The sequence below is a fragment of the Streptomyces sp. NPDC048419 genome, from assembly GCF_043200415.1.
Lineage (GTDB): Bacteria > Actinomycetota > Actinomycetes > Streptomycetales > Streptomycetaceae > Streptomyces.
On the sequence record NZ_JBICXT010000004.1, the window covers coordinates 387052 to 443170 of the forward strand.

The window sequence follows — 56119 nt, forward strand, 5'->3', positions numbered from 1 at the left end:
GGTCAGCAGCGCGCTTCGTCCTTGGCTGCGGCCGTGGACCAGAAGGGAGCGTTCCAGTGCGTCCGGGCCGGCCTTGCCGTACGGAACCGCCCGGATGGCCCGGTACGGACGCGACAGGTCCAGTCCGTAGATCGCCGCACCGCTGTGGATCTCCGTCGCGCTCAGCGTCCCGTGGAGCAGTCCGCGCAGGAAGCCGGCGCGGCGGCGAGCGTCGGACAGGGCGGACGCGACCTCCGCCTGCCGGTGGACGGTGGCGATCCGCACACTCGCGACGTCCGCGAGTTCCCACAGGCATGTGGTGCGGTCGACGATGACGCCGGGGTCCAGTCCGCGTTCGGTCGCCTCGGCGATGAAGAGGTCCCGTATCGCGCTCAGCGCCCGGCGGAAGGCGCGGAGACCGTCGCTGAGCGGCACGCCTCGGGTGACCCGGTCCCGTGCCACGTCGGCCTCGTCGAAGTCCTCCGGCGCGGGCACCCTCCCCTCCCGCACCACCGCGAGCGCCCGCTGGAAGTGCCGCTGCCAGATCTGGTCCAGGAGTTCCCGAGGGACCGTGCGGTAGGACGGGATGTGGTCCGTCAGGTCCGCGTGCAACCGGCCGCCCACGTTCGACCGCTGCGCCGCCATCGCGGCGATGACCATTTCGAGGGGCTCCGTCGCACCCGGCGGTCCGGGCATGGACCTCACCTCCGCCCCTGTCGGCACCGGCCGTTGTGCAACTGAACAATATGCCGCCCACCGGTCTTGGCCGGGGAGCCGTATACAGCTCCCCGTCCTCGAAAGCACAGTGGCACGGCGGCGGACGAGACGCATCGGCGCGCACCGGGCGAGACGTCGACCGACCGTGCCCGGACCCGCCCTCGTGCCACCGGCCCACCCTCACCGACAGTGCGGAGACCTCCATGACCGACGAGCACCAGCACCGACCCGACCGTGCCACCGACCCCGGGCCGCGCCTCGCGCCCCTGCCCGAGGACGGCTGGGACCCCTCCACCAGGGAGTTGCTCGCCCCGATTCCCCGGGACGCCGACGGCCACGTCGCCAACGTCTTCACCACCTTGGTGCGGCACCCCGAACTCTTCCGGTACTTCCTGCCGTTCGGCAGCCATCTGCTGCGCGGCGGAAGGCTGCCGGACCGGACCCGGGAACTGCTGATCCTGCGCACCGCGTGCAACACCCGGGCCGGTTACGAATGGGGCAGGCACGTACCACTGGCCAGGGCGGCGGGGGTCACCGACGAGGAGATCCACCGCATCGGCGCGGGCCCGGACGCCCAGGGATGGACACCGGCCGACGCCCGGCTGCTGCGTGCCGCGGACGAACTGCACCGTGACGCGCGGCTGTCCTCGGCCACGTGGTCCGCCCTCGCCACCGACCACGACGAGGCACAGCTGATCGAGATCACCATGCTCGTCGGTCAGTACCACATGGTCGCCTTCTTCCTGAACTCGGCCGGCACCCGGCTCGAGCCCGGCTACGACACACAGACCCTGCCCGCGCTCACAGCCCCCGAGGACGGCGCGGGAGGGGTGCACCGCGATGCCTGAACCCCAGCACGCCACGAGCCACCCGGTCGGCCTCCTGACCGGCCGGAACGTACTGGTCATCGGTGCGGGCACCCGCCCCAGCGAGGATCCGCAGGCCCCGGTCGGCAACGGGCGCGCGGTGGCCGTGCTCGCCGCCCGCGAGGGAGCCTCCGTGGCCTGCGCCGACGTCTCCCCCGACGCCGCGGCGGCCACCGCCGCTCTGGTCGGTGAGGAGGGCGGCCGTGGCTTCGCCGTGGTCGGTGACGCCACGGACCCCGGTCAGTCCTCGGCCATGGTCGCCGAGGCACTGCGCGAACTCGGTGGGCTCGACGCCATGGTGGTCAACGTCGGCATCGGCCTCGGCGCGAGCCTGGCGGACACCTCGCCGCAGCAGTGGGACCAGGTGCTCTCGCTCAATCTGGGCGCCCCGTTCCTCGCCGCCAAGTACGGGTTGCCCCTGATGGCCGAGGGAGGATCGATCGTCTTCGTCGGTTCCCTGGCCGGGCTGCGCGCGGCCACCGACTCGCCCGCCTACGACAGTTCCAAGGCAGGCCTGTTCGGTCTCACCCGCCATGTCGCCAAGGAGGGTGCGCCGCGCCGGATCCGCGCCAACCTTGTCGTCCCGGGCCTGATCGACACCCCGATGGGCCGTGCGGCGTCGGCCCGGCGGACGTCGCGTTCGGCCTCGCTCGGCCGCATACCGCTCGGCCGCCAGGGCACCGCCTGGGAGGTGGCCGAGGCCGCCGCCTTCCTGCTCAGCGACCGCGCCTCCTACATCACCGGTCAGAGCCTGGTGGTGGACGGCGGGGCGAGCGCCGTCTGAGCGGGCGGTGGCGGGGGCGGTCCCAGGGGTCAGGGCATCGACCGGGGCCGCCCCCGCCGGCTCACTTCGCCAGCGGGCCGAACTCCTTGCGGGTGTCGACCGGTTGGCCGAACAGCTGCCACCGCTCACCCTTGAACCGCATCAGCTGCATCGTCTCCAGCGGGAAGGCGTCGCCGTGTCCCGTGGACATGGTGACACCGGGCAGCAGCAGGCCCACCTTCACGTTCTTCAGGTTGCGCACCGCGTCCCGCAGCCCCTCCCTGGTGGGGCACTTCATCGCGTCGAGGGCCTTGTGCAGGCTGTCGGCGACGGCCCAGCCGTAGGCGTTGAACTGGTTGGCGGGGTCGGCGTCGGGCGCGTACTTGTGCAGGGCGTCCTTGTACGTCTTCATCGCGGCATCGTCGTCCCACTGCGGGTCGGCGGGGTCCTTGAAGTAGGTCGCCGAGACCACGCCCTGCACGTGCTTGAGCCCGACGGGCTGCAGCACGGCGACCGACGAGGCCACGTTGTTCACGATGTGCAGGGGGTTCCACTCGGTGTTCCTGGCATCGGCGGCGAGGGCCTGGCTGCCGAACTTCGGGGTGGTGACGTCGAGCAGCACATCCGCCTTGGACCGGGCGAGAGTTGTCATCTGCGCCGACACGGAGGGGTCGGTGACTTCGTAGCTCTCCGCGGCGACCACCTTGACGCCGCTGCCGGCGACGGCCTTCTTGAACCCGCCCAGCAGGTCCTTGCCGAAGTCGTCGTTCTGGTAGAGGACCGCGACCTTGGCCTTCGGTTTCTCGTCCTTGAGGTACTTGGCGTACACCCTGGCCTCGGCCACGTAGTTGGGCTGCCAGCCGATGGTCCAGGGGTGCTTGTCGTCCGTGCCCCAGGCGGAGGCGCCCGTGGCGACGAAGGGCTGCGGCACCTTCTGCTGGTTCAGGTAGTCCCACACGGCTGCCGTGGACGGGGTGCCCAGGGTCTGGAACACGGCGAAGACCTTCTCCTGCTCGACGAGTCTGCGCGCCTCCTCGACCGCCTTGGGCGGCTGGTAGCCGTCGTCGCGGACGACGAACTGCACCTTGCGGCCGTCTATGCCGCCCTTGTCGTTGACGTACTTGAAGTAGGCGGCCACGCCCTTGCTGATCGTGCCGTAGGCGGAGGCGGGTCCCGACAGCGGGTAGATCCCGCCCAGCTTGATGGTCTTGTCGGTGATGCCCGTGGTCTGCTGGCCCTTGCACGCGCCACCGGCGGCGGCGTCCTGGCCGTCCTTTCCACGCTGGCTGCTGCAGGCGGTCGCGGTGAGCAGGGCGGCGGTCGCGGCCGCGGCCGCCCGCAGTGCGGTGGTCTTGCGCATGTGACTCATTCCTTTTCCGTACGGGGCGGTGCGCCCACGGGTTCGGCATCGACCGCTGCGGGGTCCGCAGGGGTGACGGTCGCGGAAGGTCCGGACTCGGCAGGGGACTTCGGTTCCGCATCGGGTACGCGTCCGGCCTCGACGGAGGATTCGGCCCCTGGTGCGGATTCGGGTACGGAGGATTCGGCACCGGTGTCGGATTCGGCCCCGGGCCTCCCGTCGAGGGCGGCGGTCCGGTGCAGGCGACGGGCCACCGCGCCCAGCACGCGGCCCGGCAGACCGGCCAGTCCCGTCGGGGCCACGAACATCACGATGATGATCAGCAGGCCGAACACCACGCCCGGTGCCGCCTCGCTGAGGTCCTGGGAGACGCTCGGCACGTACATCACGAACGCCGCGCCCAGCAGCGGTCCGTACAGCGAGGCGAGGCCCCCGACGACCAGGCCGGCAAGCAGCGTGATGGACAGTACGAAGCTGAAGGAGTCGGGCGAGACGAAGCCGATCACCCAGGTGTACAGACACCCGGCGACGCCCGCGAACATCGCGCTCCATGCGAAGGCAAGTGTCTTGTGCAGCGACAGCCGTACGCCCATGACCTCGGCGGCGCTCTCGTTGTCCCGCACGGCGAGCAGTGCCCGGCCGACCCGGGACCGCAGCAGGTTGCGGGCCAGCAGCAGGGCCACCGCGGTGACGGCGAGGACGACGAAGTACATCCACTGGTCCTCGGCCAGCCCGCTCCACGCCGGGGGTTGCAGCTTGTCCACGGTCAGCCCCATGGAGCCGCCCGTCACCGACTCGAGCCGCTTGAGCAGGGGAGGCAGGAACACCGCGAACGAGAGGGTGACCAAGGCCAGATACAGGCCGCGCAGCCGCAGTGCGGGGACTCCGAACCCCAGACCCAGCAGGAAGCATCCGGCGGCCGCGGCCGGCAGCGTGGCCAGGTGGCCGGTGTCGTAGCGGTCGAGCATGACCGCCGCCGTGTACGCCCCCGCCGCGAAGAACGCGCCGTGCCCGAGCGAGATCTGGCCGCCGAAGCCGACGAGCAGGTTCAGGCCCGCCAGCGCGACGGCGTACAGGAGCACCATGGTCAGCTGGAAGACCTGGAAGGGGGCGAAGTAGAACGGTGCGCCGACGGCGACCGCCGCCGCGACCAGCGCGGTGAGTGTGGCCCGCAGCCACCGGACCCGGTCGGTGCCGAGCGCCGCTGTGAGGGTGTTCATGCGCGCTCCACCGCCGCCCGTCCGAAGAGGCCCTGGGGCCGCACCAGCAGCACCGCCAGGATGATCACCAGGGGGACGCCCACCTTGAGGTCGGCGCCGATGACGTCGACGTACGCGCCGGTCAGCGTCTCGGCGACGCCCACGAACAGGCCGCCGACGACCGCACCGACCGGGCTGTCGAAGCCGCCGAGGGTGGCCGCCGCGAACGCGTAGATCAGCACTCCGCCCATCATGTTCGGCTCCAGGAACAGCACCGGCGCGACGAGCACGCCCGACACCGCGCCCACCGTCGCGGCCAGCCCCCAGCCGAGCATCAGTACCCGGCCCACCCGGATGCCCGACAGCCGGGCGGAGGCCGGATTGCAGGCGACCGCCCGCATCACCAGGCCGATGGAGGTGTGCTGGAACAGCAGATACAGCAGGCCCATCACCACCGCGACCACGCCGACGATCCCTAGCGTCGACCAGTCCACGCGCACCCCGGCCAGGTCCAGCGCGCCGTCCGGGAACGGCTCGGGAAAGTCCTTCACGGTGAACGACCAGATGAGACCGGCCAACGCGTTGACGAAGATGAACAGGCCGACGGTGACGATGACGACCGTCAGTTCGGGCGCGCCCTGCACGGGGCGGATGACGATCCGCTCGACCAGCATGCCGCCGGCGAAGGACACCGCCAGGGTGACCGGCAGCGCCAGCCAGAACGGCATCCCGGACGCCACCAACTGCCAGGCGACATACGTCGAGAGCATCGCCAGCTCGCCCTGGGCGAAGTTGACGATCCCCGTGAACCGGTGGATCAGCACCAGGGCCAGCGCCAGACTGGCGTACACCGCGCCGGAGCCCAGCCCTTCCACCACCTGCTGGAGAAGATCGGTCACGGCGCTCACCCGGCCTTGCCGGTGCGGACGGAGACACCGAGATACACCTCGGCGACCTGCCCGTCCTCGCGGATCTGCGCGGCCGGTCCGGACAGCACCAGACGACCGGTCTCCAGGACGTGGGCCCGGTGCGCGATGTCCAGCGCGAGTTGCGCGTTCTGCTCGACTACGACCACGGTGGTGCGTTCCTCCTCGTTGACGGCACGGACGATCTCGAACAGTTCGCGGGTGACCAGCGGTGCGAGTCCCAGGGACGGCTCGTCCAGGAGCAGCAGCGAGGGCCGCAGCATCAGCGCCCTGCCGATGGCGAGCATCTGCTGCTCCCCGCCGCTGAGGCTGCCCGCGGCCTGGCGGGACCGCTGCCGCAGGGTGGGGAAGTAGCCGTAGATCCGTTCCAGGTCGGCCGTCACGGCCGCACGCCCGGCGCGGCCCCGCCGCCCGAGTCCGGTACGCAGGTGGGCGCCGATGCGCAGGTTCTCCTCGACGGTGAGGTCGTTGAAGGTGCCCCGGCCCTCGGGCACGTGCGCCACGCCCAGCCTGGCGGCCTGCTCGGGTGAACGGCCCAGCAGTTCCGCCCCGTTCAGGGTGACCGAGCCTCGGCCGCGGACCATGCCGCACAGCGCCCGCAGTGTCGTCGTCTTGCCCGCGCCGTTGGGTCCGAGGACCGCGCACACCTCACCGCGGGCGACGGAGAAGTCGAGACCCTGCAGCACACGGGCCTGGCCGTATCCGGCGTGCAGATCGCGGACCTTCAGGAAGTCCGGCTCCGCACCCGCCGCAGCCTCGCTCACGCGGCCACCCCCAAGTACGCCTCGACGACGGCCTGGTCGCGCTGGATCTCCTCCGGCGAGCCCTCGGCGATCTTGCGGCCGAAGTCGAGGCAGACCACCTTGTCGCACAGGCCCATCACGAATCCCATGTGGTGTTCGACCACCACGAGGGTCAGATCGAAGTCCCGGCGCACCGACCGGACCAGATCCGCGAATTCGTCGACCTCGCCGTGGCTGAGCCCGTTGACGGGTTCGTCGAGCAGCAGCAGCCGGGGCCGTACCGCGAGTGCCCGGGCGAGTTCGACGCGTTTGAGGGTGCCGAACGGCAGCCCGGCGGCGGGGTGGCCGGCGACGTCCGCCAGGCCGAGCCGCCGTAGCAAGTCGTCCGCCCGGCCGCGCAGTTCCCTCTCCTCGCGCCGGACGCGGGGCAGCCGGAGCGCCGCGGCGAGGTGTCCGGTGCGCCCCCGGCTGTGGGCTCCGACCATGACGTTCTCCCGGACCGTGAGCCGCGGGAACAGGCCCAGGTTCTGGAAGGTGCGGGCGATCCCGCGTCCGGCCACCGCGTGCGGAGGTAGGGCCAGCAGGTCCTCGTCCTCGAACCGCACGCCTCCCCCACCGGGAGTGCAGCGCCGGGTGAGGCAGTTGAACAAAGTGGTCTTGCCGGCTCCGTTCGGCCCGATGAGCCCAACGGCGGTGTCCGGCTCGACGGTGAAGGAGACACCGTCCAGCGCCGTGATCCCGCCGAAGCGCACGGTGATACCGTCGACCGCAAGCATGAGTGACGCCCCTTCCGACGTGCTGGGGGATGAGCGAGCGTCACAGTAGGTGGGGCTGTTCCCGGCGCACATTGTGCGTGAGCACCCAACTTCCCGGTCGCCGGACTGTGCGCCGCGCACAGGTGGTGGAAGATGTCTCACCCGGAGACTGTTGACGGAGCACGAGTCGAACGGCCACGATCGGCGCCATGCCTCGCGGTCCCGCCCTGGACACCCCCCAGCTCTCCGAACACCTCCGCCGGCAGCGGTGGCGGATCCTGCATGCCGTCCAGGACCGGATCGAGGAGGTGGCGCAGGCCGCCGTCGAGGTGATGCGCGCGGAGATCCCGTCGTACGCGCTGCAGGACGGACGGTTCTTCGACGACGTACGGGAGCAGGTGCTCGAGCACTACCGGATGCAGCTCGCGGCCCTGGCGGGCGACCGTGACATCGCCGCCGAGGACCTGCTCTTCAGCCGGGCGGCAGCCATGCGCCGAGCGCGTGCGGGGTTCGCCCTCGAGGACTGGATCAGTGCCTTCCGGGTCGGCCGGCAGGTGATGTGGGACGCGATGCTGGAGTGCGCGGGCACGTCGGCCGAGGCCCAGCAGGCCGCCCTGTCGCTCGTCACGCCGCTGATGCGCTACGTCGACTACGCGAGCACGCATGCCGCGCAGGCCTACGTCGAGTACCAGCAGCACGTGGTGGCGGACGCGGACCGGGAGCGCCGGGATCTCCTGGACCAGTTGCTGGCCGGCGTGGCACCGTCGCACGGCCCGCTGTTCGCCCCGGCGCAGGCGTACGGCATCGGGCCCCGCTCGCCGATGATGGCGGTCGTGGCGGTGTGTGTCGGCGACACCCGCACCGGCGACGTCACCTCGGCCGAGAACGGGTACGCCGCCAGCGCGTCGATCAGCGTCGCGGGCCCCTGGGCGGGCAGGACCCTGGTCGTCGTACGGCACGGTGAGGTGGTGGCCGTGCCCGTGGTCCGCGCCGGGATGGACGCGGAGGACATCTGCGCCCACTTCGAGGCGGTGCAGCGGCGACTCGCGCGGGAGGGAACCATGCTCTCCATGGGGATCAGTACGGTCGCGCGGAGCGCCGACGAGCTGCCGCGCGCCTACGGGGAGGCGCGGGCCGCCCTCGACCTGGTGCCGAGCGGAGGCGGGGTGGCGGCGCTGCCGCGGCTGTCCCCGTTCGACTACCTGGCGCTGCGCGCCGACGATCTCGCACGCCAACTGGTCGATCCCCGGGTGCGGTTGCTGCTGGAGGAGGACCGAAGACGTGGCGACACGCTGGCCGTCACCATCAGGGCGTTCGCGGACGCGGACCTCAATCTGCGGCTGGCCGCCGACCGGCTGCGGGTGCACCACAACACGGCGCACTACCGGTTGCGCAGGATCGAGGAGCGCACCGGCCGCAATCCGCGCCGGCTCGCCGACCTCCTGGAACTACTGGTCGCCCTCGCCATCCGCGACGGGGCCGGGGAAGGCGGGGATCGCCGGTGAGCGGCATCGTGGAGTCCTTCGGGACCGAAGCGGCGGGTCAACTGCCCGGCGGGCAGGAGGGCATGCGCCTCGCGGAAGGGCACGGCGGGCACCACCCGGCGGTCCGGCCCGCGCTGCTGGACGCCGCCCTGGAAGTGTTCCTGGAGCGCGGCTACGCCGAAGCCGGTCTCACCGAGATCGCGGCGCGCTCCGGTATCCCGGGCGGCAGCCTCTTCCAGCACTACGGCGGTAAGCGCGGGCTCTACCTCGCCCTGTGGGAGGAGTTCCGGGAGGCGCAGGAGCGCCGGACCGCGGCCACTCTGGCCGTCGAGCGCGGCCATGGCGTGGACGACCCGAGCGCCCTCTTCGTAGCCGGAGCCAGGGCGTATCTGCAGGGCGCCTGGGACAACCGGCGGCTCGGCAGACTGCTCGTGCAGGACGACGCCCCCGCCGGTTTCGACGGACTACGCCGCCAGTGGGACCGCGCATGGGTACGGCGCAACGCCCGGCTCCTGGAGGTGGACGAGCGGCAACGCGCCGGGCGGGTCCGGGTGAGCGTGCTGACCACCGTCATCGGAGGAGCGGCGCGCGAGCTGGGCGACTGCGGGGACGAGACGGAGGCCCTGGAGATCGTGGACGAGGTGTGCGGCATCCTGGTCCACCTGTCGACACCGCCCGGCTGAAGCGCCCGAGCCTCAGCGCCGGGTGGGGAACCGCAGGGCGTTCGCCCAGAGCCGGGTGACCGTGGAGACGAGTTCCTCGAAGTCCACCGGGGCACCTCCCTCCTGCGGTTCGCCCAGCACGAAGGCGTTGTAGGCCATGACGCTGACCATGCCCGACAGCGCCCGGGAGGCCAGCATCGGATCGACGTCGCGGTCCGCGACACCCCGCGCCTGCAGATCGGCGATACCGCGGCCGTTGCGGCGGATGAAGGCGTCGGCACGCCGACTCCGGAACTCACGGAACTCCGGCTCCACCTGAGCCACCTGCTCGAGCAGGGCCATCAGCTTCGCGTTCCGCCGGTAGGCCTCGAGATAGGCGCGATTGCTGGCCTCGAGCACCGCGTAGGGGTCGTCGGTGTCCTGCACCCGGTCCATGCCGGGGTGCATCATGTCCTCCTGCGCCTCCAGGAGGACGGCGGCAAGCACCTCTTCCTTGTTGGCGAAGTAGGTGTAGAAGGATCCCGCCGCGCAGTGCGCCTCTTTGGTGATGTCGGTCAGGCGGCACTCGAGATAGCCGTCCCGCTCGAACACCGTCCGCGCGGCCTTCACCAGAGCGGCCCGCGTCCGTGCTCCACGCTTGGTCGTGGGCGGCTCGCGAAGGTGCGAGAGAGGAGCCACGGGCGGTACCTGCTCGCCGTCGATCTCCTCGGGCGCGGTCGTGTCCATCCCGGGAACTTTACCTGGATCCGACGTCATGGTCACAAAGCCGCTGAACCGATCCCGATGCGTTCGGCGAGCTGGCGGCGGGTGTCGGCGGCGCCGGTGTGCAGGACTCCCTCGATGCCGATCCGGGCCGCTCCGTCGAGGTTCTGCTGCAGGTCGTCGATCATGACCGCCTCCTCGGGGCCGACGCCGAGGCGTTCGCACGCGATCGCGTAGATCCGCCGGGAGGGCTTGCGGATGCCGACCTCGGCGGAGATGACGACCGCATCGGCGACAGCGGCGAGGTCGACGCCGTCGTAGGTCCCGTTGCCGAACGAATTGGACACGAGCGCGACGCGATGGCCGGCGGCTCGAAGCTCGTCGAGGAGGGCGAGCATGTCCTGGTCGATCGACATGCCCGCCTGCATCCGGGCCGTGAGCCCCTCGGCCGGCACGTCCGCGCCGTGGGCACGGAGGCGTTCGGCGAAGCCGCGCTCGAAGGCCTCGGTGTCGATACGGCCGCACTCGTGGTCGGCCAGGAGGCCGCGTGCGCGCTCGTCCCGGGCGAGGAGGTTCAGCGGCAGGCGCGGGTCGCCGCCCAGCGAGGCACCGAACTCGGTGAAGGCCTGCAGCACACTGGAGGTGATGACGCCGCCGAAGTCCACCAGGACCGCGGTTCGGGTCTTTTCCGCTACGTACGACACGGTGTCCACACTTCTCTCTCGGGGGCGGCTTGCCGCCGTATCAGCGGGAATTCGAGGCTCAGGCGACCTCGAACAGTCCGGCTGCGCCCATTCCGCCGCCGACGCACATCGAGATCACTACGTACCGGACGCCCCGGCGCCTGCCCTCGATCAGGGCGTGTCCGACCAGCCGGGCACCTGTCATGCCGTAGGGATGACCGACCGAGATCGCGCCGCCGTCGACGTTGAACCGCTCCGGGTCGATGTGCAGTTCGTCCCTGCAGTACAGCGCCTGGGAGGCGAACGCCTCGTTGAGTTCCCACAGGCCGATGTCGTCGATGGTGAGGTTGTGCTGCTTGAGCAGTTTCGGGATGGCGAAGACCGGGCCGATGCCCATCTCGTCCGGGCCGCAGCCGGCGACGGTCATCCCCCGGTAGACGCCCAGCGGTTGCAGTCCGCGGCGCTCGGCCTCCCTCGACTCCATCAGCACCGACGCCGACGCTCCGTCCGACAACTGCGAGGAGTTGCCCGCCGTGACGCCGGACCGCGCGCTCACCTGACCATCGGGCAGCACCGGCGCCAACCCCGCGAGACCTTCGAGCGTGGTCGACGCGCGGTTGCCCTCGTCCCGGGTCAAGGTGACTTCCTCGTCCCGCACTTGACCGGACTGCTTGTCGAGAACCTTCTTGACGCTGGGAAGTGCGACGATCTCCCGGTCGAACCGGCCGGCCTCCTGCGCCGCGGCCGTGCGCTGCTGGGACAACAGCGCGAACTCGTCCTGGCGTTCGCGGCTCACGCCGTAGCGTTCGGCGACGATCTCCGCCGTGTGCAGCATCGGCAGGTAGATGTCCGGCTTGTGCTCGACCAGCCACGGATCGGCCATGCGGTGGGTGTTCATGTGGTCGTTCTGCACCAGCGAGATCGACTCGACGCCGCCTCCGACAGCGACCTGCATGCCGTCCGCGACGATCTGCTTGGCGGCCGTCGCGATGGCCATCAGGCCCGAGGAACACTGCCGGTCGATCGTCATCCCTGACACGGTGTCCGGAAGTCCGGCGCGCAGAACGGCCTGCCGGGCGACATTGCCACCGGAGGACCCCTGCTGCACCGCGCAGCCGAAGATCACGTCCTCGACCTCGCCCGCGTCGACCCCGGCGCGCCGCACCGCGTGCGAAAGGGCATGAGCGGCAAGCTCCTGCGCCTGGACGTCGTTGAACGCGCCCCGGTAGGCCTTTCCGATCGGCGTACGCGCCGTCGAAACGATGACTGCTTCCCTCATGTCGCCTCACTGCCTCGCCGTGATCGGGATACTCGTTATAGTTGAATCCGGCGTCAGGTTCAACTGAATGCCCGGATGATCGAGGGGTAAGGAGCCACCGGCCCGAGGCCGAAAAGGCGTCTTGACAGGCGGCTTCACTGCCTGAAGGGTACCGACCAGTCGGTACGAAGAGGTGGATCGTGACTCTGCTGAGCATCCGCACGGACGCGGGCGTGTTCGACGCGATCGCGGCGGGTCCGCCCGCGGGCCGCCCGGTGCTGTTGCTGCACGGCTTCCCGCAGACGGGGCTGGTGTGGCAACGGCAGGTCGAGGCGTTGGCGGCACAGGGCTGTCGAGTGGTGGCACCCGACCAGCGCGGGTACTCCCCCGGCGCCCGTCCGGAGCGGCCCGAGGACTATCGCATGGGCCGTCTCGTCGACGACGTGGTCACGATCACCGAGGAACTGGGATGGGCGGCGTTCGACCTGGTCGGCCATGACTGGGGCGGCGCGGTTGCCTGGTGGACCGCTCAGGCGCACCCCGGCCGCGTCCGTACGCTGACGGTCGTCTCGACCCCACATCCCGGCGCGCTGGCCACCACCCTGCGCACCGACGAGGACCAGCGCACTCGCTCCCGCTACATGATCGACTGGCGCGAGACGCCCGCGACGGAGGAGCGCATGCTCGCCCACGACGCCCATGAGCTTCGCGGCCTCTTCGCCGGAAAGGTCCCGAAGGACAGTGCCGACACCTACGTACGGCACCTGTCCGAGCCGGGCGCTCTCACCGCGGCCCTGAACTGGTACCGGGCGGGCCGCCCCGACGGTGCGATCGGTGCCGTCGAGGTGCCCACGCTGTACGTCTGGAGCACGCAGGACAGCGCGTTCGGCCCGGCGGCCGCACAGGAAACCGGACGGTGGGTCGACGGGCCGTACCGGTTCGAGACGCTCCAGGGTGTCAGCCACTGGGTGCCCGAGGAGGCGCCCGAAACGCTGAGCCGCCTCCTGCTGGAGCATCTGCGCGCGCACGGCGCGTACTGAACCACCGGCCAGTACCCCCTTCGTCAACTCCCGGAAGAAGAGGCCCCCTTGAAGACAGCGCACGCGGCCTGGCGCCGCCTCGAGCCCCTGCACGGCATGATCTACTTCGTGCCCGAGGCGACGCGACGGTATGCGGATCTCGGTCTGAGCGGACGTACCGGGTACTTCACCTCGCGAAGCGCCGCGTTCGGCCGGACGTCCGCCGAGCTGATCATCTCGACCTTCTACAACTTCAACCCGGATCTCGTACGGCAGGCGGTCGACGGGGCCTGGGAGGCGACGACGCCGCAGCAGGTGCTGGACGCGCGCTACGCCGCGGCGGGGGAAGCCCTGCGGCGGGCGGGAATCCACGAACTGCCCGACCTGGCCGAGGTCCTGGCGCTGACCCGCCAGGCCGCGGAGGCGGCCTGCGAACACACCCAGGGGCGCCCGCTGTTCGCCGCGCATGCCGCACTGCCGTGGCCGGAGGAGCCGGTGCTGCAGCTGTGGCACGCCCAGACACTGCTCCGGGAGTTCCGTGGAGACGGCCATGTCGCGTGCCTGCTGACCGAGGGCGTCGGGGGCCTGGAGGCCCTGGTGCTGCACGCCGCCACCGGTGAGGTTCCCGTCGGCTTCCTCAAGGCCAGCCGGGCATGGCCGGAGGAGGAATGGGCCGGCACCCAGGAACGCCTGCGCGAGCGAGGTCTCCTCGACGGCGACTCCCTCAGCCCGGAGGGCGTACTCCTGCGCCGGCACATCGAGGACCGCACCGACCGCCTGGCCCTTCCCGCCTACGCCGCCCTGGGAGACGCGTGCTGTGAGCGCCTCGCCGAACTCGCGGGCCCCTTCGGCCGCGCCGTCGTCGACGCCGGCCTGCTCACTCGTGCCTGACCTGCATACCGTGGATCACGGGGCGCAGGGCAGTCATGGGCGTTGCCCGCACACTTCCCAAGGGAAGTATGTAGTCCCACCACATGTGCGCCTGACCTTGGGCTTCCTACCGTGTGCCGACACGTACCCGTCCCCACCGCACACGAGGAAGTGGCGCACATGGCCTCAGCAGCATCCGCTCCCCCGACGCCCGCCAGTCTCCAGCGCATCGTCGCCGCCAGCCTGATAGGCACCACCATCGAGTGGTACGACTTCTTCCTCTACGGTTCCGCCGCCGCACTCGTCTTCAACAAGCTGTTCTTCCCCGACTCCGACCCCTTGGTCGGCACGCTGCTCTCCTTCCTGACGTACGCCGTCGGATTCGCCGCCCGCCCCCTGGGCGCGCTGGTCTTCGGGCACTACGGAGACCGGATCGGGCGCAAGAAGCTGCTGGTGCTGAGTCTGCTGATGATGGGCGGGGCGACGTTCGCGATCGGGTTGCTGCCGACACACGCCTCCGTCGGGGCCGCAGCTCCCGTCCTGCTCACCACGCTGCGGCTGATCCAGGGCTTCGCCCTGGGCGGCGAGTGGGGCGGCGCCGTGCTGCTGGTGTCCGAGCACGGTGACGCGCGGCGGCGCGGTTTCTGGGCCTCGTGGCCGCAGACCGGCGCGCCCGCCGGGCAGTTGCTCGCGACAGGTGTGCTCTCCGCACTGACGGCGCTGCTCTCGGACGACGCGTTCGCTTCCTGGGGCTGGCGCATACCGTTCCTGCTCTCCGGCGTCCTGGTGATCATCGGTTTGTGGATTCGTCTCTCTGTCGATGAATCGCCGGTGTTCAAGGAGGCGTTGGCCAGGGCCGAGGCCCGCAAGGCCGACCGGGCGGCAGTGGCCGAGAAGATGCCGCTGGTGTCGGTGCTGCGCCACCACTGGAAGGACGTACTGATCGCCATGGGCGCGCGCATGGCGGAGAACATCAGCTACTACGTGATCACCGCGTTCATCCTCGTCTACGCCACCACGTCGGCCGGCGTCTCCAAGCAGACCGCGCTCAACGCCGTACTGATCGCGTCCGCCGTGCACTTCGCGGTCATCCCGGCCTGGGGCGCCCTGTCGGACCGGATCGGACGGCGTCCGGTCTATCTGCTGGGCGCGGTCGGCGTCGGCCTGTGGATGTTCCCCTTCTTCTCCCTCATCGACACCGGCGGCTTCGGCAACCTGATCCTCGCGGTCACCGTGGGCCTGGTGCTGCACGGCGCGATGTACGCGCCCCAGGCCGCCTTCTTCTCCGAGATGTTCGCGACCCGGATGCGCTACTCCGGTGCCTCCATCGGCGCCCAGTTCGCCTCGGTCGCGGCGGGCGCCCCGGCTCCGCTGATCGCCACGGCGCTGCTGTCGGAGTACGACAGCTCGACCCCGATCTCCCTGTACGTCATCGCCGCGGCCCTCCTGACGATCCTCGCCGTGGGCGTGGCCAAGGAGACGCGCCTGCGGGACCTGGCCGACGTCGAGTCGTCCGTGGACGAGCAGCCCGCGACGGCCCCGGCGGACGCCCGCACCGTCTGACCTGCCGCCACCGGCCCCCGTACGCCGCGCGTACGGGGGTCAGTACTGTGCCGACAACCGGTGCAGCCGCAGGGCGAGTTGGATCTCCAGCGCGCGGGCGGGGCTCTGCCAGTCGCCGCCCAGCAGGCGGCCGACGCGCTCCAGGCGCTGGGCGACCGTGTTGACGTGGACGTGCAGGGCGTCCTTGGTGCGGGCCGGGCTCATGCCGCAGGTGAAGTAGGCGTCGAGGGTGCGGGTGAGGTCGGTGCCGCGTCGCTCGTCGTAGGCGACGACCTCGCCGATCGTGCGGTCCACGAAGCCCGCGATGTCCCGGTCCCCCGCCAGCAGCAGGCCGAGGAAGCCGAAGTCCTCGGCCGCGGCCCCGTCGCCGGAGCGGCCGAGCAGGCGCAGGGCGTCGAGGCAGCGCCGGCCCTCGGAGTAGGCGGCGGCCACGGTGTCCGCGTGGGCGGCGAGATCCTGGACGGGACCGGAGGCGCCGACGGTGACCGCTTCGTGCACCGCCGTGCCCAACTGGCGGGCGGTGCGCCGGGCCAGGTCGGTGGCGGTGTCGCCGTCGACCAGCGGCAGCACCAGGACGGTGCCGCCGTCGCGGGCGGCTGCCAGGCCGTGCCTGGTGGCGGCCAGGTGCGAGGCGGCGGACCACAGCCGGCGGCGGGCCTCCGCCTCCTGGTCGGCGTCGGGTGCGGTGGCGTCGAGCCGGGCCGCGAGCACGACATGCGTGGCGTCGAGGTCGGCGTGCAGCCGCGCTGCACGCTCGCGCAGCAGGCGCGGGTCGCGGTCACGGGCGTCGAGGAGGTCGTCCAACAGCTCGCCGCGGACGCGCTGTTCGGCCTCCGCGGCGGAGCGTCTGGCGAGCAGCAGCAGCGAGGTGACCATCGCGGCGCGCTCCAGGGTGAGCTGGTCGACGGGGTCGAGACCGGGGTGGCCGCGCAGCACGAGCGCGCCGAGCAGCTCGCCGCCGGCCGTCACGGCGGCGATCCAGTCGTCCTGGTGGCGCACCGCGTGGCCTTCGGCGCGGGACGTCTCCAGGGGCGCCGGGGGCGCGTCGACGGCTTCGGTGAACTCGACCGTGCCGTCGAGGACTTGGGAGACGGCGGCGGCCACGTCGTGGACCCCACCGCCGCGCAGCACGAGTTCGGCGAGCCGGTCATGGACGTCGGAGGCGCGCTCGATCACGGCGCTGCGGTCGCGGATGATCTCGTTGGCCCGCTCCAAGCCGGCGAGGGCCGACCGGGTCTCGCCCAGCATGTTCGCCGAGTCGATGGCGGCGGCGGCCAGCGCGGCGAACGAGCCGAGCAGCGCGATCTGCTCCCGCTCGAAGACCCGGGCGCGCCGGTCGGCCGCGAAGAGGACGCCGATGACGTGGTGGCCCAGCATCAGGGGCACGCCGAGGATGGCGACCAGGCCCTCGTCCCGTACGCCGGTGTCGATGGTGTTCGTGTGCTGGAAGCGGGCGTCCTTGAAGTAGTCGTCGGTGACGTACGGGCGGGCGGTCTGGGCGACCAGGCCGCCGAGCCCCTCCCCCATGCCGAGCCGCAGCTGCTGGAAGCGGGCGGCGACCGAGCCTTCGGTCACCCGCATGTAGGTGTCGCCCCGGTCCGGGTCGTTCAGGCTGAGGTAGGCGACGTCCGTGCCCAGCAGGGACCGGGCGCGCTGCACGATGGCCTGCAGCACTGAGTCCAGGTCGCGCAGGCCCGCGAGGTCGTGGGCCGTCTCGAAGAGCGCGGACAGCTCGGCCTCCCGGCGGCGCCGTCCCTCCAGCTCCGCGCGCACGCGCAGCGCGAGCAGCTTGGCGTGCTCGAGCGCGGCGATCACCTCGGCCGGCCGGCCCTCGGCCCGGGCGAGCAGCACCGGCTGCTCGTAGGCGTCGGCGGACGCGCCCCTGGACAGCAGCTCCAGGAACGGCGCCTCGGCGCCGGTGAGCGCCGAATCCGCAGCCGGGGCGCCGACGACCGCCGCACCGGCCCCTTCGGCGCCGGCCCGCTCGGCGGACTGCACGTGATCACGAGACATGCTCACAGGATTCCTCATCGCCCGGCCGCCCCGTCAGCCCTGTGGACAACTCGTCCTCGGACGGGCCCGGGTCCGGTCAGTGCGCGGTCCAGCCGCCGTCGAGCACCAGCGAGGTGCCGGTGACGAAGGAGGCCGGCGGGCTGCACAGATAGGCGACGGCCTCGGCGACCTCCTCCGGCTCGATGAGCCGCTTGAGCGCGCTGTCCTGCAGCAGCACGTCCGTCAGGACGCGCTCCAAAGGGATGCCGTGCGTCTCCGCCTGGTCGGCGAGCTGCTTCTCGACCAGGGGGGTGCGCACATAGGCGGGGTTCACGCAGTTCGAGGTGACGCCGTGGGGTGCACCTTCGAGGGCGGCGGTCTTGGACAGGCCCTCCAGGCCGTGCTTGGCGGCCACGTACGCCGACTTGTAGGCCGAGGCGCGCAGCCCGTGGACCGAGGAGATGTTGACGATGCGGCCCCACCCCTGGCCGTACATGTGCGGGAGCGCTCCGCGGATGAGGCGGAACGGCGCCTCGAGCATCACCGTGAGCACGGTGTGGAAGACGTCCGGCGGGAACTCCTCGAGCGGGCGCACCAGCTGCAGCCCGGCGTTGTTGACCAGGACGTCGGTGCCCGCGGCGGACAGTTCGGCGGCGTCGAGGTCGGTGAGGTCGAGGACGTGCGGTTCCACGGTGCCCGCGAGGCCCCGGGACTCCTCGGCGAGCGACTCCAGGCCCGTGACGTCCCGGTCGACCGCTCTGACCTTGGCCCCGGCGGCGGCGAGCCGCAGCGCACAGGCGCGGCCGATGCCACCGGCGGCGCCGGTGACGAGGGCGGTGCGGCCGCCGAGGTCGAGCGAGGAGGCGTGGGGGGCCGGAAGGGCGCTGGGCGGAGTCATGAGTCGACCCTAAGCAGCGGCCTCGCCCGCCTGCATGTGTTTGCAGCCCATACTTCAGTCAGAAGTGATGGGCTCGAACCATGTGGGGTCGTCGGACAGCGCCTGCTTGATCCGGAAGTGGTGGTACTCCGTCATGACGGGCAGCGCGTCCAGCGCGAACCAGCCGACCTCCAGGGACTCGTCGTCGTTCACGCACGCCTCGCCGCCCACGGCACGGGCGCGGAAGCAGATGTCCATGAACTGGCAGATGTCGCCGTTGGGGTAGGTGACCTGCCGACCGGAGCGCACCGCGACCAGGCGCTCGACTACGCACTCGACACCCGTCTCCTCCTGCACCTCCCGCACGATCGCCGCGGCGGGCTGCTCGCCCGGGTCCGGGATGCCGGAGATCAACGCCCACTTGAGGTTGTCCGCGCGCTGTCCCAGCAGGACTCTGCCCTCGTCGTCGAAGACGACGGCGCTGACACCGGGGAGCCAGAGCAGCTGATGGCCGGCGGCGGCCCGGATGTCACGGATGAAGTCAGGAGTTGGCATGCCACCGACCCTAAACGGCCGCTGCCCCGGTCCCGGCGTCCTCCGCCAGGCGTACGGACGGCGTACGGCTACACGCCGTGGGCGCGCCGCGCCCGCAGACCGGCGCCGATCGCCCAGCCCAGGCCGCCCGCGGCGATGAGCACCAGGGCCAGCTCCGGCAGGGTACCCAGCCGCGTGGCGGGCGTCTCGGACGACCGCAGCGGCACCTTCTGCACCAGGTGGTCGGCCACGAACATGCCGGTCTTCTGGGTGATCTCGCCGTCCGGCATGATGATCGCGCTGACGCCGCTGGTCACCGGCACCGTGACGGTCCGGCTGTGCTCGACGGCGCGCACCCGGGACATGGCGAGCTGCTGATAGGTCATCTCGCTGCGGTCGAAGGTCGCGTTGTTGCTCGGCACGGAGATCATCTGCGCGCCGTCGGTGACCTCGGAGCGCACCGCCCAGTCGAAGGCGGCCTCGTAGCAGGTGACCAGGCCGACCTTGGCGTGGTCCATGCTGAACACGCCCGGCTCGGTGCCCCGGCTGAAGTCCTGGCGGACCATCGAGGTCCAGTTGCTGTTGATGGCGCCGATGAGCGAGCGCAGCGGCAGGTACTCGCCGAAGGGCTGGATCTGCCGCTTGTCGTAGGTGTCGGTGGGGCCCTTCTTGGGGTCCCACAGGATCTGCTCGTTGTAGAGCTTGCCGTGCCGCTCGACGACTCCGCCGACCGAGATCGGCACGCCGATCGCCTTGGCGGCCTGGTCGATGACGGCGTACGCGTCGGCGTTGGCGAAGGGGTCGACGTCGGAGGAGTTCTCCGGCCACAGCACGAAGTCGGGCCTGGGTGTCTTGCCCGCCTTGACCTCGGCGGCGAGCCGCAGCGTCTCGCGCGCGTGGTAGTCGAGCACGGCCCGCCGCTGGGCGTTGAACTCCAGACCGGAGCGGGGCACGTTGCCCTGGATGACCGCGACGGTGGCGTAGCCGTTCTCGGCCTTGTCGCTCACCAGCGGCCGCGCGGCCACCGCGCCCACCACCGGCACGGCCACGCTGAGCAGTGCCGCGGCCGCCGCCGAGCGCTGCACGGCCCGGGTCCGCCGTCCTTCGAGGACGAGGCGTACGACCTCGCAGAGGCCGAAGCCGCACAGCGCGACCGCGAAGCCGAGCACCGGGGTGCCGCCCAGCGCGGCCAGCGGCAGGAAGACGCCGTCGGCCTGCCCGAAGGCGACCTTGCCCCAGGGGAAGCCGCTGAACGGCACGCGCGCGCGTGCCGCCTCGCCCGCGATCCACACCGCGGCGGCCCACAGCGGCCAGGCCGGAAGCTTCGAGACCACCGCGACGCCCGCGCCGACCAGCGCGATGAAGATCGCCTCGATCGCCACCAGCGCCAGCCAGGGTCCGGAGCCGACCTCCACGCCGGTCCACACCAGCAGCGGCAGGAGGAAGCCGAGGCCGAAGAGGTAGCCGAGGCCAAGGCCAGCCTTCCAGCTGCGGCCGCGCAGCACCCAGCCGAAACCGGCGAAGGCCGGCAGGGCCAGCCACCACAGGGTGCGTGGCGGGAAACTGACGTAGAGCAGCACTCCGGAGAGCGCGGCGGCGAGGGCCGGAACGAGGCGTACGAGACGCGCCGCGCGCGATGCGGGCGCGGACTGCGGCTGCAGCTGGTCCGACTCGTCCACGGAGGTTGCGGTGACGGTCACCCCGGGAGTGTACGGCCGGTGACCTTGGCACGGACAGCTCGGTCCGGATGGCAGGCGCCCACGTCCCGGGCGTCCCAAGCGCCGCAACGTTCCTGCGTAACTCGGCCCAACTCATCCACAAACCGGCCATCAGCCGTTACGGTGTGCCCAGCAAGTCGCCCGGCCGGACACGGCCTCGGCGGCCTGGGTCGTACGAGGTCGGGGGGCCTTTCGGTCGGGGTCTGGGGGCGGGGTGGGTTCCACGGGGATGACGTCTGACGCCGGTCCTGGGGAGATCAGCGAAAGACGAAACGTTTCGGACGCGGCGGGCGTGATCGTGCTCGGTGCGTGTGCCACCTGGTCGCTGATCACGGCGACCGTGCGGGAGGGCCGGCCGGAGGGCGTGCTGCTCGCGGTGCTGGCGGTGGCCGCCGGTTATGCGGCCGGACGGATCTGCGGGGCGCTGCTGCCGGTGGCGACGCCGTGCGCCGGGGCGCTGGCCGGGCTCGGTCTGGCCGTGGCCGTGCCGCACCTGGCTCCGGGACCCCAGATCGTCGCGCCGCTCGGGCACTCAGGTGCCACGGCCGCGCTGCTGACCCTGTGCGTCGGCGCGGCGTGCTGCGCGGCCTGGTCCGCCGAGTCGCCGACCGTGCGCTACATGCTGGTCGCGCTGGCCGTCGGCATCACGGTGTCCGCGGCCCTCATGGGCTCGACCAGCGGGTTCGTGACGTGCACCGCCGTCCTGCTGTGTTCCCTGGCCGCCGGCCGGATGACCGGCCGCGGTCTGGGCATCGCCGGCCTCGCCCTGGCCGCGCTCCTGGTGACCGGCATGACCTGGGCCGTCGCCGGAAACGCTCTGCCCGACGGGCTCACTGCGTCGCTGGAGGGCCAGCTCACCCCGCACCGGATCGATCTGTGGCGCGACGCCCTGCACCTGGCGCACCGCAACGCCGCCCTCGGGGTCGGCCCGGAGCGCTTCGGGGAACTGAGCTCGACGGCGAGCCGGACCCTGCTGTCGGACGGCAAACCGCACTCGGCCCTGCTGCAGCAGGCGGCCGAGCAAGGTGTCATCGGCGTGGTCCTGCTCGGGGCGTCGTTCTGCTGGGTGCTGCACGCGCTGTGGCGCTCACCGCGCCCCACACCGGTCGTGCTCACCGCGGGAGCCGCCCTCACGGCGCTCGCTGCGATCGCCTCGGTCGGCAATGCGCTGAGCTTCACCGCAGTGTCGGTGGGGGCGGGACTTCTCGCGGGCGTGGCGACGGCTCGGCCGCTCCCCGGGGAGTCACCGCAGCCGGAGGTGGACGCACGCCCGCGTGGTGACCGGCTGACGCCGTGAGCCGCTGATCAGGCCGTGAGCCTCGATCAGAGGGAAGAGCCCGACCGCAGCCGGTCCCTGATGACGCCTACGGCGGCCTCGGCGTTGTCCACGGTGATCGTGAACGTATGGCCGTCCCACAGGCGCAGGACGACACCCTCACCGCGCCGTACGACGACCGCGGTGCCCTTCTCGGGACGCCAGCGGTAGCCCCAGCCGCCCCACTGGCGCGGAGTGACGTGCTCGGCGAACTCGGCGCCCGCGACATGGGAGAGGGGAATGCGGCGGCGCGGCACCCCGATGTGGCCGCAGCGCACCTCGACGCACTCCTTGTCGAGCTTCATGTCGACGTGCACGAAGGCGAGCGTGCCGAAGAGGACCAGGAGTCCGGCGGCGATGCAGCCGACCACGGACATGACGAGGGGGGCGACACCGGACGTCCAGGCCGAGTCGACCGCGAGCTCGACACCGAGCGCCATGAAGGCCGCACCGCCCAGCGCCAGCAGCCACTGCACCTTGTTGGTGGCGCGTCCGGTCCAGACCTCGGGATGCTTGGCGTTCTCGCCGTGGGGGTGGTCCCTCATGCATACGAGATTACTCATGTTCCACTGCGCGGGCACCGAGTCGCGCAGCGTGACTCCGCCGACCGAATGACCCTGGACCCCATCCGCCCGTTTCGCGGCTTTCGGTCATCCTGCGGGGCTGACCGCCTGGGAGGAGGCGGCCTTCCTCATAGGCCAGGGCAGGCGCTACGAGGGCGCCCTCGCGCCCGCTCAGCAGCACCGTGAGCGTTCCTGTGGCCGGTGCCCCGGGCGCCGGCTGCGCGCCGAGGCGGCGCAGCGCCTGGGCGGCCACGGCTCCCGCAGAGCCGTGCAGTACGAGCGGCGGAAAGCCCGGCTGCTGCACGGCGGCGCGGATGCGCTCGGCGACGAGCTCGTAATGGGTGCAGCCCAGGACGACGGTCGTTACATCATTCGGGGTCAGCGCGGCGGCCGCGGCGACAGCGCCGTCGATGGCCGCCTCGTCCGCGTGCTCCACCGCCTCGGCGAGACCGTGGCACGGCACCTCGGTAACCGTGACGCCGTTCGCGAACTCCGCGATCAGATTGCGCTGGTAGGGGCTGCCGGTGGTGGCGGGCGTCGCCCAGATCGCCAGCGGACCGCCGCCCGCGGCCGCCGGCTTGATCGCCGGGACCGTGCCGATGACCGGCACACCGGGTTCGAGGCGGGCCCGCAGGGCGGGCAGGGCGTGCACGCTCGCCGTGTTGCAGCCGACGATCAGGGCGCCGGGCCGGTGCGCGGCGGCCGCCTCGGCCACCGCGAGGGCGCGCTCGGTGAGGTCCTCGGGGGTCCTGGGGCCCCAGGGCATGCCGTCGGGGTCCAGGGAGAGCACCAGATCTGCGTCGGGCCGCAGCCGCCGCACCGCGGCGGTGGCCGCGAGCAGGCCGATTCCGGAGTCCATGAGCGCGATCTTCACCCGGCCACGATAGTCGATGGCTCCTGATGGGCCGGTGGAGTGGGGCACACTGCGCGAGTGAGCGCCATTGTGTGGATCGCCGCCGTATCACTTGCCGCCTGGCTGTGGCTGTTGCTCTGTCAGGGCTTCTTCTGGCGTACGGACATCCGGCTGCCGCCACGGGAGGAGCCGGCCCTCTGGCCGCCGGTCTGCGTGGTCGTGCCCGCGCGTGACGAGGCCGACGTGCTGCCCGCGAGCCTGCCGTCTCTGCTGGCCCAGGAGTATCCGGGCCGGGCGGAGATCTTCCTCGTCGACGACGGCAGCTCGGACGGCACCGGTGCGCTCGCGCGCGAACTGGCGGACACGCACGGCGGTCTGCCCCTGACGGTCGGCTCCCCCGGCGAACCGCCCGCCGGCTGGACGGGCAAACTGTGGGCCGTACGGCACGGCATCGGTCTGGCACGCGCGCGTGAGCCCGAGTATCTGCTGCTGACGGACGCGGACATCGCGCACGCGCCGGACAGCCTGCGGGAGTTGGTCGCCGCCGCGCACGGCGGCGGCTTCGACGTCGTCTCGCTGATGGCCCGGCTGCGGGTGGAGAGCCTCTGGGAGCGGCTCGTGGTGCCGGCCTTCGTCTATTTCTTCGCGCAGCTGTACCCGTTCCGCCGGATCGGTGGGAAGGGCACGCGGACGGCGGCCGCGGCAGGCGGCTGCGTGCTGCTGCGCACCGAGGCCGCCGAGCGGGCGCGAATCCCGGACGCCATCCGGCACGCAGTCATCGACGACGTGGCGCTGGCGCGCGCGGTCAAGGGCGGCGGCGGGCGTATCTGGCTGGGGCTGGCCGAGCGGGTGGACAGCGTGCGCCCCTATCCCCGGCTGCACGACCTGTGGCGGATGGTGTCGCGCAGCGCGTACGCGCAGTTGCGGCACAACCCGCTGGTGCTGCTCGGAACGGTGATCGGACTGGCCCTTGTGTACCTGGTGCCGCCCGCTGCCCTGGTCGTGGGGCTGGTCACCGGGCAGACGGCGGCCTGGGCCGCCGGCGGTCTCGCGTGGCTGGTGATGACGGGGACGTACGTCCCGATGCTGCGCTACTACCGCCGGCCGTTGTGGCTCGCTCCCCTGCTGCCGTTCACCGCGTTCCTCTATCTCCTCATGACGGTCGACTCCGCGGTGCAGCACTACCGGGGGCGCGGTGCGGCCTGGAAGGGCCGCACCTACGCACGCCCGGACACCGTCACGGACGAGCACCCGCTCTAGGAGCGAGCGCTTCTGTCCGGGCGCTCACTTCCTGCCGGGGGTCCAGTTCATGCCCCACCCGTAGGCGTAGTCGATGGTCCGCTGGGGGCTCACCCCGCGCTCGGGCACCAGGTAACGGGCCTCGCGCTGGACCATCAGGTCGCCGCCCGTGTTGGTGATCAGGGCGAGGGCGCACACCGTCGAGGGGACGGTGCACTCGTCGAGCGAGAAGTCGATCGCGGCACCGAACTGCGGCTGGAGGGTGACCGACGCGTGCAGGTCCGCGAAGGAGCGCGCGCCTTCGTAGATGGTCACGAAGACGAGGATCCGCCGGAAGTCCTGCTTGTGGTCGAGGTTGATGGTGAGGTTCTCACCGCTCTCGACGGCTCCGGTGCGGTCGTCGCCGTCGAGGTGGATGTACGGCGGCTGGTGCAGCGCCCCGAAGGCGTTGCCGAGGGCCTGGATGACGCCCTTCCTGCCGTCGCTGAGTTCGTACAGGGCGCACAGGTCCAGGTCGAGGTCACGGTGATTGGCGACCGCGCGGCCACGCTTGCTGCCCCAGCCGGAGAACTGCTTGCGCACCTGCCAGTTGAGGTTCACGCGCATGGCACCCGAGGTGCCGCCCTGTTTGGCCAGCGAGACCGCGGGCGCCGCCTTGGTGAGCGTGACCTTGGTCAGCCGGACCGGCTGCGCAGGAGGCGCCTGCGGCGGGGGCGGCTGCACGGCGGCCGGGGGTGTGACCGGCGGGGGCACGTTCACGGGCGGCGCGACCGGCGGAGGCATCGTCACCGGAGGAGCGACGGGCGGCGGCATGGTCACCGGCGGTGCGGCCGGGGGCGGAGCCGAGGACGCGGCGTGCTGCGGTTCGTCCACCGCGATGCCGAAGTCCGTGGCCAGGCCTTCCAGTCCGCTGCTGTAGCCCTGGCCGACGGCACGGAACTTCCAGGCGCCCTGGCGGCGGTAGAACTCGCCGAGCACGAAAGCGGTCTCGACGGTCGCGCCCGCGCTGTCGAAACGGGCCACCACACCGTTCTGCGCGGCGTCGCGCACCTCGATGTAGAGGTCGGGAATCTGGCCGAAATTGCCGCCGTCCGAGGAGGCCGCGAGCACGACGGTCTCGATCGCGGGCTCCACGCGCGCGAGGTCGACCAGAAGGGTGTCGACGATATGGCCGCCGCCGTCCCGCTTGCCCTCGTGCCGGACCGCGCCGGAGGAGTGCGTCGCCTGGTTGTAGAAGACGAAGTCGCCGTCGGAGCGGACCTTGCCGCCCACGAGCAGCAGCGCCGAGGCGTCCGCGTCCGGCACGCCGGGTCCGGAACGCCAGCCCAATTCCACCCTCAGTGCCGTCGTCGGCACCGGCGTATTCGAACCTTTCGACATTGACATGTCCGCCCCCATCGCGTCTCACCGCGCCAGTCGGTGTCCCGGCAGCCCTCCGGGTTGTCTCCCGCACAACCTATTCGGTGCGACGGCGAACTCCCACGAGCGGCGCAGGATCACCGGCGACCGACCCGTCGGTAACCCTCTGCGAGCTGGCCTTTACAGGATTCAGACGCCGATCGGCGCCCCTTTTTGCCAAGTTCGCTCGCATTGGGGATCCCGCGTCACTGCGGACACTGAAAACAACCCTCTTATCGGTCTCCCCAACTAGCACATCGAGGGCTTAACTTATGAGCCATGACCTCCCCCCGCTCCACCTTCGGCGGCGGTTACTACTCCGCCTTCCCGGACACCCCGATCTACGACCGGCTGGTCGCCGAGCGGGGCACCCCTCAGATCGCCCCGATCCGGGTCCCCGCCGCCTACGACACGCCGGGCAGTTACCTGCCGGCTCTGCCGTCAGCACTTCCCGCCCTTCCGGCGGGTCCCTCTGCCCAGACCTCCTACGGCTATCCGCAGGCGCAGCAGCCGGCACCGCTGCAGCAGGCGCCCGCCGCGTACATCCCGCAACAGGCCTCCGCGCCGCGCGGATACCCCGGCCAGCAGATGCCGCAGCCGCAACGGCCGATGCCGTCCGGAATGGGCTACGAGGCCATGCGCCCCGCGGCTCCCCGACCCGCCCCGACCCAGTACCAGGATCCGTACTACGGGCAGCAGCAGTACCGCGGCGGTTACTGAACCGTCCGCGGTCCCCTCCTGGCCGTCGTCGTCACCTGGCACGATGGCCTCATGGGGAACGCACTGCTGCAGTCGATACACATCTACCCGGTGAAGGCGTTCCGGGGCCTCGCGCCCCGGGACGCCGTCGTGGAGCCCTGGGGGCTGGCCGGGGACCGGCGCTGGACGCTGATCGACGACGGGGGAAAGGTCGTCACACAACGTCAGCAGCCGCGCCTTGCGCTTGCCGCCGCCGAGTTGCTGCCCGGCGGCGGCCTTCGCCTGTCCGCGCCGGGCATGGATCCGCTGACCGTGCCGGTGCCCCGGCCGGTCGGCACCGTGCCGGTGGAGATCTTCGGCGACAAGGTCGAAGGAGTCCTCGCCGAGGACGCGGCCGTCCACGCCTGGTGCGGTGACTATCTCGGCGCCGAGGTGCGCCTGGTACACATGGACGATCCGGCCACGCGCCGGCCCGTGGACCCCGAGTACGCCCGCCCGGGCGAGACGGTCAGCTTCGCCGACGGCTATCCACTGCTGCTCACCACCGGCGCCTCGCTCGACGCCCTCAACTCCCTGATCGCGCAAGGCCCGCGTGCGGCCGAGGGCCCGCTGCCCATGAACCGGTTCCGGCCGAACGTGGTGGTACGGGGCACCGCCGCCTGGGCGGAGGACGACTGGTCCCGCGTCGCCATCGGCGAGGTCACCTTCCGTGTCACCAAGATGTGCGGGCGGTGCGTCGTGACCACCACCGACCAGGACTCCGCCGCACGGGGCAAGGAGCCGCTCGCCACGCTGGGCCGCCACCGCCGCATCGACGGCAAGCTCGCCTTCGGCCAGAACCTGGTGCCCCTGACCACCGGTACGATCCGGGTCGGCGACGCGGTGACGGTTCTCGACTAGCGGCCACAACCGACAGTCCTCGTCCGCAGGCCCGACGGCTCCGAAGCGGCCCGCGCGGAAAGATCGGAACGTGGTCCCGCAGGCGGGAACCAGGCCCGGGGGCCCGTGCGTTGAGTTTCGTGAGAAGTTCATGAGAGGCCGTGGAGCGGGTGATTTCGCTCTCTCTTCGACCAGGCCGGCACGTGAACTGCTCACCCGGGGGTTAAGACGGAGCGGGAAGGGGGTGCGGGACTGTGCGCACAATCAGTGGACTCTGGCGCTGGCGGCACAATCCGCTGCGCCGCACGAGCGATCTGGTCGAGGCCTGGCTGGCCTTGGTGGTGCTGCTGCTGATCCTCGTCGCCGCACCCGTGATCGGCTCCTTCGTCGGCGGCATCGCCCAGGACGCCCTCCAGCAGTCCGTCCGCGATCAGCGCGCGGCCCGTCACCTGGTGACGGCCACGGTGGTGCGCCAGCTGGACCGCTCCCCGCTGGACACCGACCCGGAGACGTCCTCGGCACGCGATCTGCGCAGCCGCGTGATCGCCGACTGGACCGCGCCGGACGGCTCCGGTCACCACGGCGCCGCCATGGCGGAGCTCAAGTCCCCGCACCGCGGCGACCACTTCGACATATGGACGGACCCGCACGGCCGGATAGTGGCCCGGCCGCTGGACCCGGCGACGGCGACGACGCATGCGGTGCTCGCCGGGTTCGGTGCCGCGATGCTCACCGCGGGCGTCATCGAGGGTGGCCGCCGGCTCATCGTCTGGCGCATGACCCGTCGCCGGTACGCCCGTTGGGACCAGGCCTGGGACAAGGCGGGCCCGGACTGGGGCAGGACCGGCGCGGGCAGCTGACGGCCTTCCCGCTCTGGTCAACCCACCACCCCCGCGCACGCTACGGTGGAGCGGCCGATCCCTTCGGCATCAACCCGCGTAACACGAGGTGGGGGGCACAGCAGCGCCATGGCACAGGGCACGGTCCAGGTGACGCACACCGGCACATCGAGGTGGCGGCGCCGCACGGGTGAGTACACGTCGCTCGCCGCCGCCCTGGAGGCCGCCGCGGACGGTGACATCCTCACCGTCGCCCCCGGCACCTACCGGGAAAACCTCGTGGTGCAGCGGTCGGTGACGCTGCGCGGGCCCGAGGGCTCCCCCGGTTCGGTGCGGATCGCGCCCGCGGACGGGGTGCCGCTGACGGTGTGCGCCTCGGCCGTGGTCCAGGACCTGCATGTGGAGGGCCAGGACGGGGCGGCGCCCGCCCTGCTGGTCGAAGAAGGCACTCCGGAGCTGCTGGACATCAGGGTCGTCACCCGGTCCGCGGCCGGGATCGAGGTGCGCGCGGGCGCGCGGCCCACCGTACGGCGCTGCACCGTCGACAACCCGTCCGGCATCGGGGTGGCCGTACTCGACGGCGGGGGCGGGGTGTTCGAGGAGTGCGAGGTCGTGGCCGCCGGCCAGGCGGGCGTCGCGGTCCGCGGCGGCGCCCACCCGCGCCTGGAGCGCTGCCGTATTCACCACGCCGCGGGGGCGGGTCTGTCCGCGACCGGTGAGAACACCGCGGTGGAAGCGCTGGGTTGTGAGATCTACGAGGTCCGGGGCAGCGGCGTGCAGATCACCGGCCGGGCCACCGCGCACCTGACGGACTGCGATGTGCACCGCACCACGGCGGACGGCGTCACGCTCGACACGGACGCGGTGCTCACCCTGGCCGACTGCCGTATCCACGACATCCCGGAGAACGCGGTCGACCTGCGCTCCCGCTCGGTGCTCGCCCTGACCCGCACGACGGTGCGTCAGTTCGGGCGCAACGGCCTGTCGGTGTGGGATCCGGGCACGCGCGTGGACGCCAACCAGTGCGAGATCTTCGACAGCACCGGCGACTACCCGGCGGTGTGGGTCAGCGACGGCGCCACGGCCGTGCTGGAATCCTGCCGGGTCCACGACGTGCCGGACGCCCTGTTCGTGCTCGACCGCGGTTCACGCGCGGACGTCGTCGACAGCGACCTCTCCCAAGTGCGCAACACGGCCGTGTCGGTGAGCGACGGCGCCACCGCGCAGCTCGACGACTGCCGTATCCGGGACGCCGCGACGGGCGCCTGGTTCCGCGACCACGGCAGCGGCGGCACCCTCAACAGCTGCACCATCGACGGCACCCAGACCGGCGTGATCGTCACCAAGGGCGCCGACCCCACCATCGAGCGCTGCACGGTCGACTCCCCCGCGGAGGCCGGGTTTTACGTGTCGGCGGGCGGCCGCGGCAGCTTCCTCGGCTGCCGCGTGACCGGCAGCGGCGGTTACGGCTTCCACGTGATCGACGGCAGCCGTACGACGCTGAGGAAGTGCCGTACGGAGCGGTGCGCGCGCGGCGGTTACGAGTTCGCGGAGGGCGGCGACGCGGCCCCCGGCACCGGCCCCGTCGTCGAGGAGTGCACCAGCGACGAGAGCGCGGGCCTCACACCGCCCACCGCCCCCGAAACCGCGGTGCAGACGGCCGACCGGTCGCCCGGTCTGCTGGGCGCCATCCCCGGCCAGCGCACCACCGAACAGGAGCCGCTGATCGCCGTCGCCCAGCCCGAGCCGCCGGCGCGGACGTCGAAGGACGTCCTCGGTGAACTCGACGCGCTGGTGGGCCTGGAGAGTGTCAAGCGCGAGGTGCGGGCGCTGACCGACATGATCGAGGTGGGCCGGCGCCGCCAGCAGGCGGGCCTGAAGGCGGCCTCCGTCAAGCGGCATCTGGTCTTCACGGGCTCGCCCGGCACCGGCAAGACCACCGTGGCCCGGCTCTACGGCGAGATCCTCGCCTCCCTCGGCGTGCTGGAGAAGGGCCATCTCGTCGAGGTCTCCCGCGTCGACCTGGTCGGCGAGCACATCGGCTCGACCGCTATCCGCACCCAGGAGGCCTTCGACCGGGCGCGCGGCGGCGTGCTGTTCGTCGACGAGGCGTACGCGCTCTCCCCGGAGGACTCGGGCCGGGACTTCGGCCGGGAGGCCATCGACACCCTGGTGAAGCTGATGGAGGACCACCGCGACGCGGTCGTGGTGATCGTCGCGGGCTACACGGCCGAGATGGAGCGGTTCCTTTCGGTCAACCCCGGTGTGGCGTCCCGTTTCTCACGGACCATCACCTTCAGCGACTACGACGCGGACGAGCTGCTGCGGATCGTCGAGCAGCAGGCCGACGAGCACGAGTACCGGCTCGCGCCGGGCACCGCCGAGGCCCTGCTGAAGTACTTCACAGCGATCCCCAAGGGCCCGGCGTTCGGCAACGGCCGCACCGCCCGCCAGACCTTCGAGGGGATGGTGGAGCGGCACGCGAGCCGGGTCGCCCAGTTCGAGGAGCCCACCACCGACGACCTGACCCTCCTCTACGCCGAGGATCTGCCCGAGTCCTCCTGAGCGCCCGCCGCTGGCCGCGGGGTCGGCAGCTCCGGCCGCAGCCGGGCCAGCAGCCGCTTCCGCTCCTCGGCGAAGGCCGGATCGGCCTGGTAGTCGGAGTGGCCCAGGATCGGCGCCGGCAGGGGGTCCGCCGCGGTGCGGCCGTAGGCGAGGGGGTCCTTCAGCGGCGGGCGGTCCACCTCGGGGCCGCAGTCGCCGGGCAGCCGGACGGGGCCTCCGATGGGGTCGGTGAGCCGGTGCAGGTTGCGCCAGCAGTCGACGTCGTGGTGCAGCGAGGTGAGCGCGGCAGGGCCGAAATGGGCCGGGAACCAGCGCCCGTAGAGGCGCTCGATCGGGGAGCCGTAGGTGAGCAGGGCGACCCGTTTGCGGTCGGACGGCTTGAGCTGCCAGGCCGCGGCGGCCGCGAGCACGCTGCCCTGGGAGTGGCCGGAGATGACGAGCCGGCCGCCGGTGGCGCGTGTCCAGGTCGCCATCCGCCAGGTGAGGTCGGGGACCGCACGTTCGGCGTAGCAGGGCGGGGCGAACGGGTGGGCGGCGCGCGGCCAGAAGGTGCCGACGTCCCACAGGATGCCGATGGTGCGCCGGGCGGAGGCGTCCTTGTAGGCGCGCCTGCCCCAGGTGACGAAGAGTATGAAGCCCAGGCCGATCAGCCAGGAGCCCAGGGCCTGCGCGGTCTGGGCGGTTCCGTCCACGAAGGCGTACGCGTCCCGTGCGGCCGGGGCGGGGGCCTCGTCGGTCATCGTCGCGCCGACGATGGCTCCGGCACCCAGCAGCAAGGTCGTGACGGCGACGACGGCGATCAGTAAGGGTGCGCGGTCGGTGAGCGTGGCCAGCGCGCGCGTGGAGGCGATACGGCTGGTGCGGGCGGCGTCCCTGGGCTCTTTGGGGTAGTCCAGTTGCACCTCGCCCAGTTCGGCGCGGCGCAGCAGCCAGGCCCGCCGGCCCAGCCAGCCGCAGAACGCGAGCAGCACCAGGAGCAGGACGGGGATCACGGAGGCCTGCCAGGTCAGCAGGACCGGCGGGCCGACGAGGAAGGTGCCCGTGCCGTCCAGCCAGTCCGACACCCGCTGGGCGACCCCGCCGGACATCACGCCGCCCAGGGCGCAGGCGAGCGTGGCGACGGCCGGGCCGGCCAGGCCGTGCAGGGCGGCGCGCCGGTCGGGGCGGGTGCGGTACAGCACGCGGGCGACCACGGCGAGGGCGATCACGAGGGCGCCCTGGACCACGGCGATACCGCCGAAGGTGATGCCGCCGCCGAGCAGCCGGCCCGTCGAGTGCCAGCCCGGCCGCTCCCAGCCGGCGTAGAGCGCGGAAAGCAGGAGCAGGACGAGCGCCGCGAGCGGCAGGCGCCGTACGAGATGCCCGTCGAGCTGCCGGTCGAGGCGGTTCTCGCTGCGGCCGCGGCGGCAGACTACCCACAGGACCACGACGGCTGAGGCGAGGATCCCCGCGAGGAGAAGCCGGCCGAGGGTGTCGAGGGCGGTGGGTCCGCCGGGTGTGCGGTCGTAGCGCGCCGCGGACGAGCCGACCGCCGCGGCGACCGTCAGCAGGCCCGCCGCGGTGTGGGCGGCACGCAGGCGGGCGACCAGCCGGCGGCCGTACCAGAAGCCGGGGCTGCCCAGGCCGCTGCGGCTGGTGTCCTCGTCCGGTTCGGCCCGGTGGGGCATCGGCTGCACCGACTCGTAGGCGCTCCAGGTGCGGCGGGAGAGGTACCACAGCAGGCCGGTGAGCGCGGCGGGCACCACGGCCGCGAGCGCGAGGCGGCGGCCCGGCAGGCTCCACCAGCCGTCGTGCGACACGTCGGGCGACAGGAAGCCCAGCCAGGAGTGCCGGTCGGCGCACGCGTGCGTGCCCGCGCACTGCCAGGCCGCCAGGTCCAGGGCCACCTCGCACGCGGCCGCGACGAGCAGCACCGTCAGGCTCAGCCCGGCGAGCCGCACCAGCAGCCCGTACAGCCGGACCGTCCGTTTGCGGCCGTGGGTGTTGGGGCGCATCCAGTGCGCGAGGTTGACGACCATGAACGGCAGCAGCAACAGCCACAGGGCGCGTGCGCTGTTGCCGGAGGTGAGGTTGCACCAGACGTACGCCTCCGGCACCGGCCTGCCCCGGTAGTCCTCGGGCCTGCTCTCGGCGTCGACGTCCTCGGCGCGCCGGAAGACGGCCGCCGTGTCGTCACCGGTGATCCGCACCGTGCTCGGATCGTTGAGCATCTCCTGGGGCGTCGTGCCGCCCACGCCGTGGACCAGGAGTTCCAGGGCGGTTGCGGATGTTTCGGTCCCCTGGGCGGGGCCGTCGGTCGAGACCCGTTCCTGCGCACGTTCCACTGTTCGCCCTTCCCCCGTGACGCGCCGTCGGCTTGTGTCCGTGCGGGCACAAGGATCTCCGCTCTGAGCAGCGCTTACACCCGTGAGCACGGAATCTCCCCGATCCGGGTGACATGCGGGGAACAGATGTGGCCACGGTGACATGCGCGCGTCGGGTCAGTGGCGTGGCGGGTGCCCACCCGTGCGAGGATGGGACACCCGCGCACCGGGGCTTGGAGGAACGTCCTTGTCGGAGCAGGTGTGCGCGGCGTGTCGGGCGGCTTGAGGCGAAAGGACCGGAGCGTACGTGAGTGAGAATCAGAACCTCCTCGCGGAGCAGCGGCGCTCCCTGATCCTGGAGGAGGTCCGGCGCCGGGGCGGGGTCCGGGTCAACGAGCTGACCCGCAAGCTCGGCGTGTCGGACATGACCGTGCGCCGCGACCTCGACGCGCTGGCCCGCCAGGGCGTCCTGGAGAAGGTGCACGGCGGCGCCGTACCGGTCGTGGAGGCGAGCACCCACGAGCCGGGCTTCGAGGCCAAGTCGGGCCTGGAGCTGACGGCCAAGGAGGACATCGCGCGCTCGGCGGCCCAGCTGGTCGCGCCGGGCACCGCGATCGCGCTGTCCGGCGGTACGACGACGTACGCGCTGGCGCATCAGCTGCTGGACGTGCCGGACCTGACGGTCGTGACCAACTCGGTGCGGGTGGCCGACGTCTTCCACGCGGCGCAGCGCACCACCGGGCCCCGGCAGGGCGCGGCCACCGTCGTGCTGACGGGCGGGGTGCGCACGCCCTCCGACTCGCTGGTGGGGCCGGTGGCCGACCAGGCGATCGCGGCGCTCCACTTCGACGTGCTGTTCCTCGGTGTGCACGGCATATCGGTCGAGGCCGGCCTGTCGACGCCGAACCTCGCGGAGGCCGAGACCAACCGGCGCCTGGTGCAGTCGGCGCGGCGGGTCGTGGTCGTCGCCGACCACACCAAGTGGGGTGTGGTGGGCCTTAGTTCGTTCGCGGCCCTTGAGCAGGTCGACACGCTGGTGACGGACGCGGGACTGCCGGGAGACGCGCGCGAGGAGATCTCCGAGCACCTTCCCCAGCTGGTCGTGGCGGGCGAGCCGGAGAACTGATCCCCGCCGCGGGGCAGACAACTGACGGGCCGTCAATTACCGTGATGGCGCCCGGTCGACCACCATCCCTCGCCGAGGAGTTCGCGCCCATGGCTCGCCGTCTGCGCTCCGTCGGGCTCGACTTCGTCGAGACCGCGCCCGTACGTCTCGTCTTCACACGGGAGATCAAGGCCGCACCGGGGGCGGTGTTCGGTGCGCTGGCCGAAAACGTGCCCGGCTGGACGGAGTGGTTCGCGGCGGTGACGCTGGCCCGGCCCTTCGACGACGGCACCCGGCGCGAGGTGCGGCTCAAGGGCGGCATCCGCTTCGAGGAGACGGTGCTCGCGGCGAAGGAGGCGGAGCTGTACGCCTACCGCGTCGACACGACCAACGCGCCCGGCATGCGGGCCCTGGCCGAGGAGTGGCGCCTCGCTCCGGCCGGCACCGGCACGCGCGTGCAGTGGACCTTCGCCGCCGACGGGACGGCGCCGTTCCGTCTCGTCCTGAAGGCGGCCCGGGCGGGCCTGGGCCGGTCCTTCCGAGATGCGATGGCATCACTGGACCGGCGCCTCGCCTCCTAGCGGCTTCGGCCCCGGCACCTCGGCCGCGGGCCCTCAGTCGGGCCACACGCCCGTCTGAAGCAGGGAGCGGATCGCCGTCGTGTACGGCTCGATGTCCAGCCCCTGATCCGCCAGCCAGGCGTCCGAGTAGTACTTGTCCAGATACCGGTCGCCCGGGTCGCACAGCAGCGTCACCACGCTCCCCTGCCTTCCCTGCGCCACCATCTCGGCGACGATCTTCAGCGCGCTCCACAGTCCGGTGCCCGTCGAGCCGCCCGCCTTGCGCCCGATGGCCCGCTCCAGGGCCCGTACGGCGGCGACGCTCGCCCCGTCGGGCACCTTCATCATCCGGTCGACGGCGCCGGGTACGAAGCTCGGTTCCATACGGGGGCGGCCGATGCCCTCGATACGGGAGCCGCAGTCGCAGGTGACGTCCGGATCGCCGGTGGTCCAGCCCTCGAAGAAGCAGGAGTTCTCGGGATCGGCCACACAGATGCGGGTGTCGCGCTGGGTGTAGTGGACGTAGCGGGCGATGGTCGCGGAGGTGCCGCCGGTGCCGGCCGTCGCCACGATCCACGCGGGTTCGGGGAACCGTTCGAGCTCCAGCTGGCGGAAGATGGACTCGGCGATGTTGTTGTTGCCGCGCCAGTCCGTGGCCCGTTCCGCGTAGGTGAACTGGTCCATGTAGTGGCCGCCGCTCTCCACCGCCAGGCGGGCCGACTCCTCGTACATCCTGCGTGAGTCGTCCACGAAGTGGCACTGCCCGCCGTGGAACTCGATCAGGCGGATCTTCTCGGCGCTCGTCGTGCGCGGCATGACGGCGATGAAGGGGACGCCGATCAGTCCCGCGAAGTACGCCTCGGAGACGGCCGTCGAGCCGCTGGACGCCTCGATCACCGGGCGGCCCGGCCGGATCCAGCCGTTGCACAGGCCGTAGAGGAAGAGCGAGCGGGCGAGCCGGTGCTTGAGGCTGCCGGTCGGGTGGGTCGACTCGTCCTTGAGGTACAGGTCGATCCCCCACTTCTCGGGCAGCGGGAAGCGCAGGAGGTGGGTGTCGGCCGAGCGGTTGGCGTCGGCCTGGACCTTGCGGACGGCATCTTTCAGCCAGTCGCGGTAGGCCGCGTCGCTGTGGTCGACGTCGAGGGTCTCGCCGGACCGGGTCTGCTGGGGGGTGCTCACGACGGGGTGCTCCTTACGCTGGGCGCCGACGGCGCGTCGCGCGGCCGACGCATCGATCATAAGCACCTTCCACACGCTTCTCACCTGCATAAACGCACCTTTGGGCGCCCCAAAGAACCGCCTTGGGCCCAGGGATGGCGGGCATGGGGGCGCATTCGCGCGAGTGCTCCGTGCGCCGAGGCCGAGCGTGCCGTGCGTACTGGTGCTCGACGCCGGGTGCGTGCAGACTGCACCGCGGGTGCGGGCGAACCGCACCGGACGGGGGCGCACACTGGACCTCGACACGAGCTGGATCATGCCCCACCCAGGCACTCGGTCCAGCGCACCGGACGCGCACAAGGGGGCGGCGGCATGGCGGAGCCGGAGTTCACGGCCACGGGGGTGCGGATCGGCAAACGGCTGCGTTCGCTCACCCGGGCCGGGCAGGTCCGGATCAGCGACGGCAGGCTCGCGTTGCTCACCAGTTACGGCACCGAGATCGACAGTGCGCCGGTGCAGGCGGTGCGCGCCTCAAAACCCTGGTTCGCCGCGGAGGACCGGGCGCTCGCGGACCTCAACGGCAAGCGTTATCTGCTGACCCTGGGCGACCATGACCCGGCACCCGGCGAGGCGGGGCCGCCTGCCGCACGCCGGTTCATCGAGGCCGTGCGCAAGGCCGCGGGGCGCGGCGCCTGAAAGGCCCTCCGGGACCACGACCCGGGACGGCTGCCGGGGACCGCGGCGGCGGACCGCACCCTCCGATCGGCTCAGCCGACGGCGAGTTGCGCTACCGCGCCCCCTGCGTCACGCTGGTCTCACGTCACTCTGGGTTTACCGGCGATAACGCTGCGAACCAGCCGCCGGGCACGACAGCAGGCAGCCGTTCCACTCAGGCTCTGCTGGATCCGTCTTCCGTGTTCTTCCGGACCTCTTCAGTCGGGGAGTCGCAGCCGTGATCAGTCACCCAAGCAGGCACTGCACGGTAGAGCTGCAAGCCCTGCCGTCGCGGATCGGCCAGGTCCGCAGAATCGTCTCTGCGCAGTTGCGCTACTGGCATATGGACTCGCTCATCGACCGGGCCGCGCTCGGTGTGACGGAACTGCTGACCAACGTCCACCTGCATGCCCAGCCCGACAAGGTGTGCACCGTGGAGATAGAGCTGCTGCTGGACCGGCTCATGGTCTCGGTGCGGGACCACGACCCCCGGCTGCCCGAGGTCCGGGACGTGGAGTCGTCGGCCACCACCGGGCGCGGGCTGGCCATGGTGGCCGCGGTGAGCGAGAGCTGGGGCGTGCGCCCGGACGGCGAGTCGGGCAAGGTCGTCTGGTTCACGCTGCCCACCACCCCGGCGCCGGTCGCGCCGCCGGCCCGCCCTCAGCGCAGTACGGCCGAGAAGCCGGCCCGCCGCTTCGTGGAGGTCGAGCACGCCGTCGACGGCCACAGGTCCGCACATGCTCCCGCCCGGTCCGCCGTTGCCGGCTGACCGGGCGGTGACCGGTCGATCGCCTTCGGCGGCGCGTCGGCCGCAGTGCAGGTCGGCGGGCCCGCACCGTCGACGCCATCGACCGTCAACCCCAAAGCCCCTGTAGGTGCCCGGAGTTACTCCGTGGCGATGGCGCGCAGTACGTCCAACCGCGCCGCCCGCCGGGCCGGGCGCCAGCCCGCGAGGGCTCCTGCCACCAGACCCACCAGGGCTACGATCGCGAGCTGTACGGGCGGGATCGCGAAGGCGAAGGCGCTGTCGCTCGCGCCGTCCGAGGCCTTGACCAGGACCCAGCCGAGGAAGGCGCCGAGGCCGAGGCCGCCGACCGTGCCGAAGGCGGCGACGAGCACCGACTCCCAGCGCACCATGGCCCGTAGCTGCGAACGGGTCTGGCCCACAGCCCTGAGCAGGCCCAGCTCGCGGGTGCGTTCGTGGATCGCCAGGGTCAGGGTGTTGGCGATGCCCAGCAGGGCGATGAGGACCGCGAGGGCGAGCAGGGCGTAGACGAGGGTGAGCATCATGTCGATGCCGCCGGCCGAGGACTGCGCGTAGTCGTCGCGGGTCTGCACCTCGGGGCTGCCGTAGTGCACGGTGACCTTCTGCACGGCGGCCTTGCCCGCGTCCGTGCTCACGCCGTCCTTGAAGGAGACGGCGACCAGGGTGTCGGAGTCCTGGGTGCGGTGCGGGGCCCAGGCGGCGCGGGTGATGACGTAGTCGCCGGCGAGTTCGGACTGCCCGTAGACCGCGCGGACGGTGAAGGTCTGCTTCTTGCCGTCGGTGAAGGTGAGTTGGGCCTTCCCGCCGGTGGTGAGGTGCTGCTTGTCGGCCTGCGCCTTGGTGACGGCGATGCCGTCGGTGCTGAGGTCGCGCAGGGAGCCGTCGACCTTGCCCAGGTCGAAGGTGCGCTCCAGGGCGACGGGGTCGGTGACGGTCAAGGCCCGCCCCTTACCGTCCACTTGGGCGACTCCCCGGCCGAGTCCTACGGCCGTGTCGACCTCGGGAAGCTGTTGGATCGCGCCGGCGAGGTGCGGGCTCAGACCGCTGCCGCCCGCGCCGAACGACGGGGTGCTGACGGCGACGTCACCGGCGAAGGACCGGGACACGGTCTGGTCCATGGTCGCCTTCAGCGAGGCGCCGAAGACGGTGAACAGCGAGACGACCGCGACTCCGATCATCAGGGCGCTCGCGGTGGCGGCGGTCCGCTTGGGGCTGCGCAGGGCGTTGCGCCGGGCGAGGCCGCCGGTGACGCCGCGGAGCTTGCCGAGGGGGCCGCCGAGGATGCGTACGGCCGTGTTGGAGGCGACCGGGCCGAGGACCACGAAGGACGCCAGGGCGAGCACAGCGCCAAGTCCCGCCATCCACAGGGACGGTGACACCAGGACCCCGCTGAGCGTGGTGGCGGCGGCCAGGGCGGCGAGGCCCATGCCGGTGACGGCGCGTGTGCGGGAGGCGCCGGAGGCGTCGACGGCCGTCTCGCGCAACGCGGCCAGCGGGGCGGTGCGGCCGGCGCGTGCGGCGGGCAGCAGCGCGGAGCCGAGGCAGACCACGATGCCGACCGCGAGCGGCAGCACCATGGACAGGACGCTGATCACCAAGTTGCCGTCGGGGAAGGGGAATCCGATGGCGGGGAACAGCGCCTGGAGCCCTGCGGCGATGCCGATGCCGCCCGCGAGACCGGCGACCGAGGCGGTCACGGCGACGACGGTGGCCTCGGCCAGGGTGGTGGCGGTGACCTGGCGGCGGGAGGCGCCGAGGGCCCGCAACAGGGCGTTCTCGCGGGTGCGCTGGGCGACGACGATCGCGAAGGTGTTGTGGATGGAGAACGTCGCGACCAGCAGGGCGATGCCGGAGAACACCAGAAGGAAGGTGGTGAAGATGGTCAGGAACTGGCTGGAGATCATGTCGGTGTTCTCCTGGGCCGACGCCTGACCGGTGATGGCCTCAACGCCCTTGGGCAGCACGGGCGTCAGCCGGTCGACGAGTTCCTTCTCGCTCACACCGGGTCCGGCGCGCACCTTGATGCTCGCCGCCTCGCCGGGCCTGGCCGTGAGGTACTTCTCGGCGTCGGCGCGGGTCATGCCGGTGAAGGTCACCTGCGCCATGCCGTCCTCGCCGCCGAAGGTCGCGAGGCCTACGACGGTCACCTTGACCGGGTCGGGGGTGCGCAGCGTCGTCGTGTCGCCGATCTTCAGGTCGCCCTTCTTCGCGGCGCCGCGGTTGACGACGACCTCGCCGGACTTCTGCGGGGCGCGGCCCTCGGCGAGCTGGTACGGGTTGAGCTCGGTGTCGGTGATCCAGTTGCCGGCGAGGGTGGGCGGGCCCTGTCCGCCGATGGGTTTGCCGTTCTTGCCGACGAGTTGGCCGGCGCCCTCGATGTCGGGTGCGGCGGCCGCGACACCCGGCACGTCGTCGAGGGTGCTCACCAGATCCGTACGGACGGGCTGGCGTACGCCCTGGCTGTCGCCGGGTGTGGTGATGGCGTCGGCGCTGCGCACCACGGCGTCCGTGCCGCTGGTGGCGCTGCCGAACATCGAGTCGAAGCTGGCGCGCAGCGTGTCGCCCATGACGAGGGTGCCGGCGAGGAAGGCGACGCCGAGGAACACGGCGAGGAAGGTCCCGGCGAAGCGTCGTTTGTGGGCGCGCAGGGAGGACACGCTCAGACGTACGGCGGCGTTCATGAGGGCACCTCGAAGGCTTTCATACGGTCCAGGACCTTGTCGGCCGTCGGGGATTCCATCCGGTCGACCAGGCGTCCGTCGGCGAGGAAGACGACCTCGTCGGCGTGGGCGGCGGCCACGGGGTCATGCGTGACCATGACGACCGTGCGGGAGGTCTGGCGCACGGCCCGGCCGAGCAGGCCGAGGACCTCGCCGCCGGAGCGGGAGTCGAGGTTGCCGGTGGGCTCGTCGGCGAAGACGACGTCCGGCTGCCCGGCGAACGCCCTTGCCACGGCGACGCGTTGCTGCTGACCGCCGGAGAGTTCGGTGGGCCGGTGGTGCAGTCGGTCGCGCAGGCCGACGACGTCGATCAGCGCGTCGATCCACTCCGGGTCGCCGTTCCCGCCCGCCAGGTCCAGCGGCAGCGTGATGTTCTCGGCGACGGTCAGCGTGGGCACCAGGTTGAACGCCTGGAAGACGAAGCCGACGCGGTCGCGGCGCAGGAGGGTGAGGCGGCGGTCGTCGAGGCCGCCCAGGTCGGTGTCGCCGACGTAGGCGGCGCCAGAGGTGAGCGTGTCCAGGCCGGCCGCGCAGTGCATCAGGGTGGACTTGCCGGAGCCCGAGGGCCCCATGATCGCGGTGAAGCGGCCGACCGGGAAGTCGACGCTCACCCCGTCCAGGGCCCTCACCTCGGTGTCGCCGCGACCGTAGACCTTCACGGCGTCGACGACGCGGGCGGCCGTCCGCACGGTGGTCGCGGTCGTCACGCCGCACCACCCTTCGTACGGCCGAACTGCTCGTCCAGGACGGACAGCCGGCGCCAGTACTCGTCCTCGTCGATCTCGCCGGACGCGAAGCGGCGGCCGAGCACGGCGATGGGCGAGTCGCCGGTGGGGCGGCCGTCCGCCATGGCGCGCCACGGGCCTCCGCGTCCGCGTCCGCGCCACACGGTGCGGCGCAGCAGCGTCACGGCGCCGACCACGACCGCCGCCCAGATCAGCGGGAACAAGAGGATCCAGGGCCCGGGGCCGTCACCGTGCCAGTTCGCGAGTGTCTGCATCTCGAGTCATCTCCCAGATGGGTGTTCCGGTGTTCCGGTGATGTCTCGAGGCTCCCGCCGGAGAGGGGTCCGGGTCGTCGTACGGCCAGCGGCCCTGCGCGTACCTCCCGGGGAGTACGCGGGGCCGTTTGCGCTGCTTCCAAAGACCTCGACTTCTGTAACTACTAGTATGTACAGTGACTGCGTGAGTACCTCGGAGAGCACGTCGGAGCGGTTGATCGAGTCCACCCGGGAGCTGCTGTGGGAGCGCGGTTACGTGGGCACCAGCCCCAAGGCGATCCTCGAGCGCTCGGGCGCCGGGCAGGGCAGCATGTACCACCACTTCAAGGGCAAGCCCGATCTCGCGCTGGCCGCGATCCGGCGGACGGCCGAGGAACTGCGCGCTACCGCGGAGGGAGTACTACGCGGGCCAGGGACGCCCTACGAGCGCATCGAGGCGTATCTGCGGCGCGAGCGCGACGTGCTGCGCGGCTGCCCGGTGGGGCGGCTGACGATGGATCCGGACGTCATCGCCAGCACCGAACTCCGGGCGCCGGTCGACGAGACGCTCGACGCGATCCGCGAACTGATCGCAGGGATCGTCGAAGAGGGCAAGGAGCAGGGGCAGTTCGCGCCGTCGCTGGACGGCGAGGAGATCGCCGCGACCGTCCTCGCGACCGTCCAGGGCGGCTATGTCCTGGCCCGCGCCTCCGGCTCACCCACGGCCTTCGACGCCGGTGTCCGGGGCCTGTTGTCCCTTCTCGCCCCCCGATAGGAGCACACACAGGTGCACATCACGAGCAATCGTCCCGACACGCAGCAGGGTCCCGCGGAGAACTTCACCGGTTCGGTGTGGCTCGACGAGATCGCCGCGCCCGCGGCCCCGTCCCGACTGCGCGTGTTCAACGTCCACTTCACGCCCGGCGCACACACCGCCTGGCACCGCCATCCGCGCGGCCAGGTCCTGCACGTCCTGGAGGGCGAGGGGCTGGTGCAGCGCAAGGGCGGTGACGTCGAGGCGATCCGCGCGGGCGACACCGTGTGGATCGTGCCGGACGAATGGCACTGGCACGGCGCCGGGCCGCGCACCTTCATGACGCACCTCGCGGTCGTCGAGGCCGCGAAGGACGGCACCACCACGGAGTGGGACGCGCACGTCGGCCCGGACGAATACCCCGCCGGCGGTTCGCCGGACACCCCCGCCTGAGGAGGCATCCGATGCACGCCATGCAGTACGAGCTGACCCTGCCCGCCGACTACGACATGGGCATCGTCCGCGGTCGCGTCGCCCGCGTGGGGCATCTGCTCGACGACTGGGAAGGCCTCGGTTTCAAGACCTATCTGCTGCGCGAGCGCGGGGTGAACGGCTCGCCGGTCAACCAGTACGCGCCCTTCTACCTCTGGAACACCATGAAGGGCATGAACGCCTTCCTGTGGGGCGGAGCCTTCCAGGGGCTCAGCAACGACTTCGGACGGCCGTCGGTCCGGCAGTGGAGCGGTCTCGCCTACGAGGAGGGCGGCGCCGCCGGGTCACCGGCGCGGTTCGCGGTGCGGCGGCGTCGATCCGTCCCGGACGGCTTGGAGTTGGCCGAGTTGATGGCGGAGGCGGTGGCCGAGGTCGAGCGGCTGGCCGGTGAGGACGGGGCCGTCCTGTCGGCCGCCGCCGTGGACACGAGCCGCTGGGAGCTCGTCCACTTCTCGCTCTGGGAGCACGACACGCCCAAGGCCGACGGCGACGTCTTCGAGGTGCTGCACATGTCGGCCCCGGGGCGGGACCGGCTGCCGCGCGGGAGGCAGTGGTGAGCGGCGTCCGTACGGTGCTTGGCGACATACGGCCCGAGGAGCTGGGCGTGACCGACGCGCACGACCATCTCTTCATCAGCAGCCCGCAGTTGCCCGGCCAGGAGCTGAACGACGCCCGCGCCGCGCGGGCCGAACTGGAGGCGTTCGGCGCGGTGGGCGGGACGGCCGTCGTGCAGTGGACGCCGTACGGGATGGGGCGGCGGGCCGCCGACCTGCCCGCGCTGTCCCGGGCGACCGGTGTGCACGTGGTGTGCGCGACCGGACTGCACCAGGCGGCCCACTACGCGCCGGAGTTGCTCAAGGAGGTGCGCGGAAACCTCGCCGAGGTGTTCGTCTCGGAACTCACCGAGGGAATCGGTACGTCGGGGGTCCGCGCCGGGCTCATCAAGGTCGCGGGCGGCTTCCACGCCCTGGATGCGCACGCCCGCTGGACGATGACCGCCGCGGCCGACGCCCACCACGCGACGGGGGCGCCGATCGCGGTCCACCTGGAGCTGGGCACGGGCGCGCTCGACGTACTGGACCTGCTGTGCGGCGAGTTGGGGGTTCCGGGGAAACGTGTGATCCTCGGGCACCTGAACCGCTCCCCCGACCTCACAGTGCAGCGCCAGGCGGCCGAGGCCGGCTGCTGGCTGGCCTTCGACGGCCCGTCCCGCGCGCATCACGCCACCGACTGGCGCATGCCGGATGCCGTACGGGCCCTGGCGGAGGCCGGGTTCGGCCGCCGGCTGCTGCTCGGCGGCGACACCGTCGTCGCCGGGGCGCGGTCGGTCGACGGCGGGCCCGGAATGCCGTACCTGCTGCGGCGTGTGCGGCCGCGTCTGGAGGCCGAGTTGGGCAAGGAGGCCGTGGACCGCATCCTCACCGAGAATCCCGGCCGGGCCTTCGCCGCGGACTGGCGCTGAGACGGGAGGGACCTGGACGGAGTCAGCGGCAGAGGGCGTCGAGGTCGCCCGAGAAGGCCGGGAACTCGGCCTGGGCCTCGGCTAGTTCGGTCAGAACCGGACCCGGGCGCGACGCCTGCGGTGAACGGGTCGACGGGCAGCTCGCGTTCACCGCGCCGGGCGTGCACCTCGTCGCTCCACTCCGGTGACCCGCGCTCGCAGCCGGCGGCCCGCACCCTCGTGCGGCGGCGAGCCGCGGTCGCCGTGGTCGGTCGCTTGGAACGTCCCAGCCGGCGACCAGGCACCCTCAAGCCGGTGCCCCAGGCCCGTCCCACCAGTGACCCGACCCGTCAGAGCCGTCGACCCGAACCGTCGAGCCCATGACCTGCGTCCCTGGAGTCGGCCCGCGCCATCAGAGCCGGTGGTCCGCGTCGTCGTGGCCCGGTCGGTCGAGTTTGGCGTACTCGACCGCGATCTGGGCGCCGAGACGGGCGTTGTTCTTGACCAGGGCGATGTTGGTCTGGAGGCTTTCGCCTCCGGTGAGTTCGACGATTCGGCCGAGGAGGTACGGCGTGGTGTCCTTGCCGGTGATGCCGGCCTTGTCCATCTCGGCCAGGGCCCGTGCGATGACGCCGTCCATGCGCTCGGCGGGGACCTCCTCGTCCACGGGCACGGGGTTGGCGATGCTGACACCGCCGGGGATGCCGAGATCCCAGCGGGCGTGCATCACGGCGGCGATCTCGGCGGCCGAGTCCACGCGCATGGGCGAAGTGAAGCCGCTGCGGCGGGAGTAGAAAGCCGGGAACTCCTCCGTGCCGTACGTGAGGACCGGGACGCCGAGGGTTTCGAGGGTCTCCAGCGTGAGGCCGATGTCGAGGATGCTCTTGACGCCCGCGCTGATCACCGCGACGCCGGTGGTGGCCAGTTCGGTCAGGTCGGCGCTGATGTCGAACGTCGTCGGCGCGCCGCGGTGCACACCGCCGATGCCGCCGGTGACGAAGGTGCGGATGCCGGCGAGGGCGGCCAGCCGCATGGTCGCCGCGACGGTCGTCGCGCCGTGGGCGCCGCGCGCCATCACGTACGCGAGGTCACGGACGCTGGCCTTGGTGATGTCCGGCGCGGTCGCGAGAAGCTCCAGGTCCTCGGGGGTCAGGCCGATGCGGGGACGGCCGTGCAGCACGGCGATCGTCGCGGGGACCGCGCCGCCGTCGCGGATGATCTGCTCGACCTCCACGGCCATCCCGACGTTCTGCGGATACGGCATGCCGTGGCTGATGATCGTCGACTCCAGCGCCACGACGGGACGCCCGTCGCGCAGCGCCTCGCGGACCTCGTCGGTCAGCACCAGCCGCGGGTGCGGGACAGAGGTCGCGGCGTTCGGGGCGGGGGCGGGCGTGATCATCTCGGGCTCCGGATCGGGTTGTTCAGGCCGGCTGGGCAGGCGATCGGTTGTTCAGGCATGCGTAGGCGCCGTGCTGTCGTCGAGTACGTCTCCGATCAGACGCGGCGTCAGGTCGGGTCGTACGGTCGCCGCGCTCGCGACCGTGAGGGCTGCGGCGGCATGTCCGAAGCGGGCGGCGTCCACCGGATCGCGGCCGTCCAGCAGGGCGTGGACGAACGCGGCGAGCATCGCGTCGCCGGCTCCGGTGACGTCGGCGACCTCGGCGGGCGGGGCGGCCAGGAACCGCGCGTCCTCGCCCGCGGAGCTCAGCACGCTGCCGCGGGCGCCGAGCCGGACCCACACGTGCCGCACACCGCGGGAGTGCAGCGCGCCGGCCGCCGCCACGACCTCGCCCTCGCTGTCGCCGACGAACTCGCCGAGCAGGGAACGGAGTTCGTCGAGGTTGGGCGTCAACGCGAAGACCGGGCGCCGGGTGCTGAGCAGCGGCGCGAGGAAGGCCGCCTTGGGTGCGCTCACCGGGTCGATCACCACCGGCACGTCGGCGGGGTGCGCGACGTCCATCGCGTGGGCCAGTACGGCGGCCGGGAGGTTGCCGTCCAGGACCAACATGTCGGCATGGGCGATGAGTTCGCGGGCCGGGTGCAGGTCCTCCGGTGCCAGGGCTTCGGTGGCGGCCATGTCCGCGACCGCCACGACGAGGTCTCCGTCGGCGTCCAGGACGGCCGTGTACGTTCCCGTCGGATGGGTGCTGCGGTGCACGTGGTCGAGGCGCACACCCGCCGCCGCGGTCTCCGCGAGCAGCCGTTCGCCCGCGGCGTCCCGGCCGACGGCGGCGATGAGGTGCGTCGGGGTGCCGAGCCGCGCGAGGTTCTCCGCGATGTTGCGGCCGACGCCGCCCGCCGTGGTGCCGGCCCGGCCCGGGTTGCTCGTCCGCTGCCGTACGGGAGCGAGGCTGCGCACCTTGACGTCGGTGTTGGCCCCGCCGACGACCACGACGGCGTTCTCCTCGCGGAGGATGTAGCCGCGGCCGAGGATGGCGCCCTTCTTGCCCAGGTTGGACAGGTGCACGTTCACCGCGGCCCGGGTGCTGCCGAGGGCGTCGGCGATCGCCTGCGGACCCGCCAGCGGGTCGCGGCGCAGCAAGGCGATGATCTCGCGCTCCCGCTGGGTCAGCATCATACTGACCAAACTAAAGGGCCTTTATTGGAGTAAGCAAGGGGTGAGCGGAAGGGCGCTCCCAAGAGGTGCGCCGAAGTGGCGGACGGGCTCAGGTCCGTGCCGTAGGCACTCAGCCCGCGCCCTTCCAGGCATCGAGCCGCGCCACCCGCTCCACGTTCTCCCGATCCTCGGCGTCCTCGCTCGCCGCGGCGGCGAACCACGCGTCGAGGATCTCCTTGAGCAGCGGCTCGGACGTCAGGCGCAGGCTCAGCGCCAGCGCGTTCGCGTCGTTCCAGCGGCGGGCGCCCTCCGCCGTGCAGGCGTCCGTGCACAGGGCCGCACGCACGCCTGGCACCTTGTTCGCCGCGATGGAGGCGCCCGTGCCGGTCCAGCAGCACACGACCGCCTGGTCCGAGGCGCCCTCGGCGACCTCGCGGGCCGCCGCCTCGGAGCACGCGGCCCATTGGGGGTCGTCTCCGGGGCTCAGTGCTCCGTGCGGTACCACCTGGTGGCCGCGCCTTCGTAGCTCCGCGACGAGCAGGTGCGCCACGGGTTCGTCCATGTCCGAGGAAACGGAGATCCGCATGCTCGGAGACTAACGCCGTGCGACGCCCGCTCCCAGTGCACGACAGGCCGTTACGACAGCGCACCCAGCGGATCGTCCAGCACCGGCTGCCACGCCAACTCCGCCGCGCCCACCAGGCTGTTGTGGTCGAGGGTGCAGGGCAGGATGGGGACGCCGCCGCTCTGGCCCCACAGGCTGCGGTCGGCGACGACGGCGCGCAGGCGCCCGGGGTCGGCGTCGAGGAGTGTGCGGTGCAGGCCGCCGAGGATGATGCGGTCGGGGTTGAGGATGTTGACCAGGCCCGCGAGACCGAGGCCGAGGCGGTCGATGAGTGCCTCGGTGGCGGTGCGGATGGACGGGTCGTCGTAGTGGTTGCGGATCAGGTCGATGGCCTGCTGCAGGAGCGAGACCTCGGGGCCGGGGTCGCGGCCGGCCGCCGTGAGGAAGGCCAGCGGGTCGGCCTCGACGTCGAGGCAGCCGCGGCTGCCGCAGTGGCAGGGCCGGCCCTCCGGGTTGACGGTGAGGTGCCCGACCTCGAGGGCCAGGCCCGAACTGCCCGTGTGCAGGCGGCCGTCCAGCACGAGCGCGCCGCCCACGCCCCGGTGCCCGGTGGCCACGCACAGCAGGTCCCGGGCGCCGCGGCCGGCCCCGTGCCGGTGTTCGGCGAGGGCGGCGAGGTTGACGTCGTTGCCCGCGAAGGCGGGTCCCTCGATCCCGGCCGTACGCACGCATTCGGCGAAGAGCCGGCGGACCGGCGCGCCGACGGGCCACGCCAGGTGCAGGGGGTTGAGGGCCAGGCCGTCCGGCTCGGCGACGGCGGACGGCACGGCGAGTCCGGCGCCGACGCAGCGCCGTCCCGTCGTGTGCAGCAGCTCGGAGCCCGCCTCCACGACGGAGACGAGGACCTTGGCCGGGTCGGCGTCGACGGTCTCGCAGCCCGGCGCGGTGGCGACGATCCGGCCGCCGAGGCCGACGAGCGCGGCGCGGAAGCCGTCGGCGTGCACCTGGGCCGCCAGCACGACCGGCCCGTCCTCGGCGACCGCGAGCCGGTGCGAGGGCCTGCCCTGCGAACCGGCCGCCGCGCCGGGCCGGGCGTCCACCCGGATCAGCCCGAGGGCCTCCAGTTCGGCGGCGACCGCACCGGCGGTGGCCCGGGTGACCCCGAGTTCCGCGGTGAGCACGGCCCGGGTGGGCGCACGTCCGGTGTGCACGAGCTCCAACGCGGGCCCGAGCGCACCGCGCCCCCGGTCCAGCCGCGTCCTCGAGGTGGTCCCTTCCCCCGCCGTCCGGGGGTCCGCCTTGCCGCTCATGAGGGCGAGTCTCCCATGATCCGCAGGTGCGCCGGCTACAGGCCGCTGACTCTGAGCGTGATGTTCAGACGTCCCGTCAGCCCCAACTCGGGCGGTGCGGTGCCCGGCTGCACCTTCGGCACGCCGTGGTGGGCGAGCCGCGAGGGTCCACCGAACACGAACAGGTCGCCGCTGCGCAGCTCCACATCGGTGTAGGGCCGGGTACGCGTCTCGGGGTTGCCGAAGCGGAAGACGCAGGTGTCGCCCAGGCTGAGCGACACCACCGGGGCGTCCGACTTCTCGTCGCTGTCCCGGTGCATGCCCATGCGGGCGTCGGCGTCGTAGAAGTTGATGAGCGCGATGTCGTACGCCGCGGCCGGTTCGCCCAGGAGGTCGTGTGCCGCGCGTTCGCCCAGCGCGTCCCGGACCGCGCGGCGGCCCAGTTCGCCCAGCCGGCCGGGGAACGGCTTCACGGGTGCGCCGTCGCCGTCGGCGACCGTGCGGGCGTAGGCGTACGGGTACCAGTGCCAGCCCAGGCAGACCTGCCGGGCGGTCATCGTGCCGCCGCCGGGAGTGCGGACCGTGCGCAGGCCGGCCGGTGGGCGGGCCCACTCGCGGCAGGCCCGGAGCATGTCGCGCTGTCCGTCCGCGTCCAGCCAGTCGGGCACGTGCACCGCGCCCGGCGCGACCTCCGTACGCTCGCGGGGGAACAGCTCGGCATCCATGCCTTCCATCCTCCCCCACCGGCCGTGAGCTGCGGCTCGGCTAGCCTGGGCACACGATGAACGACCGTATGACGACGCCGTGGGGCGAACCGGCGCTGACTCGATTCCCCGAGGACCCGCGCGACCGGCTGCGTGCCTGGGACGCCTCCGACGAGTACCTCCTGCGGCACCTCGCGGAGCAGGACGTCCCGCTGTCCGGCACGGTCGTGGTCCTCGGCGACCGCTGGGGTGCGCTGGTCACCGCGCTCGCCGGGCACCGGCCCGTGCAGATCACCGACTCGTTCCTCGCACAGGAGGCGACCCGGGCGAACCTGGACCGGGCCGGCGTCGAGACCGGTGCCGTACGCCTGCTGACCACGCAGGACCCACCGCCCGAGCGGGTCGACGTGCTCCTGGTCCGGGTGCCGAAGAGCCTGGCGCTGCTGGAGGACCAGCTGCTGCGGCTGGCGCCCGCGGTGCACGAGGGCACGGTCGTCGTGGGCACCGGGATGGTCAAGGAGATCCACACCTCCACGCTCGGGCTCTTCGAGCGGATTCTGGGGCCGACCCGCACCTCGCTCGCCGAACGGAAGGCGCGGCTGATCTTCTGCACGCCTCGGCCCTGCCTCGACCGGCCCGCCAACCCGTGGCCGTACACGTACGCGCTCCCCGACGGCATCGGCGCGGTCTCGGGCCGTACGGTCGTCAACCACGCGGGCGTCTTCTGCGCCGACCGGCTCGACATCGGCACCCGCTTCTTCCTTCAGCACCTGCCGGCCGGGCGCACCGGCCTGCGGGTGGTGGACCTGGGCTGCGGTAACGGCGTGGTCGGTACGGCGGTGGCGCTGGCCGACCCGGCGGCCGAGGTGCTGTTCGTGGACGAGTCGTTCCAGGGCGTGGCCTCGGCGGAGGCGACGTACAAGGCGAACGGGGTGCCGGGGCACGCGGAGTTCCGGGTCGGCGACGGGCTTGCGGGGGTGCCGGCCGGGAGTGTCGACCTGGTGCTCAACAATCCCCCGTTCCACTCGCACCAGGCGACGACCGACGCGACGGCGTGGCGGATGTTCACCGGGGCACGGCGGGTGCTGCGCCCCGGCGGTGAGCTGTGGGTGATCGGCAACCGGCATCTCGGCTACCACGTGAAGCTGCGCAAGGTGTTCGGCAACAGTCAACTGGTCGCCGGCGACCCCAAGTTCGTGGTGCTGAAGGCCGTCAAGCGCTAGAGGTCGGCAGGCGGGCGGGCGAGTGTCCTGATGATCCCGGTCACCGCCTCGGCCATCGCCTGCCGTCCCACGCTCAGGTACTTCCGCGAGTCGACCGTATCGGGGTGCTCGGCCAGGAACTGCCGGATCGCGCCCGTCATGGCCATGTTGAGGGCGGTGCCTACGTTCACCTTGGCGATGCCGCCCGCGACCGCCGCGGAGAGTTCGCCGTCCGGCACGCCGGAGGAGCCGTGCAGGACGAGCGGTACCTCCAGGGCGGCGGCGAGCCGTTTGAGGAGGTCGTGGTCGAGGGTGGCGGTGCGGGTGGTCATGGCGTGCGTGGTGCCGATGGCGACCGCGAGGGCGTCCACGCCGGAGTCGGCGACGAAGGCGCGGGCCTCGGCGGGGTCGGTGCGGGCACCGGGCGCGTGCGCGTCCAGCGCGGGCTCGCCCGCCTTGCCGCCGACCTGCCCCAACTCGGCCTCGATCCACAGGGCTTGGGAGTGCGCCCACTCGGCTGCGGCCCGGGTCGCGGCGAGGTTCCGCTCGTAGGGCAGGCGGGCCGCGTCGTACATCACGGAGCTGAATCCGGCGTCCGCGGCCTCGCGCAGCAGGTCGTCGCTCTGGACGTGGTCGAGGTGCAACGCGACGGGGACGGCGGCGCGTTCGGCGGCGGCGACGGCCGCGCGGGCTAGCGGCAGCAGCCGTCCGTAGCGGAACTTGACCGCGTTCTCGCTGACTTGGAGGACGACGGCGGCCTGCGCGGACTCGGCGCCGGCCACCACCGCCTCGACGTGCTCCAGGGTGATGATGTTGAACGCGGCGACGGCGGAGCGCTCGGCTGCTGCGCGGGTGACGAGTTCGCCGGTGGTGACGAGGGGCACGGCTTCTCCTTCGAAGAGGCGCGTCAGAGCACGCAGGGGCGAGTCAGGGCGCGAGGATGACCGAGCGGGTGAGGTGGCGGGGCTGGTCGGGGTCGAGGCCGCGGGCCGCGGCGACGGCGACGGCGAGGCGGTGGACGCGGACCAGTTCGGCGAGCGGGTCGAGCTCGCCCACGATCCACAGTCCGCCGGTGGCGCGCACCTGCTCGGCCAGGCCCCCGGGGGCGGCGCCGAGCATCCAGGTCGCCGTGCCCCTGGTGGTGATGCTGATCGGGCCGTGCCGGTACTCCATCGCCGGGTATGACTCCGTCCAGGCGAGTGAGGCCTCGCGCATCTTCAGGCCGGCCTCGTTGGCCAGGCCCACCGTCCAGCCCCGGCCCAGGAAGGTGAACTGCGTGCAGGCGACGAGCCCTTCGGGCAGCGGGGCCGCGAGGGCGGTGCGGCCGTCGTCGACCACGGCGTCGGTGTGCAGCCCGAGGTGGGCGCGGAGCAGGGTGAGGGCGGTGGTGGCGAACCGAGTCTGCACGACGGAGCGTTCGTCCGCGAAGTCGAGCACGACGAGGTCGTCGGCCGCCTGCATGACGGGCGTGTGCGGGTCGGCGGTGATCGCGACCGTGCGGGTGCGCCCCTTCAACCGGCCGAGCAGGCCGAGGACCTCGGTGGTGGTGCCGGAGCGGGTGAGGGCCACGACGCGGTCGTACGGACGGCCGTACGGGAACTCGGAGGCGGCGAAGGCGTCCGTCTCGCCCTGTCCCGCGCTCTCGCGCAGCACGGCGGCCGCCTGCGCCATGAAGTACGAGGTGCCGCATCCGACGATCGCGACCCGCTCGCCCGGCGCGGGGAGCGCCTCGCGGTGCCGTTCCGCCTCCTCCGCGGCCCGTATCCAGCACTCGGGCTGACTGGTCAGCTCGTCCTCGACATGGGTCATGCCGGGCCCTCCCCTGATGTGGTTCCGCTCGACGCGGCCGTTTGCTTGTTTCTGCAAGATACAGGGCTGTTTCGAGCATAATCAAGCATTCGAGCGAGGACCGTGTGCGCTAGGGTCGCCGGGAGATCGAGGAACGGGAGGGTGGGCATGTCGCGGGACGCCCGCTGGAAGGCGCTGCTGGAACTGCTCGTCGAGCGCGGCAGGCTGGACGTCGAGGAGGCCGCCGCCGAGCTGGAGGTCTCGTCCGCGACCATCCGACGCGACTTCGACCAGCTCGCCGAGCAGCAGATGCTCGTCCGCACCCGGGGCGGCGCGGTCGTGCACGGGGTGTCGTACGAGCTGCCGCTGCGCTACAAGACCGCCCGGCACCCCTCCGAGAAGCAGCGGATCGCCAAGGCCGTGGCCGACCTCGTCGCGCCCGGCGAGGCGGTGGGGCTGACCGGCGGCACGACCACCACCGAGGTGGCCCGCGCCCTGGCCGTGCGCAGCGATCTCGCCTCCGGCTCGCCGGCCCTCACCGTCGTCACCAACGCGCTCAACATCGCCAACGAGCTCGCCGTGCGGCCCCAGTTCAAGATCGTGGTGACCGGTGGGGTGGCGCGTCCGCAGTCCTACGAGCTCATCGGGCCGCTCGCGGACGGCGTGCTCGGCCAGATCACCGTCGACGTGGCCGTGCTCGGCGTGGTCGCCTTCGACGCCACGCACGGCGCCGCCGCGCACGACGAGGCGGAGGCCGCGATCAACCGGCTGCTGTGCCAGCGCGCCGAGCGCGTGATCGTCGCCGCGGACTCCAGCAAGCTGGGACAGCGGGCGTTCGCACGGATCTGCGGGACCGACGCGGTGAACACCCTCGTGACGGACACGGCGGCGAGCGCGGACGACGTGCGTCGCTTCGAAGAGGCGGGCCTGACCGTCATCACGGTCTGACCCGCACGCCCGCCCCTACGACCCGGCACGGGCCGCCCCTGCCGCCGCGCCCCCGACGCACACGCCTCCAGACCCGGCACGGGCCGCGCCCCGCTCCCGCGATGTCCGCGCTCCCCGGCCCGAATCCGCCTCGCGGCGAGCGCGCGGGCGTGCGTCGCTTCGAGGAGGGCGACCTCACCGTCTGGCGCCTACGCCTCCACGACCCACCGCGAGCCGCTCCCACTCCCACGATGCCCGCGCTCCCCGCGCCGAATCCGCCTAGGCTGAGGGCGGGATGTGTGGTGCGGCAGGGAGGCTGCTATGGGCGCACGAGTGATCGACCAGGACGTCCCCGGGGCCGGCCCGCGCTATCTGCCGATCGCGGAGCACGGGCTGATCGGCGATCTGCGCAGCGTGGCCCTCGTGGGCACGGACGGCACGATCGACTGGTACTGCTGCCCGGCCTTCGACGCGCCGAGCATCTTCGCGGCGATCCTGGACGCGGAGCGCGGCGGCTCCTTCGAGCTGGCGGCGTCCGTCCCGGCCCGGACCAAGCAGTTCTACTTCCCCGACACGAACGTGCTGATCACCCGGTTCTTCACCGAGGACGGCGTCGGCGAGGTGCAGGACTTCATGCCGGTCGGCGGCGCGGACGTGGAGGCGGAGCGGCACCGGCTGATCCGGCGGGTGGTGTGCGTGCGCGGCTCCATCCCCTTCCGCACCCGGGTCGCGCCGCGGTTCGACTACGGCACCCGGCCGCACACCGTGCGCATGGCCGGCGAGGCGGCCGTCTTCGAGGCCGACGGGCCGGCCCTCGCGCTGACCGCGACCGTGCCCCTGGAGGCCCAGGGGCCGGACGTTCGGGCCGACTTCAAGCTCTCCGAGGGCGAGACAGCGGTGTTCGCGCTGGACCAGGTCGGCGGCGACGTGCAGCCGCGCCGGTGCGCGAAGATGGAGGCCGAGGAGCAGTTCGGCACCACGGTGGCGTACTGGCGGCGCTGGCTCTCCGCCTCCAAGTACCGTGGCCGCTGGCGGGAGATGGTGCACCGCTCCGCCCTCACCCTGAAGCTGCTCACCTACGCGCCCACCGGCGCGATCGTGGCCGCGCCGACCACCAGCCTGCCCGAGCAGCTGGGCGGGGAACGCAACTGGGACTACCGGTACGTGTGGGTGCGCGACGCCGCCTTCTGCGTGTACGCCCTGCTGCGCCTCGGGTTCTCCGACGAGGCCGAGGCGTTCATGAAGTTCGTGACCCGCCACATCAGCCCGGGCGACGGCCGGCCCTCCGGCCCCCTGCAGATCATGTACGGCATCGACGGCCGCACCGACCTCACGGAGACCGAACTCGGCCATCTGGATGGGCATCAGGGCTCCGCACCGGTCCGCGTCGGCAACGCCGCCGCCGACCAGCTCCAGCTCGACATCTACGGCGCGCTCATCGACTCGATCTACCTCTACGACAAGTGGGCCAAGCCCGTCTCCAGCGCCCAGTGGGACGACGTGTCCGCACTGGTGGAGTGGGTGTGCGCCAACTGGGACCAGCCCGACGAGGGCATCTGGGAGACGCGCGGCGGGCGCAAGAACTTCCTGTACTCACGGCTGATGTGCTGGGTGGCGATCGAGCGCGCCATCCGCATGGCCAACAGGCGCGGCCTGCCCGCCGACCTGCCCCGCTGGCTCGAGTGCCGCGACACGATCTACCGGCGGATCATGAAGAAGGGCTGGTCCGAGACGCGGCAGGCGTTCGTCCAGCACGAGGACGGCGACGTACTGGACGCGGCCGTGCTGATGATGCCGCTGACGAAGTTCATCGCGCCCACCGACCCCAAGTGGCTGTCCACCCTCGACGCCCTCACCCACGACCTGGTGTCCGACTCCCTCGTCTACCGCTACGACCCGCTCAGCAGCCCCGACGGGCTGCGCGGCGACGAAGGCACCTTCTCCATCTGCTCGTTCTGGTACGTCGAGGCCATGGTTCATGCCGGGCGCATCGACGAGGCGCGGCTCGCCTTCGAGAAGATGCTCACCTACGCCAACCATCTCGGCCTGTACGCCGAGGAGATCAGCCACACCGGTGAGCAACAGGGCAACTTCCCACAGGCGTTCACCCATCTGGCACTCATCAGCGCGGCCTTCAATCTGGACAAGGCCCTGGGCTGAGGGGGGTGTTGCCGGGTACACCCGGCATCCGGTGTTCAGGCCCAGCGACGACGGTGCCCTGAACAGGAAGGATTCCTGATGTCGGCGAGCGGCCGGCACGAAATCCACCTCACCGGACTCGGGGGACCAACCATGAACGAGATCTTCGCCCGGCGCCTGACGGGCGCCGCAGGCATCGCCACCGCGGCCGCGTTCATCGTCGAAGTGCCGCTGTACTTCGTCTACTCGGGCCCACCGACGGACGCGAACGTGCTCGCCCGGCTGCTGATCGGCATCGTCGCCCTCGCCTTCCTGGTGGTGTTCGTGACGGCCTTCCGCGAACTGGTCAAGCACACCAACCCCGCCTACGAATGGGCCGGTTCGATCGCCTTCGCCACCGGGCTCGTCTACACCACGATCACCCTCGTCTCCTCCGGTCTGGAGGCGGGCGCGGTCATCGCCACCGACCACCGGATCGACCCGACCATCACGGTCAACGGCACCTACATTCTCTACGGTTCGATCTCCCGTCTGATGCTGGCGTTCTTCCTCACGGCTGTGGGCGTCGCCGTCACTCGCACCGACCTGCTGGCGCGCTGGGTCGGACGGTCGGCCTACGCGCTCGCGGTCATCAACCTCGTGTTCGTGCCGTCCCTGTTCTTCGGCAACACCCCCGCGCACTTCTACGCGGCGAACGGCTGGGGCACCACGGCCCTGATGGGCGCGATCCTGAGCTACTGGCTGCTGGCCGTGGGCATCTCGACGTACCGCAGCGCGAGCCGCCGCCGCGAGCTGGTCCGAGCGTAGCCGGATGCGGATCACCGAGTGGGGGGGGGGGGGGGGGGGGGCGCCCCCCCCCCCCCCCCCCCCCCCCCCCCCCCCCCGCCCCCGCCCCCCCCCCCCCCCCCCCCCCCCCCCCCACCCCCCCGCCCG

At 72.1% G+C, this 56119-nt stretch carries 53 protein-coding genes (1 of these 53 cut by a window edge); 25 read left to right on the forward strand and 28 right to left on the reverse strand.

The genetic code is table 11. From position 1 onward, the window contains the following. Window positions 1–675, reverse strand: the 5' portion of a protein-coding gene (locus tag ACGFYN_RS12125) for a hypothetical protein (RefSeq protein WP_393865684.1). Its footprint begins 183 nt before the window's first position; 675 of the gene's 858 nt are visible here — the first part of the coding sequence; it begins with the start codon at window positions 673–675; its stop codon lies beyond the left edge, outside the window. 224 nt (window positions 676–899) lie between these two features. Between ACGFYN_RS12125 and ACGFYN_RS12130 the strand changes: the two genes are divergently transcribed. Continuing rightward, entirely contained in the window at window positions 900–1544 is a 645-nt protein-coding gene (locus tag ACGFYN_RS12130) for a carboxymuconolactone decarboxylase family protein (protein WP_393865685.1), read from the forward strand. Continuing rightward, window positions 1537–2346 (forward strand): SDR family NAD(P)-dependent oxidoreductase, encoded by an 810-nt coding sequence (locus ACGFYN_RS12135; RefSeq protein WP_393865686.1) that lies wholly within the window; start codon window positions 1537–1539, stop codon window positions 2344–2346. Before ACGFYN_RS12130 ends, ACGFYN_RS12135 begins: the two co-directional genes overlap by 8 nt. A gap of 61 nt (window positions 2347–2407) precedes the next feature. On the opposite strand, the gene ACGFYN_RS12140 is transcribed toward ACGFYN_RS12135, so the two are convergent. Genes ACGFYN_RS12140 through ACGFYN_RS12160 form a run of 5 tightly spaced genes read right to left on the reverse strand, consistent with a single transcriptional unit; the run spans window position 2408 to window position 7329 of the window. Then, window positions 2408–3685: an ABC transporter substrate-binding protein gene (locus ACGFYN_RS12140; protein ID WP_393865687.1), complete on the reverse strand. Its 1278-nt coding sequence runs from the start codon at window positions 3683–3685 to the stop codon at window positions 2408–2410. A 5-nt stretch (window positions 3686–3690) separates the two neighbouring features. Further along, window positions 3691–4905 carry a branched-chain amino acid ABC transporter permease gene (locus ACGFYN_RS12145; protein ID WP_393865688.1) on the reverse strand — a complete coding sequence of 405 codons (1215 nt, stop codon included), beginning with the start codon at window positions 4903–4905 and terminating at the stop codon, window positions 3691–3693. Next, window positions 4902–5783 carry a branched-chain amino acid ABC transporter permease gene (locus tag ACGFYN_RS12150; protein WP_393865689.1) on the reverse strand — a complete coding sequence of 294 codons (882 nt, stop codon included), beginning with the start codon at window positions 5781–5783 and terminating at the stop codon, window positions 4902–4904. The genes ACGFYN_RS12145 and ACGFYN_RS12150 overlap by 4 nt, the downstream gene beginning before the upstream one ends. A gap of 5 nt (window positions 5784–5788) precedes the next feature. Beyond that, complete coding sequence (locus ACGFYN_RS12155) at window positions 5789–6574, reverse strand: ABC transporter ATP-binding protein (RefSeq protein ID WP_393865690.1); 786 nt, start codon at window positions 6572–6574, stop codon at window positions 5789–5791. After that, a complete protein-coding gene (locus tag ACGFYN_RS12160; RefSeq protein WP_393865691.1) occupies window positions 6571–7329 on the reverse strand; it encodes an ABC transporter ATP-binding protein in 759 nt (252 codons plus the stop codon). Before ACGFYN_RS12160 ends, ACGFYN_RS12155 begins: the two co-directional genes overlap by 4 nt. 188 nt (window positions 7330–7517) lie before the next feature. On the opposite strand from ACGFYN_RS12160, the gene ACGFYN_RS12165 reads away from it, so the two are divergent. Both ACGFYN_RS12165 and ACGFYN_RS12170 read left to right on the forward strand, forming a co-directional pair. After that, window positions 7518–8813: a PucR family transcriptional regulator gene (locus tag ACGFYN_RS12165; protein ID WP_393865692.1), complete on the forward strand. Its 1296-nt coding sequence runs from the start codon at window positions 7518–7520 to the stop codon at window positions 8811–8813. Continuing rightward, window positions 8810–9475, forward strand: coding sequence for a TetR/AcrR family transcriptional regulator (locus ACGFYN_RS12170; protein ID WP_393865693.1), 666 nt, complete (start codon window positions 8810–8812; stop codon window positions 9473–9475). The genes ACGFYN_RS12165 and ACGFYN_RS12170 overlap by 4 nt, the downstream gene beginning before the upstream one ends. 12 nt (window positions 9476–9487) lie before the next feature. Here ACGFYN_RS12170 and ACGFYN_RS12175 read toward each other — a convergent pair whose 3' ends face one another. Genes ACGFYN_RS12175 through ACGFYN_RS12185 form a run of 3 tightly spaced genes read right to left on the reverse strand, consistent with a single transcriptional unit; the run spans window position 9488 to window position 12118 of the window. Next, window positions 9488–10180, reverse strand: coding sequence for a TetR/AcrR family transcriptional regulator (locus tag ACGFYN_RS12175; protein WP_393865694.1), 693 nt, complete (start codon window positions 10178–10180; stop codon window positions 9488–9490). 32 nt (window positions 10181–10212) lie between these two features. After that, window positions 10213–10860, reverse strand: coding sequence for an HAD family hydrolase (locus ACGFYN_RS12180; protein WP_393865695.1), 648 nt, complete (start codon window positions 10858–10860; stop codon window positions 10213–10215). 58 nt (window positions 10861–10918) lie between these two features. Continuing rightward, window positions 10919–12118, reverse strand: coding sequence for an acetyl-CoA C-acyltransferase (locus ACGFYN_RS12185; protein WP_393865696.1), 1200 nt, complete (start codon window positions 12116–12118; stop codon window positions 10919–10921). A gap of 179 nt (window positions 12119–12297) precedes the next feature. On the opposite strand from ACGFYN_RS12185, the gene ACGFYN_RS12190 reads away from it, so the two are divergent. The 3 genes from ACGFYN_RS12190 to ACGFYN_RS12200 all read left to right on the forward strand — a co-directional run bounded on the left by ACGFYN_RS12190 (window position 12298) and on the right by ACGFYN_RS12200 (window position 15549). Further along, complete coding sequence (locus ACGFYN_RS12190) at window positions 12298–13137, forward strand: alpha/beta fold hydrolase (RefSeq protein ID WP_393865697.1); 840 nt, start codon at window positions 12298–12300, stop codon at window positions 13135–13137. A 48-nt stretch (window positions 13138–13185) separates the two neighbouring features. Continuing rightward, on the forward strand, window positions 13186–14007 hold the full coding sequence (locus ACGFYN_RS12195; protein ID WP_393865698.1) for a hypothetical protein: 822 nt from the start codon (window positions 13186–13188) through the stop codon (window positions 14005–14007). 159 nt (window positions 14008–14166) lie between these two features. Next, the gene (locus tag ACGFYN_RS12200) at window positions 14167–15549 is read left to right on the forward strand and encodes an MFS transporter (protein ID WP_393865699.1); all 1383 of its coding nucleotides are present in this window, start codon (window positions 14167–14169) and stop codon (window positions 15547–15549) included. Window positions 15550–15588: 39 nt separating this feature from the next. Here ACGFYN_RS12200 and ACGFYN_RS12205 read toward each other — a convergent pair whose 3' ends face one another. The 4 genes from ACGFYN_RS12205 to lnt all read right to left on the reverse strand — a co-directional run bounded on the left by ACGFYN_RS12205 (window position 15589) and on the right by lnt (window position 20652). Further along, entirely contained in the window at window positions 15589–17562 is a 1974-nt protein-coding gene (locus ACGFYN_RS12205) for a helix-turn-helix domain-containing protein (protein WP_393865700.1), read from the reverse strand. 76 nt (window positions 17563–17638) lie between these two features. Continuing rightward, window positions 17639–18439 (reverse strand): 3-hydroxybutyrate dehydrogenase, encoded by an 801-nt coding sequence (locus tag ACGFYN_RS12210; protein WP_393865701.1) that lies wholly within the window; start codon window positions 18437–18439, stop codon window positions 17639–17641. Between the two features lie 54 nt (window positions 18440–18493). Beyond that, window positions 18494–18973 (reverse strand): NUDIX domain-containing protein, encoded by a 480-nt coding sequence (locus ACGFYN_RS12215; protein WP_393865702.1) that lies wholly within the window; start codon window positions 18971–18973, stop codon window positions 18494–18496. A gap of 68 nt (window positions 18974–19041) precedes the next feature. After that, the gene (gene lnt, locus ACGFYN_RS12220) at window positions 19042–20652 is read right to left on the reverse strand and encodes an apolipoprotein N-acyltransferase (RefSeq protein WP_393865703.1); all 1611 of its coding nucleotides are present in this window, start codon (window positions 20650–20652) and stop codon (window positions 19042–19044) included. Window positions 20653–20899: 247 nt separating this feature from the next. Here lnt and ACGFYN_RS12225 point away from each other — a divergent pair, with 247 nt between their 5' ends. Beyond that, the gene (locus ACGFYN_RS12225) at window positions 20900–21967 is read left to right on the forward strand and encodes an O-antigen ligase family protein (RefSeq protein ID WP_393865704.1); all 1068 of its coding nucleotides are present in this window, start codon (window positions 20900–20902) and stop codon (window positions 21965–21967) included. A gap of 26 nt (window positions 21968–21993) precedes the next feature. Here ACGFYN_RS12225 and ACGFYN_RS12230 read toward each other — a convergent pair whose 3' ends face one another. Beyond that, a complete protein-coding gene (locus ACGFYN_RS12230) occupies window positions 21994–22530 on the reverse strand; it encodes a hypothetical protein (protein WP_393865705.1) in 537 nt (178 codons plus the stop codon). Between the two features lie 10 nt (window positions 22531–22540). After that, window positions 22541–23422 (reverse strand): glutamate racemase, encoded by an 882-nt coding sequence (locus ACGFYN_RS12235; protein WP_393865706.1) that lies wholly within the window; start codon window positions 23420–23422, stop codon window positions 22541–22543. A 69-nt stretch (window positions 23423–23491) separates the two neighbouring features. On the opposite strand from ACGFYN_RS12235, the gene ACGFYN_RS12240 reads away from it, so the two are divergent. After that, window positions 23492–24661, forward strand: a complete 1170-nt coding sequence (locus tag ACGFYN_RS12240; RefSeq protein ID WP_393865818.1) for a glycosyltransferase — start codon at window positions 23492–23494, stop codon at window positions 24659–24661. Between the two features lie 24 nt (window positions 24662–24685). Here ACGFYN_RS12240 and ACGFYN_RS12245 read toward each other — a convergent pair whose 3' ends face one another. Further along, complete coding sequence (locus tag ACGFYN_RS12245; RefSeq protein ID WP_393865819.1) at window positions 24686–26020, reverse strand: TerD family protein; 1335 nt, start codon at window positions 26018–26020, stop codon at window positions 24686–24688. 297 nt (window positions 26021–26317) lie between these two features. On the opposite strand from ACGFYN_RS12245, the gene ACGFYN_RS12250 reads away from it, so the two are divergent. The 4 genes from ACGFYN_RS12250 (at window position 26318) to ACGFYN_RS12265 (ending at window position 31020) form a co-directional block, all read left to right on the forward strand. After that, window positions 26318–26758 carry a DUF6643 family protein gene (locus tag ACGFYN_RS12250; RefSeq protein ID WP_393865707.1) on the forward strand — a complete coding sequence of 147 codons (441 nt, stop codon included), beginning with the start codon at window positions 26318–26320 and terminating at the stop codon, window positions 26756–26758. Window positions 26759–26809: 51 nt separating this feature from the next. Beyond that, window positions 26810–27637 carry an MOSC domain-containing protein gene (locus tag ACGFYN_RS12255; protein ID WP_393865708.1) on the forward strand — a complete coding sequence of 276 codons (828 nt, stop codon included), beginning with the start codon at window positions 26810–26812 and terminating at the stop codon, window positions 27635–27637. Window positions 27638–27870: 233 nt separating this feature from the next. Beyond that, complete coding sequence (locus ACGFYN_RS12260) at window positions 27871–28476, forward strand: hypothetical protein (RefSeq protein ID WP_393865709.1); 606 nt, start codon at window positions 27871–27873, stop codon at window positions 28474–28476. Window positions 28477–28584: 108 nt separating this feature from the next. Then, the gene (locus tag ACGFYN_RS12265) at window positions 28585–31020 is read left to right on the forward strand and encodes a right-handed parallel beta-helix repeat-containing protein (protein WP_393865710.1); all 2436 of its coding nucleotides are present in this window, start codon (window positions 28585–28587) and stop codon (window positions 31018–31020) included. On the opposite strand, the gene ACGFYN_RS12270 is transcribed toward ACGFYN_RS12265, so the two are convergent. Next, a complete protein-coding gene (locus tag ACGFYN_RS12270; RefSeq protein ID WP_393865711.1) occupies window positions 30990–33344 on the reverse strand; it encodes a hypothetical protein in 2355 nt (784 codons plus the stop codon). The genes ACGFYN_RS12265 and ACGFYN_RS12270 overlap by 31 nt on opposite strands. A 286-nt stretch (window positions 33345–33630) precedes the next feature. Here ACGFYN_RS12270 and ACGFYN_RS12275 point away from each other — a divergent pair, with 286 nt between their 5' ends. Together ACGFYN_RS12275 and ACGFYN_RS12280 are read left to right on the forward strand one after the other, a co-directional pair. Continuing rightward, on the forward strand, window positions 33631–34449 hold the full coding sequence (locus ACGFYN_RS12275) for a DeoR/GlpR family DNA-binding transcription regulator (RefSeq protein WP_393865712.1): 819 nt from the start codon (window positions 33631–33633) through the stop codon (window positions 34447–34449). An 89-nt stretch (window positions 34450–34538) separates the two neighbouring features. Further along, window positions 34539–35009: an SRPBCC family protein gene (locus tag ACGFYN_RS12280; RefSeq protein ID WP_393865713.1), complete on the forward strand. Its 471-nt coding sequence runs from the start codon at window positions 34539–34541 to the stop codon at window positions 35007–35009. Between the two features lie 33 nt (window positions 35010–35042). Here the strand turns inward: ACGFYN_RS12280 and ACGFYN_RS12285 are convergent, their stop codons facing one another. After that, window positions 35043–36167: a PLP-dependent cysteine synthase family protein gene (locus ACGFYN_RS12285; protein WP_393865714.1), complete on the reverse strand. Its 1125-nt coding sequence runs from the start codon at window positions 36165–36167 to the stop codon at window positions 35043–35045. A 351-nt stretch (window positions 36168–36518) separates the two neighbouring features. On the opposite strand from ACGFYN_RS12285, the gene ACGFYN_RS12290 reads away from it, so the two are divergent. Further along, window positions 36519–36842: a hypothetical protein gene (locus ACGFYN_RS12290; protein ID WP_393865715.1), complete on the forward strand. Its 324-nt coding sequence runs from the start codon at window positions 36519–36521 to the stop codon at window positions 36840–36842. 256 nt (window positions 36843–37098) lie between these two features. After that, entirely contained in the window at window positions 37099–37629 is a 531-nt protein-coding gene (locus ACGFYN_RS12295; protein WP_393865716.1) for an ATP-binding protein, read from the forward strand. Window positions 37630–37745: 116 nt separating this feature from the next. Here ACGFYN_RS12295 and ACGFYN_RS12300 read toward each other — a convergent pair whose 3' ends face one another. The 3 genes from ACGFYN_RS12300 to ACGFYN_RS12310 are packed head-to-tail and all read right to left on the reverse strand — an operon-like array spanning window position 37746 to window position 41346. Beyond that, the gene (locus ACGFYN_RS12300) at window positions 37746–40307 is read right to left on the reverse strand and encodes an ABC transporter permease (RefSeq protein ID WP_393865717.1); all 2562 of its coding nucleotides are present in this window, start codon (window positions 40305–40307) and stop codon (window positions 37746–37748) included. Further along, window positions 40304–41053, reverse strand: coding sequence for an ABC transporter ATP-binding protein (locus tag ACGFYN_RS12305; RefSeq protein ID WP_393865718.1), 750 nt, complete (start codon window positions 41051–41053; stop codon window positions 40304–40306). Before ACGFYN_RS12305 ends, ACGFYN_RS12300 begins: the two co-directional genes overlap by 4 nt. Next, window positions 41050–41346, reverse strand: coding sequence for an SHOCT domain-containing protein (locus tag ACGFYN_RS12310; RefSeq protein ID WP_393865719.1), 297 nt, complete (start codon window positions 41344–41346; stop codon window positions 41050–41052). Before ACGFYN_RS12310 ends, ACGFYN_RS12305 begins: the two co-directional genes overlap by 4 nt. Window positions 41347–41515: 169 nt before the next feature. Here ACGFYN_RS12310 and ACGFYN_RS12315 point away from each other — a divergent pair, with 169 nt between their 5' ends. From ACGFYN_RS12315 to ACGFYN_RS12330, 4 genes are read left to right on the forward strand one after another with little or no spacing between them, the layout of a single operon-like run. Beyond that, window positions 41516–42100, forward strand: a complete 585-nt coding sequence (locus tag ACGFYN_RS12315) for a TetR/AcrR family transcriptional regulator (RefSeq protein ID WP_393865720.1) — start codon at window positions 41516–41518, stop codon at window positions 42098–42100. 12 nt (window positions 42101–42112) lie between these two features. Further along, window positions 42113–42532: a cupin domain-containing protein gene (locus tag ACGFYN_RS12320; protein ID WP_393865721.1), complete on the forward strand. Its 420-nt coding sequence runs from the start codon at window positions 42113–42115 to the stop codon at window positions 42530–42532. 11 nt (window positions 42533–42543) lie between these two features. Further along, complete coding sequence (locus ACGFYN_RS12325; RefSeq protein WP_393865722.1) at window positions 42544–43128, forward strand: DUF4865 family protein; 585 nt, start codon at window positions 42544–42546, stop codon at window positions 43126–43128. Then, entirely contained in the window at window positions 43122–44033 is a 912-nt protein-coding gene (locus ACGFYN_RS12330) for a phosphotriesterase (RefSeq protein WP_393865723.1), read from the forward strand. Before ACGFYN_RS12325 ends, ACGFYN_RS12330 begins: the two co-directional genes overlap by 7 nt. A 391-nt stretch (window positions 44034–44424) precedes the next feature. Here ACGFYN_RS12330 and ACGFYN_RS12335 read toward each other — a convergent pair whose 3' ends face one another. The 5 genes from ACGFYN_RS12335 to ACGFYN_RS12355 all read right to left on the reverse strand — a co-directional run bounded on the left by ACGFYN_RS12335 (window position 44425) and on the right by ACGFYN_RS12355 (window position 49151). Next, on the reverse strand, window positions 44425–45414 hold the full coding sequence (locus ACGFYN_RS12335; protein ID WP_393865724.1) for a pseudouridine-5'-phosphate glycosidase: 990 nt from the start codon (window positions 45412–45414) through the stop codon (window positions 44425–44427). Window positions 45415–45465: 51 nt separating this feature from the next. Next, window positions 45466–46593, reverse strand: coding sequence for a PfkB family carbohydrate kinase (locus ACGFYN_RS12340; protein ID WP_393865725.1), 1128 nt, complete (start codon window positions 46591–46593; stop codon window positions 45466–45468). Between the two features lie 109 nt (window positions 46594–46702). Beyond that, a complete protein-coding gene (locus tag ACGFYN_RS12345) occupies window positions 46703–47158 on the reverse strand; it encodes an RpiB/LacA/LacB family sugar-phosphate isomerase (RefSeq protein ID WP_393865726.1) in 456 nt (151 codons plus the stop codon). A 50-nt stretch (window positions 47159–47208) separates the two neighbouring features. Next, complete coding sequence (locus ACGFYN_RS12350) at window positions 47209–48447, reverse strand: ROK family protein (protein WP_393865727.1); 1239 nt, start codon at window positions 48445–48447, stop codon at window positions 47209–47211. Between the two features lie 35 nt (window positions 48448–48482). After that, a complete protein-coding gene (locus ACGFYN_RS12355; protein ID WP_393865728.1) occupies window positions 48483–49151 on the reverse strand; it encodes an alpha-ketoglutarate-dependent dioxygenase AlkB family protein in 669 nt (222 codons plus the stop codon). A 68-nt stretch (window positions 49152–49219) separates the two neighbouring features. On the opposite strand from ACGFYN_RS12355, the gene ACGFYN_RS12360 reads away from it, so the two are divergent. Further along, window positions 49220–50353, forward strand: a complete 1134-nt coding sequence (locus ACGFYN_RS12360) for a methyltransferase (protein ID WP_393865820.1) — start codon at window positions 49220–49222, stop codon at window positions 50351–50353. Here the strand turns inward: ACGFYN_RS12360 and ACGFYN_RS12365 are convergent. Further along, the gene (locus ACGFYN_RS12365; RefSeq protein WP_393865729.1) at window positions 50350–51216 is read right to left on the reverse strand and encodes a ketose-bisphosphate aldolase; all 867 of its coding nucleotides are present in this window, start codon (window positions 51214–51216) and stop codon (window positions 50350–50352) included. The two genes, ACGFYN_RS12360 and ACGFYN_RS12365, sit on opposite strands and share 4 nt — an antisense overlap. A gap of 43 nt (window positions 51217–51259) precedes the next feature. Next, window positions 51260–52141 (reverse strand): SIS domain-containing protein, encoded by an 882-nt coding sequence (locus tag ACGFYN_RS12370; RefSeq protein ID WP_393865730.1) that lies wholly within the window; start codon window positions 52139–52141, stop codon window positions 51260–51262. Between the two features lie 147 nt (window positions 52142–52288). On the opposite strand from ACGFYN_RS12370, the gene ACGFYN_RS12375 reads away from it, so the two are divergent. The 3 genes from ACGFYN_RS12375 (at window position 52289) to ACGFYN_RS12385 (ending at window position 55993) form a co-directional block, all read left to right on the forward strand. Then, entirely contained in the window at window positions 52289–53068 is a 780-nt protein-coding gene (locus ACGFYN_RS12375) for a DeoR/GlpR family DNA-binding transcription regulator (protein ID WP_393865731.1), read from the forward strand. A 300-nt stretch (window positions 53069–53368) separates the two neighbouring features. Continuing rightward, entirely contained in the window at window positions 53369–55207 is a 1839-nt protein-coding gene (locus ACGFYN_RS12380; protein WP_393865732.1) for a glycoside hydrolase family 15 protein, read from the forward strand. Between the two features lie 132 nt (window positions 55208–55339). Then, window positions 55340–55993, forward strand: coding sequence for a hypothetical protein (locus ACGFYN_RS12385; RefSeq protein WP_393865733.1), 654 nt, complete (start codon window positions 55340–55342; stop codon window positions 55991–55993). The last annotated feature ends 126 nt before the right edge of the window (window positions 55994–56119 follow it).

Excerpts from the sequence above, each read along its gene's own strand:
- ACGFYN_RS12130 (WP_393865685.1), top strand. The coding sequence starts at position 900 with ATGACCGACGAGCACCAGCACCGACCCGACCGTGCCACCGACCCCGGG.
- ACGFYN_RS12135 (WP_393865686.1), top strand. The coding sequence starts at position 1,537 with ATGCCTGAACCCCAGCACGCCACGAGCCACCCGGTCGGCCTCCTGACC.
- ACGFYN_RS12140 (WP_393865687.1), bottom strand. The coding sequence starts at position 3,685 with ATGCGCAAGACCACCGCACTGCGGGCGGCCGCGGCCGCGACCGCCGCC.
- ACGFYN_RS12145 (WP_393865688.1), bottom strand. The coding sequence starts at position 4,905 with ATGAACACCCTCACAGCGGCGCTCGGCACCGACCGGGTCCGGTGGCTG.
- ACGFYN_RS12160 (WP_393865691.1), bottom strand. The coding sequence starts at position 7,329 with ATGCTTGCGGTCGACGGTATCACCGTGCGCTTCGGCGGGATCACGGCG.
- ACGFYN_RS12165 (WP_393865692.1), top strand. The coding sequence starts at position 7,518 with ATGCCTCGCGGTCCCGCCCTGGACACCCCCCAGCTCTCCGAACACCTC.
- ACGFYN_RS12175 (WP_393865694.1), bottom strand. The coding sequence starts at position 10,180 with ATGGACACGACCGCGCCCGAGGAGATCGACGGCGAGCAGGTACCGCCC.
- ACGFYN_RS12185 (WP_393865696.1), bottom strand. The coding sequence starts at position 12,118 with ATGAGGGAAGCAGTCATCGTTTCGACGGCGCGTACGCCGATCGGAAAG.
- ACGFYN_RS12200 (WP_393865699.1), top strand. The coding sequence starts at position 14,167 with ATGGCCTCAGCAGCATCCGCTCCCCCGACGCCCGCCAGTCTCCAGCGC.
- ACGFYN_RS12205 (WP_393865700.1), bottom strand. The coding sequence starts at position 17,562 with ATGTCTCGTGATCACGTGCAGTCCGCCGAGCGGGCCGGCGCCGAAGGG.
- ACGFYN_RS12210 (WP_393865701.1), bottom strand. The coding sequence starts at position 18,439 with ATGACTCCGCCCAGCGCCCTTCCGGCCCCCCACGCCTCCTCGCTCGAC.
- ACGFYN_RS12215 (WP_393865702.1), bottom strand. The coding sequence starts at position 18,973 with ATGCCAACTCCTGACTTCATCCGTGACATCCGGGCCGCCGCCGGCCAT.
- ACGFYN_RS12225 (WP_393865704.1), top strand. The coding sequence starts at position 20,900 with ATGACGTCTGACGCCGGTCCTGGGGAGATCAGCGAAAGACGAAACGTT.
- ACGFYN_RS12230 (WP_393865705.1), bottom strand. The coding sequence starts at position 22,530 with ATGAGGGACCACCCCCACGGCGAGAACGCCAAGCATCCCGAGGTCTGG.
- ACGFYN_RS12245 (WP_393865819.1), bottom strand. The coding sequence starts at position 26,020 with ATGTCGAAAGGTTCGAATACGCCGGTGCCGACGACGGCACTGAGGGTG.
- ACGFYN_RS12250 (WP_393865707.1), top strand. The coding sequence starts at position 26,318 with ATGACCTCCCCCCGCTCCACCTTCGGCGGCGGTTACTACTCCGCCTTC.
- ACGFYN_RS12255 (WP_393865708.1), top strand. The coding sequence starts at position 26,810 with ATGGGGAACGCACTGCTGCAGTCGATACACATCTACCCGGTGAAGGCG.
- ACGFYN_RS12265 (WP_393865710.1), top strand. The coding sequence starts at position 28,585 with ATGGCACAGGGCACGGTCCAGGTGACGCACACCGGCACATCGAGGTGG.
- ACGFYN_RS12280 (WP_393865713.1), top strand. The coding sequence starts at position 34,539 with ATGGCTCGCCGTCTGCGCTCCGTCGGGCTCGACTTCGTCGAGACCGCG.
- ACGFYN_RS12290 (WP_393865715.1), top strand. The coding sequence starts at position 36,519 with ATGGCGGAGCCGGAGTTCACGGCCACGGGGGTGCGGATCGGCAAACGG.
- ACGFYN_RS12300 (WP_393865717.1), bottom strand. The coding sequence starts at position 40,307 with ATGAACGCCGCCGTACGTCTGAGCGTGTCCTCCCTGCGCGCCCACAAA.
- ACGFYN_RS12310 (WP_393865719.1), bottom strand. The coding sequence starts at position 41,346 with ATGCAGACACTCGCGAACTGGCACGGTGACGGCCCCGGGCCCTGGATC.
- ACGFYN_RS12315 (WP_393865720.1), top strand. The coding sequence starts at position 41,516 with ATGTACAGTGACTGCGTGAGTACCTCGGAGAGCACGTCGGAGCGGTTG.
- ACGFYN_RS12325 (WP_393865722.1), top strand. The coding sequence starts at position 42,544 with ATGCACGCCATGCAGTACGAGCTGACCCTGCCCGCCGACTACGACATG.
- ACGFYN_RS12335 (WP_393865724.1), bottom strand. The coding sequence starts at position 45,414 with ATGATCACGCCCGCCCCCGCCCCGAACGCCGCGACCTCTGTCCCGCAC.
- ACGFYN_RS12340 (WP_393865725.1), bottom strand. The coding sequence starts at position 46,593 with ATGATGCTGACCCAGCGGGAGCGCGAGATCATCGCCTTGCTGCGCCGC.
- ACGFYN_RS12345 (WP_393865726.1), bottom strand. The coding sequence starts at position 47,158 with ATGCGGATCTCCGTTTCCTCGGACATGGACGAACCCGTGGCGCACCTG.
- ACGFYN_RS12350 (WP_393865727.1), bottom strand. The coding sequence starts at position 48,447 with ATGAGCGGCAAGGCGGACCCCCGGACGGCGGGGGAAGGGACCACCTCG.
- ACGFYN_RS12355 (WP_393865728.1), bottom strand. The coding sequence starts at position 49,151 with ATGGATGCCGAGCTGTTCCCCCGCGAGCGTACGGAGGTCGCGCCGGGC.
- ACGFYN_RS12360 (WP_393865820.1), top strand. The coding sequence starts at position 49,220 with ATGACGACGCCGTGGGGCGAACCGGCGCTGACTCGATTCCCCGAGGAC.
- ACGFYN_RS12370 (WP_393865730.1), bottom strand. The coding sequence starts at position 52,141 with ATGACCCATGTCGAGGACGAGCTGACCAGTCAGCCCGAGTGCTGGATA.
- ACGFYN_RS12375 (WP_393865731.1), top strand. The coding sequence starts at position 52,289 with ATGTCGCGGGACGCCCGCTGGAAGGCGCTGCTGGAACTGCTCGTCGAG.
- ACGFYN_RS12380 (WP_393865732.1), top strand. The coding sequence starts at position 53,369 with ATGGGCGCACGAGTGATCGACCAGGACGTCCCCGGGGCCGGCCCGCGC.
- ACGFYN_RS12385 (WP_393865733.1), top strand. The coding sequence starts at position 55,340 with ATGAACGAGATCTTCGCCCGGCGCCTGACGGGCGCCGCAGGCATCGCC.